Annotated in this window: 48 protein-coding genes and 1 pseudogene (2 of these 49 cut by a window edge); 32 read left to right on the plus strand and 17 right to left on the minus strand. The window is 44.7% G+C overall.

Translation table 11 applies throughout. The annotated features are described in order from the left end of the window. From tkt to NYE50_RS10870, 3 genes are all read left to right on the plus strand, one after another. A protein-coding gene (gene tkt / locus NYE50_RS10860; RefSeq protein WP_224988137.1) for a transketolase crosses the window boundary here: on the plus strand, positions 1-1,512 show its 3' portion. 492 nt of this gene lie to the left of the window's left edge; the window shows 1,512 of its 2,004 coding nt (coding positions 493-2,004); its start codon lies beyond the left edge, outside the window; the stop codon is at positions 1,510-1,512. Between the two features lie 151 nt (positions 1,513-1,663). Further along, positions 1,664-2,110, plus strand: coding sequence for a sporulation inhibitor of replication protein SirA (sirA, locus tag NYE50_RS10865; protein ID WP_159354205.1), 447 nt, complete (start codon positions 1,664-1,666; stop codon positions 2,108-2,110). Between the two features lie 85 nt (positions 2,111-2,195). Continuing rightward, on the plus strand, positions 2,196-2,414 hold the full coding sequence (locus tag NYE50_RS10870; protein ID WP_003153994.1) for a YneF family protein: 219 nt from the start codon (positions 2,196-2,198) through the stop codon (positions 2,412-2,414). 73 nt (positions 2,415-2,487) lie between these two features. On the opposite strand, the gene NYE50_RS10875 is transcribed toward NYE50_RS10870, so the two are convergent. Continuing rightward, the gene (locus NYE50_RS10875; protein ID WP_159354206.1) at positions 2,488-2,661 is read right to left on the minus strand and encodes an aspartyl-phosphate phosphatase Spo0E family protein; all 174 of its coding nucleotides are present in this window, start codon (positions 2,659-2,661) and stop codon (positions 2,488-2,490) included. A gap of 201 nt (positions 2,662-2,862) precedes the next feature. On the opposite strand from NYE50_RS10875, the gene NYE50_RS10880 reads away from it, so the two are divergent. The 3 genes from NYE50_RS10880 to NYE50_RS10890 all read left to right on the plus strand — a co-directional run bounded on the left by NYE50_RS10880 (position 2,863) and on the right by NYE50_RS10890 (position 4,588). After that, positions 2,863-3,570: a cytochrome c biogenesis protein CcdA gene (locus NYE50_RS10880; protein ID WP_087920767.1), complete on the plus strand. Its 708-nt coding sequence runs from the start codon at positions 2,863-2,865 to the stop codon at positions 3,568-3,570. A gap of 84 nt (positions 3,571-3,654) precedes the next feature. Further along, positions 3,655-4,017, plus strand: a complete 363-nt coding sequence (locus NYE50_RS10885; RefSeq protein WP_007410327.1) for a response regulator — start codon at positions 3,655-3,657, stop codon at positions 4,015-4,017. A gap of 79 nt (positions 4,018-4,096) precedes the next feature. Then, on the plus strand, positions 4,097-4,588 hold the full coding sequence (locus tag NYE50_RS10890) for a CcdC family protein (RefSeq protein WP_159354207.1): 492 nt from the start codon (positions 4,097-4,099) through the stop codon (positions 4,586-4,588). A gap of 27 nt (positions 4,589-4,615) precedes the next feature. Here NYE50_RS10890 and NYE50_RS10895 read toward each other — a convergent pair whose 3' ends face one another. The 4 genes from NYE50_RS10895 to sspO form a co-directional block, all read right to left on the minus strand. Beyond that, positions 4,616-5,044: a DUF2621 domain-containing protein gene (locus NYE50_RS10895; protein ID WP_007410325.1), complete on the minus strand. Its 429-nt coding sequence runs from the start codon at positions 5,042-5,044 to the stop codon at positions 4,616-4,618. Positions 5,045-5,277: 233 nt separating this feature from the next. Continuing rightward, a complete protein-coding gene (locus NYE50_RS10900; RefSeq protein WP_007410324.1) occupies positions 5,278-5,649 on the minus strand; it encodes an Hsp20/alpha crystallin family protein in 372 nt (123 codons plus the stop codon). 94 nt (positions 5,650-5,743) lie between these two features. Further along, entirely contained in the window at positions 5,744-5,890 is a 147-nt protein-coding gene (locus tag NYE50_RS10905) for a small acid-soluble spore protein P (protein WP_003153984.1), read from the minus strand. A gap of 29 nt (positions 5,891-5,919) precedes the next feature. After that, a complete protein-coding gene (gene sspO / locus NYE50_RS10910) occupies positions 5,920-6,066 on the minus strand; it encodes an acid-soluble spore protein SspO (RefSeq protein ID WP_003153982.1) in 147 nt (48 codons plus the stop codon). 231 nt (positions 6,067-6,297) lie between these two features. Between sspO and acnA the strand changes: the two genes are divergently transcribed. From acnA to NYE50_RS10945, 7 genes are all read left to right on the plus strand, one after another. After that, the gene (gene acnA / locus NYE50_RS10915; protein WP_017417878.1) at positions 6,298-9,024 is read left to right on the plus strand and encodes an aconitate hydratase AcnA; all 2,727 of its coding nucleotides are present in this window, start codon (positions 6,298-6,300) and stop codon (positions 9,022-9,024) included. A gap of 61 nt (positions 9,025-9,085) precedes the next feature. Further along, positions 9,086-9,595 (plus strand): TlpA family protein disulfide reductase, encoded by a 510-nt coding sequence (locus NYE50_RS10920; protein WP_014418022.1) that lies wholly within the window; start codon positions 9,086-9,088, stop codon positions 9,593-9,595. A gap of 78 nt (positions 9,596-9,673) precedes the next feature. Further along, complete coding sequence (locus tag NYE50_RS10925) at positions 9,674-9,799, plus strand: FbpB family small basic protein (protein WP_012117651.1); 126 nt, start codon at positions 9,674-9,676, stop codon at positions 9,797-9,799. A gap of 63 nt (positions 9,800-9,862) precedes the next feature. Then, the gene (locus NYE50_RS10930; protein WP_003153977.1) at positions 9,863-10,009 is read left to right on the plus strand and encodes an acid-soluble spore protein N; all 147 of its coding nucleotides are present in this window, start codon (positions 9,863-9,865) and stop codon (positions 10,007-10,009) included. Between the two features lie 24 nt (positions 10,010-10,033). Further along, entirely contained in the window at positions 10,034-10,276 is a 243-nt protein-coding gene (gene tlp, locus NYE50_RS10935) for a small acid-soluble spore protein Tlp (RefSeq protein WP_007410320.1), read from the plus strand. Between the two features lie 86 nt (positions 10,277-10,362). Then, entirely contained in the window at positions 10,363-10,779 is a 417-nt protein-coding gene (locus NYE50_RS10940; protein WP_060962681.1) for a YbgC/FadM family acyl-CoA thioesterase, read from the plus strand. 15 nt (positions 10,780-10,794) lie between these two features. Further along, positions 10,795-11,094 carry a hypothetical protein gene (locus NYE50_RS10945; RefSeq protein WP_007611759.1) on the plus strand — a complete coding sequence of 100 codons (300 nt, stop codon included), beginning with the start codon at positions 10,795-10,797 and terminating at the stop codon, positions 11,092-11,094. A gap of 32 nt (positions 11,095-11,126) precedes the next feature. Here the strand turns inward: NYE50_RS10945 and NYE50_RS10950 are convergent, their stop codons facing one another. Together NYE50_RS10950 and plsY are read right to left on the minus strand one after the other, a co-directional pair. After that, complete coding sequence (locus NYE50_RS10950; RefSeq protein WP_007410318.1) at positions 11,127-11,414, minus strand: HesB/YadR/YfhF family protein; 288 nt, start codon at positions 11,412-11,414, stop codon at positions 11,127-11,129. An 88-nt stretch (positions 11,415-11,502) separates the two neighbouring features. Beyond that, positions 11,503-12,084 (minus strand): glycerol-3-phosphate 1-O-acyltransferase PlsY, encoded by a 582-nt coding sequence (gene plsY / locus NYE50_RS10955; protein ID WP_014418024.1) that lies wholly within the window; start codon positions 12,082-12,084, stop codon positions 11,503-11,505. A 151-nt stretch (positions 12,085-12,235) separates the two neighbouring features. Here plsY and NYE50_RS10960 point away from each other — a divergent pair, with 151 nt between their 5' ends. The 3 genes from NYE50_RS10960 to parC all read left to right on the plus strand — a co-directional run bounded on the left by NYE50_RS10960 (position 12,236) and on the right by parC (position 17,460). Continuing rightward, positions 12,236-12,643: a CoA-binding protein gene (locus NYE50_RS10960; RefSeq protein ID WP_007410316.1), complete on the plus strand. Its 408-nt coding sequence runs from the start codon at positions 12,236-12,238 to the stop codon at positions 12,641-12,643. Between the two features lie 423 nt (positions 12,644-13,066). Continuing rightward, complete coding sequence (gene parE / locus NYE50_RS10965; RefSeq protein WP_014305073.1) at positions 13,067-15,034, plus strand: DNA topoisomerase IV subunit B; 1,968 nt, start codon at positions 13,067-13,069, stop codon at positions 15,032-15,034. A gap of 2 nt (positions 15,035-15,036) precedes the next feature. Continuing rightward, positions 15,037-17,460, plus strand: a complete 2,424-nt coding sequence (gene parC / locus NYE50_RS10970) for a DNA topoisomerase IV subunit A (RefSeq protein ID WP_128496657.1) — start codon at positions 15,037-15,039, stop codon at positions 17,458-17,460. A gap of 53 nt (positions 17,461-17,513) precedes the next feature. Here parC and NYE50_RS10975 read toward each other — a convergent pair whose 3' ends face one another. Together NYE50_RS10975 and NYE50_RS10980 are read right to left on the minus strand one after the other, a co-directional pair. Beyond that, the gene (locus tag NYE50_RS10975; protein ID WP_003153957.1) at positions 17,514-17,639 is read right to left on the minus strand and encodes a hypothetical protein; all 126 of its coding nucleotides are present in this window, start codon (positions 17,637-17,639) and stop codon (positions 17,514-17,516) included. A 24-nt stretch (positions 17,640-17,663) separates the two neighbouring features. After that, complete coding sequence (locus tag NYE50_RS10980) at positions 17,664-18,017, minus strand: hypothetical protein (protein WP_003153956.1); 354 nt, start codon at positions 18,015-18,017, stop codon at positions 17,664-17,666. A gap of 376 nt (positions 18,018-18,393) precedes the next feature. Here NYE50_RS10980 and NYE50_RS10985 point away from each other — a divergent pair, with 376 nt between their 5' ends. From NYE50_RS10985 to NYE50_RS11055, 15 genes are all read left to right on the plus strand, one after another. After that, positions 18,394-19,812, plus strand: coding sequence for an alanine/glycine:cation symporter family protein (locus tag NYE50_RS10985; protein ID WP_007410311.1), 1,419 nt, complete (start codon positions 18,394-18,396; stop codon positions 19,810-19,812). 203 nt (positions 19,813-20,015) lie between these two features. After that, positions 20,016-20,972 (plus strand): sugar kinase, encoded by a 957-nt coding sequence (locus NYE50_RS10990; RefSeq protein WP_029973851.1) that lies wholly within the window; start codon positions 20,016-20,018, stop codon positions 20,970-20,972. 29 nt (positions 20,973-21,001) lie between these two features. Continuing rightward, entirely contained in the window at positions 21,002-22,021 is a 1,020-nt protein-coding gene (locus tag NYE50_RS10995; protein WP_159354210.1) for a zinc-binding alcohol dehydrogenase family protein, read from the plus strand. 13 nt (positions 22,022-22,034) lie between these two features. Further along, on the plus strand, positions 22,035-22,670 hold the full coding sequence (locus NYE50_RS11000; RefSeq protein WP_159354211.1) for a bifunctional 2-keto-4-hydroxyglutarate aldolase/2-keto-3-deoxy-6-phosphogluconate aldolase: 636 nt from the start codon (positions 22,035-22,037) through the stop codon (positions 22,668-22,670). Position 22,671: 1 nt separating this feature from the next. After that, positions 22,672-23,748 (plus strand): mannonate dehydratase, encoded by a 1,077-nt coding sequence (uxuA, locus tag NYE50_RS11005; protein ID WP_159354212.1) that lies wholly within the window; start codon positions 22,672-22,674, stop codon positions 23,746-23,748. Next, positions 23,745-24,581, plus strand: a complete 837-nt coding sequence (locus NYE50_RS11010; RefSeq protein ID WP_103526849.1) for an SDR family oxidoreductase — start codon at positions 23,745-23,747, stop codon at positions 24,579-24,581. Before uxuA ends, NYE50_RS11010 begins: the two co-directional genes overlap by 4 nt. 83 nt (positions 24,582-24,664) lie before the next feature. Next, positions 24,665-25,666: a substrate-binding domain-containing protein gene (locus NYE50_RS11015; protein ID WP_017417886.1), complete on the plus strand. Its 1,002-nt coding sequence runs from the start codon at positions 24,665-24,667 to the stop codon at positions 25,664-25,666. Between the two features lie 76 nt (positions 25,667-25,742). Then, entirely contained in the window at positions 25,743-27,014 is a 1,272-nt protein-coding gene (locus NYE50_RS11020; RefSeq protein ID WP_159354213.1) for an MFS transporter, read from the plus strand. 118 nt (positions 27,015-27,132) lie between these two features. After that, on the plus strand, positions 27,133-27,948 hold the full coding sequence (locus NYE50_RS11025) for a hypothetical protein (protein ID WP_224988135.1): 816 nt from the start codon (positions 27,133-27,135) through the stop codon (positions 27,946-27,948). Then, entirely contained in the window at positions 27,945-28,553 is a 609-nt protein-coding gene (locus NYE50_RS11030) for a DUF4166 domain-containing protein (protein ID WP_340764620.1), read from the plus strand. The genes NYE50_RS11025 and NYE50_RS11030 overlap by 4 nt, the downstream gene beginning before the upstream one ends. Then, positions 28,547-30,184, plus strand: a complete 1,638-nt coding sequence (locus NYE50_RS11035; RefSeq protein ID WP_159354216.1) for a YndJ family protein — start codon at positions 28,547-28,549, stop codon at positions 30,182-30,184. The genes NYE50_RS11030 and NYE50_RS11035 overlap by 7 nt, the downstream gene beginning before the upstream one ends. A gap of 160 nt (positions 30,185-30,344) precedes the next feature. After that, positions 30,345-32,510 (plus strand): DUF1430 domain-containing protein, encoded by a 2,166-nt coding sequence (locus NYE50_RS11040; protein ID WP_029973841.1) that lies wholly within the window; start codon positions 30,345-30,347, stop codon positions 32,508-32,510. Continuing rightward, positions 32,507-33,127 (plus strand): ATP-binding cassette domain-containing protein, encoded by a 621-nt coding sequence (locus NYE50_RS11045; RefSeq protein WP_029973840.1) that lies wholly within the window; start codon positions 32,507-32,509, stop codon positions 33,125-33,127. Before NYE50_RS11040 ends, NYE50_RS11045 begins: the two co-directional genes overlap by 4 nt. A gap of 13 nt (positions 33,128-33,140) precedes the next feature. Further along, complete coding sequence (locus tag NYE50_RS11050) at positions 33,141-33,350, plus strand: bacteriocin-like WGxF protein (RefSeq protein ID WP_159354217.1); 210 nt, start codon at positions 33,141-33,143, stop codon at positions 33,348-33,350. A 304-nt stretch (positions 33,351-33,654) separates the two neighbouring features. Then, on the plus strand, positions 33,655-33,921 hold the full coding sequence (locus tag NYE50_RS11055) for a hypothetical protein (protein WP_029973838.1): 267 nt from the start codon (positions 33,655-33,657) through the stop codon (positions 33,919-33,921). Positions 33,922-34,182: 261 nt separating this feature from the next. Here the strand turns inward: NYE50_RS11055 and NYE50_RS11060 are convergent, their stop codons facing one another. Both NYE50_RS11060 and NYE50_RS11065 read right to left on the minus strand, forming a co-directional pair. After that, a complete protein-coding gene (locus tag NYE50_RS11060) occupies positions 34,183-35,319 on the minus strand; it encodes an alpha/beta hydrolase (protein WP_159354218.1) in 1,137 nt (378 codons plus the stop codon). 245 nt (positions 35,320-35,564) lie between these two features. After that, positions 35,565-37,064 (minus strand): cellulase family glycosylhydrolase, encoded by a 1,500-nt coding sequence (locus NYE50_RS11065; protein WP_159354219.1) that lies wholly within the window; start codon positions 37,062-37,064, stop codon positions 35,565-35,567. Positions 37,065-37,527: 463 nt separating this feature from the next. Between NYE50_RS11065 and NYE50_RS11070 the strand changes: the two genes are divergently transcribed. Continuing rightward, positions 37,528-37,839, plus strand: coding sequence for a DUF4870 domain-containing protein (locus tag NYE50_RS11070; RefSeq protein ID WP_017417895.1), 312 nt, complete (start codon positions 37,528-37,530; stop codon positions 37,837-37,839). Between the two features lie 51 nt (positions 37,840-37,890). Here the strand turns inward: NYE50_RS11070 and NYE50_RS11075 are convergent, their stop codons facing one another. The 6 genes and pseudogenes from NYE50_RS11075 to NYE50_RS11100 form a co-directional block, all read right to left on the minus strand. Further along, on the minus strand, positions 37,891-39,291 hold the full coding sequence (locus tag NYE50_RS11075) for a sensor histidine kinase (RefSeq protein WP_159354220.1): 1,401 nt from the start codon (positions 39,289-39,291) through the stop codon (positions 37,891-37,893). 2 nt (positions 39,292-39,293) lie between these two features. Beyond that, positions 39,294-40,001: a response regulator transcription factor gene (locus NYE50_RS11080; RefSeq protein WP_159354221.1), complete on the minus strand. Its 708-nt coding sequence runs from the start codon at positions 39,999-40,001 to the stop codon at positions 39,294-39,296. Between the two features lie 143 nt (positions 40,002-40,144). Beyond that, entirely contained in the window at positions 40,145-41,365 is a 1,221-nt protein-coding gene (locus NYE50_RS11085) for a glycoside hydrolase family 30 beta sandwich domain-containing protein (protein WP_159354222.1), read from the minus strand. Between the two features lie 111 nt (positions 41,366-41,476). Then, positions 41,477-43,015 (minus strand): annotated as a pseudogene (locus NYE50_RS11090) (glycoside hydrolase family 43 protein). 170 nt (positions 43,016-43,185) lie between these two features. Continuing rightward, a complete protein-coding gene (gene bamC / locus NYE50_RS11095) occupies positions 43,186-51,045 on the minus strand; it encodes a bacillomycin D non-ribosomal peptide synthetase BamC (protein ID WP_224988133.1) in 7,860 nt (2,619 codons plus the stop codon). A gap of 83 nt (positions 51,046-51,128) precedes the next feature. Beyond that, positions 51,129-57,671: the 3' portion of a non-ribosomal peptide synthase/polyketide synthase gene (locus NYE50_RS11100; RefSeq protein ID WP_224988131.1), read on the minus strand. The gene runs 9,582 nt beyond the window's last position; the window shows 6,543 of its 16,125 coding nt (coding positions 9,583-16,125); the start codon falls outside the window, past its right edge — the gene reads right to left on this strand; it ends in the stop codon at positions 51,129-51,131.

Consider the following 57,671-nt stretch of genomic DNA (forward strand, 5'->3'; position numbering starts at 1 on the left):
TCTGAAGCCGCTTCTCTAGCAGGCCATCTGGAATTAGGCCGCCTGATCGTATTATACGATTCTAATGATATTTCTTTAGACGGCGATTTAAATCGCTCTTTCTCTGAAAATGTAAAACAGCGTTTTGAAGCCATGAACTGGGAAGTTCTTTATGTTGAGGACGGAAACAATATCGCTGAATTGACGGCTGCAATTGAAAAAGCGCGCCAGAATGATAAAAAACCGACATTGATCGAAGTGAAAACGACAATCGGTTTCGGTTCTCCAAACCGCGCGGGCACATCCGGCGTTCACGGCGCTCCGTTAGGACAAGAAGAGAGCAAGCTGACAAAAGAAGCGTATGCTTGGACGTTTGAAGAAGATTTTTATGTTCCGGAAGAAGTATACGGGCATTTCAATAAAGCTGTAAAAGAAGCCGGCTCGAAAAAAGAACAGGAATGGAATGAACTGTTCGCGGCTTATAAAGAAAAATATCCTGAGCTTGCTGAACAGCTGTCACTCGGCATGAAAGGCGAGCTTCCTAAAGACTGGGATCAGGAAGTTCCCGTTTATGAAAAAGGCAGCAGCCTTGCTTCCCGCGCATCTTCAGGTGAGGTGCTGAACGGGATCGCCAAGAAAATTCCTTTCTTTGTCGGGGGATCTGCTGACCTTGCGGGTTCAAATAAAACGACAATCAAAAATGGAGGAGACTTCACGGCAAAAGACTACGCCGGGAAAAACTTCTGGTTCGGTGTCCGTGAATTTGCGATGGGCGCTGCATTAAACGGAATGGCGCTTCACGGCGGCCTCCGCGTATTCGGCGGCACATTCTTTGTGTTCTCTGATTATTTAAGACCTGCCATTCGTCTGGCGTCATTGATGGGTCTTCCCGTCACTTATGTATTCACGCATGACAGTATTGCCGTAGGAGAGGACGGGCCGACTCATGAACCGATTGAGCAGCTTGCTTCTTTACGCGCACTTCCTAACCTTTCTGTGATCAGACCTGCTGACGGAAATGAAACCGCAGCTGCATGGAAGGTTGCCGTTCAAAGCCAAGATCATCCGACAGCTCTTGTATTGACACGCCAAAACCTGCCGACGATTGATCAGCAGGCTGAAGAAGCGTATGCGGGCGTGGAAAAAGGGGCTTATATCGTTTCCAAAGCCCAAACGGAATCACCGGCCGCTCTTCTTTTAGCGACAGGTTCTGAAGTCGGACTTGCGATCGAAGCTCAAGCGAAACTGGCTGAAGAAAACATTCACGTATCTGTAGTCAGCATGCCGAGCTGGGACCGCTTTGAAAAACAATCGGCCGAGTACAAAAACAGCGTGCTTCCTCCGAATGTGACGAAACGTCTTGCGATCGAAATGGGTTCAAGCTTCGGATGGGGTAAATTTACCGGTCTTGAAGGAGACGTTCTCGCAATTGACCGTTTCGGTGCTTCAGCTCCGGGAGAAACAATTATGAAAGAATACGGGTTTACTGCAGAAAACGTGGTTGACCGCGTGAAAAAACTTTTAAACAAATAACGAGACAAAAGAGGATGAGTCAAATCATCCTCTTTTTCCTGTTTATGCGACAAAAATAGAAGGGGCGGCGTAACAGTAATAGACAATTCTTTCTTTTCTCCTTTTGTATAATAGAAAGCAATAACGAAGCGCTGTAAAAGGGGATGAGGAAATGGAACGTCATTACTATATGCACCTGATAAAGGATGAGTTTGCGAACCACTACTTCGGGCGGGAAACGGCTATGTTTGAGTTGTTTCGAGACTATCATTGGACAGACCTGACACCCCAGGAATATCAAATGACAGAAAAGCAAGTTCAATATATAACGCAACCGATTCCGGTGATACATATGCATCAGTGTCTCCAGCTGCATTTAAACCGAATGAGTTACAGCCGTTTGGATTCCATTTACCGGCTTACACTGCCCGGAGAAAAGGGCCGCGCCACCTTCATGATGAAAGACAGTTTAATTGAGATTGCAGCTTCGGGAGATTATGAGGCGGAAACGATTTTCTTTGAGATTCTGCGTAAAATCAGCCCCTGTTTTCTTGCAATGGATTTCAAGACACGGCGCTACGGGTGGTTAAATCCGGTCAGAGAAAGAAATTTTGTCTAAAAACGAGGAAAAAGAGATGTAAATGTTGTATAATAGCCTTTGGTTTAGTACACTTTAAACTAGACAACATGAAGGAGGAAATAAAATGACTTTATGGGTTGGCATCCTAGTGGGCGTTGTCGCATTGCTCATAGGTGTTGCACTCGGGTTTTTTATTGCTCGTAAATATATGATGAGCTATTTGAAAAAGAATCCGCCTATTAATGAACAAATGTTACGCATGATGATGATGCAAATGGGAATGAAACCTTCTCAAAAGAAAATTAATCAAATGATGAAAGCCATGAATAATCAAGCGAAATAATACGTACAGATTATGATATAGAGATACATGGTTATAAAAATAAAAAACCCTCTCCGGGTTTTTTATTTTGGCGTCATGTTTCACCCCAACTGCCGGTGTGCAGTTCTTTTTGATATTGTATGAGAAGGTGGTCAAGCTCCTGGCTGAGTTCTATCGTAATGTTTGATGTCATTCCGTTTGTCATGACGATTTTAAACAGCTCTGCCCGTTTTTTTTCAATTTCATTTAATAGATGCTCTCTAATCACAGGGATATATCCTTTCATACATAAATCTTTCACCTGAGTCGCTATTATTATATCCACATTTATACTGTTTTTCAAATAAGAAGGAGTATAATATCTCGATGTCAAATTAAATTATATAAGCTTTTTCTATAAAAAGTAATCCTTCTCGGGAAAGTGTTAAAAAAATGAAATGATTTTGTCATAACTCGAAGGGAGTGTGTCATCGTGAGTTTTAATTACTTTCTGACGTTTGGGGCCGGATTTCTGTCTTTCATTTCTCCATGCTGTCTGCCGTTGTACCCCGCCTTTTTATCTTACATAACTGGTGTCAGTATGGACGAGGTGAAAACAGAAAAGGTGATGCTGCAAAAGCGCGGCCTCGTGCATACACTTTGTTTTTTGCTTGGTTTCTCCGTGATTTTTATCGCATTGGGATATGGAACTTCGTTTATCGGCAGTTTTTTTACCCAATATCATGAAGCGATCCGCCAGTTTGGCGCTATCATGCTGATCCTTTTCGGGCTGGTTACTGCCGGTGTGTTTCAGCCGAAATTCATGATGAAAGAGCGGCGCATTCACTTTAAGCGCCGTCCGGAGGGGTTTATCGGTTCGGTTCTGATCGGTCTTGCGTTTGCAGCCGGCTGGTCGCCGTGCAGCGGGCCCATTTTAGGAGCCGTGTTTTCGCTGGCCAATACAAATCCTTCTTCAGCAGTGCCGTATATGTTTTTATATGTTCTCGGATTTGCGATTCCTTTTCTTGTTCTTTCATTTTTTATTACCAGAATGAATTGGATTCGCAAGCATCAGCTGCTTATCATGAAAATCGGCGGCATTCTTATGATTCTGATCGGAGTTATGCTGTTTTTTAACTGGATGAGCTACATTCTGATCGTACTGTCAAATCTTTTCGGAGGATTTACGGGTCTGTAACGGATTAATAACTTTTGAACTATTATATACCCTTTTGTTTTTGGTACAATAAGACTAGTTAATGTTAAATATGTGGAGGGGAATATGACACGAGTTTTAGTTGTAGATGACGCCAAGTTCATGAGGGTGAAAATCAGAGAGATTCTGGAATCGGCGAATTACACAGTGGCCGGGGAAGCGGCTGACGGTGAGGAAGCTCTGGCAGTATATCAAAAAATCCGTCCCGACCTGGTGACTATGGATATTACCATGCCGGTCAAAAACGGTATACAGGCGCTGCAGGATATTTTAGCTTTTGACCCGAAAGCCCGGATCATCATGTGCACCGCCATGCGGCAGCAGCGGATCGTTCTGGAAGCGATTGAATTAGGCGCTAAAGACTTTATCGTTAAACCGTTTGAAGCATCTAAAGTGCTGGAGGCCGTAGGCCGGGTAACGGGAACGTAAACGTGTTCTCTTTTCAAATTGGTTTTTTTTATGTTTTTGGAGTATAGTATATAGTATCAAACTCCGTGCAAGCAAAGGAATGATAAAGATGATGATTATAATTTCATCCGTTATTGCAGCGGCCATGGCAATTTCCGTGATGATCGTCAGGATTAAATCCTCCGACAAGCCCGCTTCACCTAAAAAAATAATTCTCCCGCCGATTTTCATGAGTACGGGAGCGCTTATGTTCCTTTTTCCGATTTTCAGAGTGACGGGCGAAGAATTTTTGGAGGCCATTACGCTGGGCTTGATCTTCTCTATTTTTCTGATTAAAACATCTAAATTTGAGATTAAAAATAATGAAATCTATTTAAAACGGTCAAAAGCGTTTGTGTTTATCCTGATTGGTTTGCTGGTTATCAGAATCGCTATGAAATCCATTTTGAGCACGACGATTGATTACGGAGCTTTAAGCGGAATGTTTTGGATTCTTGCTTTCGGAATGATTGTTCCGTGGCGCATCGCGATGTTTTTGTCTTACCGCAAACTTTCGAATGAACTGAAGACCGCTGATATTCAGATGAATTAAAACCTTTCCGTCCGCCGGAAAGGTTTTTTATTTGAGCAGGGCTTGATAAGGAGTAAGATCAATCTGTTTTTCACGGAGATGCTTTTTTAAAAATTGATGATCACGCTTAGGAGTGGCCAGTATGTAACCCCTGATGATTAAATCACGGTTTATTTGTTCAGCTTCCTCCGCTAAGGAAAGTTCACCGATTTTTCCGGCGATTTTCGCTTTGGCTACATCCCGAAAGAGCTCCGGCACGGGGGCGACCAGTTCATCCAAAAACGCCTTGTCACCCTCATTCCATAAGTGCCTGCTTTTTTCAATATAATAGTCCTGCCAATCCAGTTCTGACCGGCCGTCTTCTTTCGGTAAGCGTTTTAAAAATTTTCGAAACATAAAAAACCCGCCGATAGACAGCAATCCGATCATCACGATGACCCAAAATAAAATAAACCACATAAACCAGCCTTCCAGCATTGTTCTATCTCCTCCTTACTTTAACCATATTGTAAACGAAGACAGAATAGAAGAACACATGAAAAAAAGAATAGAAAAAATGATAGATGTCCAGTCATTCCGGTTGCTAGAACATATTCTATCGTATAGTGATTCTGCTATTTGGCCATGGGAGATTCACTTTGAGGGTATATGACTGATATGACCGGACAAAAAAGCCGCTTCCATTGAGGGATGAAAGCGGTTTTTTTATGTTATAGAGGAAATTGAAAGGAAAAAGAGGCAGGAGTCTCATTTGGCTCCTTGTTCATGGAGACGGTCAGAATATGGTTGGTGAAATCAGTGAAAATATGTTTGTCATTCAGATAAAAAGGAAGCATCATTTGTTTGTTTAACGTCCGTTCAAGCGTTTTAACAGAGAGCATAAACTCATTTCCCGAAAGAGTGACGGTTATCGCTTGCACCTGCTTCAGCGCCGTCAGGTCGGCTTCAATGATATATTGACGGCTTGTTTCATATAGATCGATCGGCAGCGTCTCGTCATACCAAGCATACGGGTCCTCGTAAAACTGCCGCAGCCATTCTTCCGTATCATCAAATTCTTCAGCGTTTTTTGAGTGATTCATGGAAGCATCCCTCCATATTAAAAAGCCTTGCTATAACGTATGCAGAAGCTTTGAATGGGTGAATGGCACAAAAAAACAGACACCGGGGTCTGTTTTACATATCGTGGCTTGTATTATGTTTTTGTCTTGTATGGTTGCGGTTTTTCACTTTTTTGCTTCCGCTCAGCGGTTCCGGCTGGCCGGGGTTATGGCCCTTCGGAGCATTTTTATGCATATCTTTACTCGTATTTTTATTTGTCATGTTAAAGCCTCCTTTTTAAGGTGTTCCGGCTATTGGTTTGTTTTTCTTTTTTTATTGTTCTGCCGTTCTTCTTCCGTCAGGACGAGCTGGTCATTTTCTATATAACCCGCGCCTTTTCCTTGGCTTTTCGCATCATTCATGCCGTTAATCACATGATTGGCTTTCCGTTTTACCATGATCATCACCTCAACATTAATATGGCTCTTTACAGCCCGTTGTATGAGGCGGAAAATCGGACAAAATTTACCGAAAATCACGCTGATAAGACGATCTTATTGTATTTAATAAAAACATTGATATTTACTTATGTATGATTTTATACTAAGATGAAATTGTGAGAAAATTGTGATGGAATGTGAACATTCATCTAAAGAACGATCTTGATCATTGAAGGGGGATTTTGGAGAATGACAAATCAGCAAAAAGTCGCAACACAAGACGTTTTCCAAGCAAGAAAAACATTTTCTTCAAATGGGAAAACATACAACTACTATTCATTAAAAGCATTGGAAGACGCAGGGGTCGGCAATGTTTCAAAACTTCCTTATTCTATTAAGGTTCTTTTGGAATCTGTTTTGCGTCAGGTAGACGGACGTGTCATTACAAAAGAACATGTTGAAAATTTAGCAAGATGGGGTACTGCTGAATTAAAAGATATCGATGTGCCGTTTAAACCGTCACGGGTTATTCTACAGGACTTTACCGGCGTTCCGGCCGTAGTTGACCTGGCATCTTTAAGAAAAGCCATGGCCTCTGTCGGCGGAGACCCTGATAAAATCAATCCTGAAATTCCGGTTGACCTGGTCATTGACCACTCCGTACAAGTCGACAAAGCCGGTACGGAAGACGCGTTAGCCATTAATATGGACTTAGAATTCGAAAGAAATGCAGAACGTTATAAATTTTTAAGCTGGGCAAAGAAAGCGTTTAACAATTATCAGGCTGTTCCGCCTGCAACAGGTATCGTTCATCAGGTAAACCTTGAGTTTTTGGCAAGTGTCGTTCATACGAAAGAGGAAGACGGAGAACTTGTGACATATCCTGATACATTGGTGGGAACAGATTCCCATACAACAATGATTAACGGAATCGGCGTCCTCGGCTGGGGTGTCGGCGGTATTGAGGCGGAAGCGGGAATGCTCGGCCAGCCTTCATATTTCCCTGTTCCTGAGGTCATCGGCGCGAAACTTGTCGGAAAATTGCCTAACGGAACGACGGCGACTGACTTGGCGCTGAAAGTCACTCAAGTGCTGCGCGAAAAAGGCGTAGTCAATAAATTTGTTGAATTCTTCGGTCCTGGTGTTGCTGAGCTTCCGCTTGCGGATCGGGCGACTATTGCCAATATGGCGCCGGAATACGGAGCGACTTGCGGATTCTTCCCTGTTGACGAGGAAGCACTTTCTTACCTGCGTCTGACCGGCCGTGAAGAAGAGCAGATCGATATTGTGGAAGCATACTGCCGCAACAACGGTTTATTCTATACGCCTGACGCGGAAGAGCCGATTTTTACAGACGTTGTGGAAATTGATCTGTCAAAAATTGAAGCGAACCTTTCAGGCCCGAAACGTCCGCAGGATTTAATCCCGCTTTCCGTTATGCAGGAAACGTTTAAAAAACATCTTGTCAGCCCGGCCGGCAACCAAGGATTCGGAGCGGATGCTGCTGAAGAGAACAAAGAAATTTCATTTAAACTTAACAGCGGTGAAGATGCGGTTATGAAAACAGGGGCGATTGCAATCGCCGCTATTACAAGCTGTACGAATACATCAAACCCTTATGTATTAATCGGTGCCGGATTGGTAGCCAAAAAAGCGGTAGAATTAGGCTTGAAAGTGCCGAATTATGTTAAAACGTCACTTGCACCGGGGTCTAAGGTTGTTACTGGATACTTAGTCAACTCAGGCCTGCTTCCTTACATGAAGGAGCTCGGCTTTAACCTCGTAGGGTATGGCTGTACGACATGTATCGGGAACTCCGGCCCGCTTTCTCCAGAGATTGAAGAAGCGGTTGCTAAAAATGATCTCTTGATCACTTCTGTCTTGTCGGGTAACAGAAACTTTGAAGGCCGGATCCATCCGCTTGTCAAAGGAAACTACCTTGCGTCACCTCCGCTTGTTGTCGCATACGCATTAGCAGGCACTGTGAATATCAACCTGAAAACGGATCCGATCGGTGTCGGAAATGACGGACAAAATGTTTATTTCGATGACATCTGGCCGTCCATGGATGAAATCAATTCTCTCGTCAAACAGACTGTTACGCCGGAATTATTCCGCAAAGAGTATGAAACGGTATTTGACGACAACCAGCGCTGGAACGAAATCGAAACGACGGATGAAGCGCTGTATAAGTGGGATCAGGATTCCACTTACATTCAAAACCCGCCGTTCTTTGAGGAAATGTCTGTAGAGCCGGGAAAAGTTGAGCCTTTAAGAGGACTTCGCGTTGTCGGCAAATTCGGCGATTCCGTGACGACTGACCACATTTCTCCGGCCGGAGCGATCGGAAAAGACACACCGGCGGGCAAATACCTGCAGGAAAAAGGCGTTTCTCCTCGTGACTTTAACTCTTACGGCTCACGCCGCGGAAACCATGAAGTCATGATGAGAGGAACATTCGCCAATATCCGCATTAAAAACCAAATCGCACCGGGTACAGAAGGCGGATACACAACACATTGGCCTACCGGGAAAGTGACATCTATTTATGATGCCTGCATGCGGTATAAAGAAGATAAAACGGGTCTTGTCGTCCTGGCCGGAAAAGATTACGGAATGGGCTCTTCACGTGACTGGGCTGCAAAAGGAACAAACCTGCTCGGCATCAGAACAGTCATTGCCGAAAGCTTTGAAAGAATTCACAGAAGCAACCTCGTCTTCATGGGTGTGCTGCCGCTTCAGTTCAAACAGGGTGAAAACGCGGATACACTCGGCTTAACCGGTAAGGAAGTCATCGAGGTGGATGTTGATGAATCTGTACGTCCGCGCGACTTGCTGACTGTCAGAGCAATCAGTGAAGACGGTACGGTAAAAACATTTGAAGTTGTTGTCCGTTTTGACAGTGAAGTGGAAATTGATTACTATCGCCACGGCGGCATTTTACAAATGGTGCTTCGCGATAAAATGAAACAGTAGCAGAATGAACAAAGGAGAGAAAGCAGTCTGCTTTCTCTCTTTTTATGCGGGAGGCCTTGAGATGCTTGCGAAATGGCTGGGCGGAATATTACTTATCGGGTTGTTAGTGTATGCGGGCTGGAACATTTATTCTGTACAAAAAAGTCCGAAAGAAGGGACAGAAGAAGGGATGAAAGCCCCTGACTTTACACTTGATACATTGTCAGGAAAAAGCATCTCCCTTTCTGATTATAAAGGAAAAAAAGTGCTCCTCAATTTCTGGGCGACGTGGTGCAAGCCGTGCCGAATGGAAATGCCCGATATGCAGGAGCTGCAGAAAGAATATCCTGATATTGCGGTAGCAGCCGTTAATTTTACGTCCTCTGAAAAAAATATACAGGCTGTGAAATCATTTGCTGATCATTATCAGCTGACATTTCCTATTCTGATTGACAAAAGCGGAATTAATGGAGATTTCAACGTGCTTTCTTATCCGACAACATACATATTAGACGAAAAAGGAACCATTCAGCACATTCGCGTAGGCACGATGACAAAAAAAGAAATGAAAGAAAAACTGGATCTCAAATAGAGGTTCAGTTTTTTTATTGTGAAGGGCTTAGGTTTTGAAAAATTGGAAAAAATGAATGAAAACACGGAGGTGAGAAGATTGAAAAAAATGCGAAAACGTTCTTTTCATGAATTGGTTATGGAAAATAAACGTGAGCTGATGACCAATACGGAATATTTGAATCAGCTTGAAGAAAAGCTGGAGCAGCGGTTCAAACAAAAATAACCTTTAATTTGCAGTCATGTTTGCACCTCCTTTTGCAAAATATACTCTTAAGGAGGGATGAACATGGGCATAAACAAGAAAGACGGCCAGCCGCAATACGCTCCGAGCCACTTAGGGACAAAACCCGTTAAATATAAACGCAACAAAGGGGAAAAGTTTCATGACAAGTCAAACGGACATCCGATTGTCATGCAGACGAAAGGCGAATAACATCATCAAAGGAGAGCAGACATTATGACAAACAATTATCAAAAACCGAATCCGGATGACCGTTCCGATAACGTTGAAAAGCTGCAGGATATGGTGCAGAATACAATTGAAAATATAGAAGAAGCCAAAGAATCAATGGAATTTGCGACAGATGAGGAAAAACAGCGCATTCAAGAGAAGAATGCCAGACGCAATGAAAGCATTGAATCGTTCCGCAGTGAAATCCAGGATGAATCGGCTGCAAGAGAAAACGGCTATCAATCATAATAAAAACCAGGGAAACCTGGTTTTTTTCTCTTTCCGGCTCGTTGTGATAAAATGGGGCTAATCTGATAATAAGGGAGCAGAGAACGTTGCATGTGTCAAAAAAAGAAATAGAAGTGCGTTATGCGGAAACAGATCAAATGGGCATCGTCTATCATGCCAATTACTTAGTCTGGATGGAGGTCGGCAGAACGGCGCTCATTAAGGACCTCGGATTTCTGTACAAGGACATGGAAGAAAGAGGGGTGCTGTCACCTGTAGTGGATATCAGCATTTCTTATAAAAAGCCGCTCCGCTACGGAGAAACAGCCGAAGTACATACGTGGATTGAAGAATATAACGGATTTAAAACCATTTACGGCTACCGCATCTATAATCCGGATCAAGAACTTGCGATCGAAGCGTCATCCACTCACATATGCGTCGATAAACAGAGCTTCAAACCGATTCAGTTCCGCAAGGCCTTTCCTGATTGGCATGCCGCTTACGAAAAGGCAAAAAAATAAGGAGCGGCTGCAGTTATGGCATTTGGAATTACGCGTAAGGAACTGGAAAGATGGAAGCGGGATGTATCGGAAGGGAAAATCGCTTTTTTAACGCATTACTGGCTGGACGACCGCTTTCCGGAGGCTAAGACCGTGACGAAGGCCGGTTCAAGCGATCTCAATAAACTGATCAGATGGGGAGCGGAGTACGGGCTGAAGCCGGAGTGGATTCACCATAAAAATGAATTTCCCCACTTTGACCTGCTCGGTGATACGCAAAGAAGCATATTAGAAAAAGAACGTCTGACTGATCATCTCAAAAGGTTCAGGCTGTAAAAAAAAAGAACGCATCCGCTGCGTTCTTTTTTTTACACATAATCAAATACCGGCTCTTCTGCCTGATCTGAATATGTGACTGACAAATCGTGATTATCAAAGTACCATAAGTCGCTTTCTTCAATAAAAAAGGTAATGCCTTCAACTTCCGTGCTGGTGCCGATGTTCATCGGCCGGTCTTTTAAAATGCCGAGAGAAAAGCCTTTCTGAACGTTGCTGCATCCCCCGTAACGGACAAAGAAACGGACATGGTCGCCTGTTTCCAGATCGAGCTCTTCTTTGTACCAATCCAGCGCGCCTTTCGTTACTTTCATGTTCATCCGGAACACTCCCTTTTTGTTTCTCATATAAAGAAATTATCTCTATTATAAACGCATATGGCATTTTGATGTCAAAATTGAAGTTTCATCAAAACCATTTGATCTTCGGTTCTGTTTTGTTTATAATCCGTTTGATGTTTGCCCTGTGTCTGTAGATAACAAACGCGGTCAAGAGCGTCACTACGATTAATAAATAAGGGTCTTTTACAAACAGACAGTAAATAATCGTATAAATCCCTGTTAACATTGAAGACAGAGAAACAAATTTCGTAAGGAATAAAAATACGAAAAATACTGCAACCATCGTAACGAATAACAGCGGAGCATAAAACAGCAGGACGCCCCCTGATGTGGCTACGGCTTTGCCTCCCTTAAACTTTGCGAACACGGGGAATACATGGCCGATTACTGCTGCCACCCCTGCGAGAAGAGGATGAATGGGGACGTGCAGCAAATATGGGAGCGCCGCGGCCAAGGTGCCTTTTAAAATATCGGCTGCGATGACAACAGATCCCGCTTTAACGCCAAGCGTGCGAAAAGCATTTGTGGCGCCCAAATTGCCGCTTCCGTGTTCTCTAATATCGATCCCTTTCGCAAGTTTGCCTACGATTAAACCTGACGGGATGCTGCCTATTACATAGGCCAAAATAATCAATAAAGCAATCAACATCTACATTTCTCCTTTTCAATGTCCCTTCACTCTATTTTAACACGAGTTGTTACCGTCTGATGACAAGTTTTTTGAGAATTAAGCTGACAAAGCGCTTTTTTTGATTCCGGCGAAGCGGTCATGTACAATATATCAAAAGGAGATGGTAAAGATGCAAAATCCTTCAAAATCAGAGATTAAAGAAATTCTGGACCGGAGCAAACGGATCGCAGTCGTCGGGCTGTCAGACCGTCCCGACCGGACTTCTTACATGGTTTCCAAAGCGATGCAGGATGAAGGGTATGAAATTATTCCCGTCAATCCAACGATTGATGAGGCGCTTGGCGTTAAAGCCGTCGCTTCATTAAAAGACGTGGAGGGACCGATTGATATCGTGAATGTGTTCAGACGCTCTGAGCAGCTTCCCGGCGTTGCTGAAGAATTTTTACAGACGGACGCTCCCGTTTTTTGGGCGCAGCAGGGTCTTGCAAATGAAGAAGCGTATCGCATGATTACAGACAAAGGACGGACGGCTGTTATGGATTTATGTATAAAAGTCGCCCGCGCTGTTATAAAATAGGAACAAAAAAGGCAAAAATCCTTGGCAAATCAGGGGTTTTTGCTTTTTTATTGAAAGAATACTCTTTGCGTATGATGATGAAACAGATACAATAAAGCATGAACAGCTTTTTTAGAAACCCCTTTATACGGGGGTTTACAGTCTGTTTGCGATGGCCGGCATAAAGCTATATAATAGAAAGCGAACTCATGTTCTTATCCGCCGAAAAGGGCACCAAAAAGATGAAAAGCCGTTCGAATGTATGTCTTGCGGCCTAAAAAACGAGCCATTCGCTTAAATATGTTGCGAAATCAAGCACATTGGTTATAATTGTGAGTCCGAGGAGAATTGGACCGAAGCTTGCGCATACTGAAAAACAAAGACATGAAAACATTTAAAAAAGAGAATGATTAAGAGCAGGTTTTTTGAAAGGGGTTTGTACGTTTGGCTAGAAAACAGCAATTTGATTACAACGAAGATGCCATACAGGTGCTTGAAGGCCTGGAAGCCGTCAGAAAACGACCGGGAATGTACATCGGTTCGACGGACGCACGCGGCCTGCACCATCTGGTATATGAGATCGTCGACAATTCCGTCGATGAAGTTCTTGCCGGCTACGGAGATCATATTATCGTAACGATACATAAGGACAACAGCATCTCCGTACAGGACAGAGGACGCGGAATGCCGACCGGGATGCATAAGCTCGGAAAGCCGACGCCGGAAGTTATTTTCACCGTGCTGCATGCCGGGGGGAAATTCGGACAGGGCGGCTATAAAACAAGCGGCGGTCTGCATGGTGTCGGCGCTTCTGTCGTAAACGCATTATCGGAGTGGCTGACAGTTACTATTGAGCGTGACGGATATGTTTATAAACAGCGGTTTGAAAACGGCGGCAAGCCCGTGACTTCACTTGAAAAAATCGGAACGACCAAAAAAACGGGAACGCTTACCCATTTTAAACCTGATCCGTCAATGTTCAGCGCAACGGTTTATAATTTTGACACGCTGTCAGAACGTCTGCGCGAATCGGCTTTCTTGTTAAAAGGTTTGAAAATAGAATTAATTGATGAACGGAACGGCGTAAAAGAAGTATTTTATTATGAGAACGGAATTGAAGCATTTGTCGCTTATTTAAACGAGGAAAAAGACGCTTTATGCGAAGTGGTTTCCTTTGAAGGCGAGCATCATGACATTGAAGTCGATTTCGCGTTTCAGTTTAATGACGGGTATTCAGAAAATATGCTGTCATTCGTTAATAACGTCAGAACAAAGGACGGCGGCACCCACGAATCAGGAGCCAAAACGGCAATGACAAGAGCGTTTAACGAGTATGCGCGAAAGGTCGCCCTTTTAAAAGAGAAAGACAAGAACCTTGAAGGCGCCGATATCAGGGAAGGTTTGTCCGCAATCATTTCCGTGCGTATCCCGGAGGAACTGCTGCAATTTGAAGGCCAGACGAAAGGGAAGCTTGGCACAAGTGAGGCGAGATCCGCCGCGGATGCCGTCATTTCCGAGAATCTTGCTTATTTCCTGGAAGAAAACCGCGATACGGCGACCCTGCTTGTCAAAAAAGCGATTAAAGCAAGCCAGGCCCGTGAAGCGGCCCGTAAAGCGAGAGAAGAAGCGAGAAGCGGCAAAAAGCGAAAAAAATCAGAAGCGACGCTGAGCGGAAAACTCACACCGGCCGGTTCCAGAAATCCGGCGAAGAATGAATTGTATCTGGTGGAGGGAGACTCTGCGGGAGGTTCTGCAAAACAGGGAAGAGACCGGAAATTCCAAGCCGTGCTGCCCCTTCGCGGAAAGGTCATCAACACAGAGAAAGCAAAGCTTGCAGACATCTTCAAAAATGAAGAAATCAATACGATTATTCATGCGATCGGAGGCGGTGTCGGCGCAGATTTTGATATAGACGACATCAACTATGACAAGATCATCATCATGACGGACGCGGATACCGACGGCGCGCACATTCAAGTCTTGCTGTTAACGTTTTTCTACCGCTATATGAAACCTTTAATCGAGCACGGAAAAGTCTTCATCGCCCTTCCGCCTCTTTACAAAGTGAGCAAAGGGAGCGGTAAGAAAGAGATTATTGAATATGCCTGGTCCGACGAAGAAATGGACGGCGTTTTAAAGAAAGTCGGCAAAGGATATACCATCCAGCGCTATAAAGGTCTGGGAGAAATGAACGCAGACCAGCTCTGGGAAACGACGATGAATCCCGAATCGCGAACGCTCGTCAGAGTCAAGATCGACGATGCGGCACGGGTAGAGCGCCGTGTAACGACATTAATGGGAGACAAAGTAGAACCGAGAAGAAAATGGATTGAAAAGAATGTTGCCTTCGGATTAGATGAGGAAAGCAATATTTTAGAAAATGAAAACTTGTCGGTCGCTGAGGAGGTTTAATAGTGGCACAGCCAGAATTATTTCATGATTTACCGTTAGAAGAAGTAATCGGCGACCGTTTCGGACGCTACAGTAAATACATTATTCAAGACAGGGCGCTGCCCGACGCTCGTGACGGTTTAAAGCCGGTGCAGCGGAGAATTTTATACGCCATGCACGCAGACGGAAATACATTCGATAAAAATTTCCGTAAAGCGGCGAAAACGGTCGGAAACGTTATCGGTAATTATCATCCGCACGGTGACAGCTCCGTTTATGAAGCGATGGTGCGGATGAGCCAGGATTGGAAAGTGCGGAATGTGCTGATTGAGATGCACGGCAACAATGGAAGCATTGACGGTGATCCGCCGGCTGCCATGCGTTATACGGAAGCGAGATTATCTTCTATCGCGTCAGAGCTTTTGCGTGATATTGATAAAAATACGGTTGAATTCGTTCCGAACTTTGATGACACTAGTAAAGAACCAGTTGTTTTGCCCGCCATGTTCCCTAACTTGCTTGTCAACGGATCAACCGGGATTTCAGCGGGCTATGCGACTGATATTCCCCCTCATCATCTGGGTGAGGTCATTGATGCCGTCATTAAACGGATTGAATCTCCGGATTGCACCGTCGATGACTTGATGCAGGTGATTAAAGGGCCTGACTTTCCGACAGGAGGCATTATTCAAGGAGTCGACGGCATTCGGAAGGCTTATGAAACCGGGAAAGGCAAAATTATTATCCGCGGCAAGGCTGAAGTGGAATCCGTAAGAGGCGGACGGGAGCAGATCGTCATTACAGAAATTCCGTTTGAAGTAAACAAAGCCAATCTCGTAAAGAAAATGGACGAATACCGCATAGACAAAAAAGTCGAAGGCATTTCTGAAGTCCGGGATGAAACTGACCGCACGGGGCTTCGGGTGGTCGTTGAGTTAAAGAAAGAAGCCGATGCAAAAGGCATCCTGAATTTCTTATATAAAAACACTGATCTGCAGACAACATATAACTTTAATATGGTCGCCATACATAACCGCCGGCCGATGCTGATGAGTCTTACAGCCATCCTGGATGCGTATATTTCCCACCAGAAGGAAGTAGTGACAAACCGCTCCGTCTTTGAATTGCAAAAAGCAAAAGAGCGGCATCACATCGTTGAAGGACTGATGAAGGCACTGTCTGTGTTAGATGAGGTCATAGCGGTCATCCGGGCAAGCAGCGACAAGAAAGATGCGAAACAAAACTTAATGTCTAAATTCGCATTTACGGAGCCGCAGGCTGAAGCGATCGTATCCTTGCAGCTGTATCGTCTGACAAACACGGATATTACGGCGCTAAAAGAGGAAGCGGAAGAGCTCAGCAAGAAAATTCAGGAGCTCGAAGCCATTTTAAGTCATGATAAAAAGCTGTTAAAAGTCATTACAAGCAGCCTGAAAAAAATGAAAAAGACCTATGCTGACAGCAGACGGTCTGTCATTGAAGAAAAGATTGAGGAAATTAAAATCAATCTTGAAGTCATGGTAGCCTCTGAGGACGTATATGTGACAGTCACAAAAGACGGCTATGTAAAACGAACAAGCCAGCGGTCATTTGCCGCTTCTAACGGTCAGGATTTCGGTATGAAGGATACTGACAGGCTGATTCACCAATTTGAAATGAATACAACGGATGTTCTCCTGCTCTTTACCAATAAGGGAAGCTATGTTTATTGTCCGGTTCACCAGCTTCCTGATATCAGGTGGAAAGACATGGGGCAGCACGTAACGAACATCATCACGATTGACCGTGATGAAACCATCGTGAAAGCTATACCGGTAAAAGAGTTTGATCCATCTTCATATTTATTGTTTATGACGAAAAACGGCATGGTGAAAAGAACTGAAATGACGCATTACAAAGCGCAGCGTTACTCGAAAGCGCTTGTTGCCCTTAATCTGAAAGGGGACGACGAGCTGATTGATGTTCATGTCACAGACGGCGGCAGCCAGCTGTTTATCGCCACCCGCCTCGGGTACGGTTTATGGTTCGGTGAAGATGAAGTAAATGTAGTCGGTGCCCGTGCGGCCGGCGTAAAGGGCATAAATCTAAAAGATGGTGATACCGTCGTATCAGGGCAAATCCTGCATGAGACAGATTCGCTTGTCCTCGTCACACAGCGGGGAGCAATCAAGCGGATGAACCTATCTGAATTCGAAAAAACATCCAGGGCGAAGCGCGGTGTCATCATGCTGCGTGAGCTTAAAAAGAACCCGCATCGCGCAGTCGGCGTATTCGCGTGTGCTTTAGCCGACATGATCGCAGCGGAAACAGAAAAAGGCGAGAGAATCGAAATCGCCGTGAAGTCCTTGCGGGCGAATGACCGATACAGCAACGGTTCCTTCTTTACCGATGAAGATGAGACAGGGCCGGTAACAGATGTATGGCGTATCCCCGCGTCTGATGTTTAAGAGTAAAAATAAAATAAAAAAAACCTCCGCTCATTGAGCGGAGGTTTTACTATTTAGCTTTCATGGCTGCCGAATAAGTCAGTGATAGCGTGAATGACTTCGATTCCCTGCCATACAAATAAATTCAATGCAGTGAATGAAAACAACCCTAAAATCACCATTCGTAAGATAAACAACATGTTTAACAACCTCCTCATTTTATGTTACATAGATAGGCGATGTTGAACATGAAGCTCATCGAAATACGAGGACTGATAAAATTTAGCGATTAAAAAGCTTTTCTTTCGCTGTCTTCTCCGGGAAGCGGGGCGTCTCCTGTCTGATATCACGATCAGTGAGACAGAAGCGGCAAAAAGCGCCGTCAAGATATATGAGCCCGTCAGCGATTTTTTCTCATCATCAGCATTTTGGCCGGCCTTCATTTCGTGCATTTCCTGCTGGTCGGCTACCGCTTTAAAATGATGAGCAGTATCAAACGCATGGGGAATGGAGAGCAAATGAAAGCTTGCAATCGCTAAAAATAAAATAGAAGCTTTTAAAAACAAGATTTTTTTCAAATGTTCTCCCCCCTTCATAAGTCTGAATATTTTTATTATAATACCCTAATTTAAATGTAAAGTAAACATATTTATTAAATTTAAAAAATTATTATCCTGGTTAAGTATATACCATTTCATCCATCTTTTCATCTCTTTTTTCTTAAAGACCTATTTGTTATGATATGCACGCATTCCTTATGACGTGACAACATTTTTCGGGCTGTAAGATAAAAAACGGGGCATGACAGCAAAAGACGTGATGAAGAAACCGAAACATTTTCTTAAAAAAACTTCTCAACCACGGTCGTTGTGATATAATAATACTCGTTGTGTTAAAAGATCTAACATATGCAACAAAAATGACAGTAAAAGATACGTAAAAGGGAGGTTAAACATGGAGGCTTTCATCAGTGAAATCATAAATGTTCCAAATGATTTTATTTGGAAGTATCTTGTTTATATTTTAGTCGGGATCGGATTGTACTTTACGTTCCGTTTTCGCTTTATTCAATTCCAATACTTTATTGAAATGTTCAGAATCGTCGGGGAGAAGCCGCAAGGAAATAAAGGAGTGTCTTCAATGCAGGCATTCTTTATCTCAGCCGCTTCTCGTGTCGGAACCGGAAACTTGACCGGCGTCGCGCTGGCGATTGCAACAGGCGGTCCCGGCGCAGTATTTTGGATGTGGATCGTAGCGATTGTCGGTATGGCTTCCAGCTTTGTGGAAAGCACCTTGGCGCAGCTGTATAAAGTGCGTTCCGGTGACGAATTCCGCGGCGGTCCGGCATATTACATGGCAAAGGGACTGGGCGCCCGCTGGCTCGGTATTTTATTCGCCGTATTGATTACCGTTTCTTTCGGACTTATCTTTAACGCCGTGCAGTCAAATACGATTTCTGTCGCGTTTGACGAAGCATTCCATGTGAATAAAACAGTTATCGCAATCATTTTAGCTGTATTAACGGCTTTCATTATATTCGGCGGTCTGAAACGTGTTGTTTCCGTCTCGCAATTAATCGTTCCGGTCATGGCGGGTATGTATATTCTGATCGCGCTGTATGTCGTGATTGTAAATATTACAGCGGTACCTGAGCTGTTTGTTACGATTGTGAAAAATGCGTTCGGTCTTGAACAGATCGTCGGCGGAAGCTTAGGAAGCATCATTATTATCGGTGCGCAGCGCGGCCTGTTTTCAAACGAAGCGGGTATGGGAAGCGCGCCGAATGCCGCAGCGGCTGCACATGTGTCGCATCCGGCTAAGCAGGGATTAATTCAGACCCTCGGTGTGTTTTTTGATACATTTATCGTTTGTACATCGACTGCCTTTATCATTTTATTGTACAGCTTTACGCCTAAAGGCGACGGCATCCAAGTGACACAAGCCGCACTGCAGCACCACCTCGGCGGATGGGCGCCGACATTTATTGCGATTGCGATGTTTTTATTCGCATTCAGCTCAGTCGTCGGCAACTATTACTATGGTGAAACGAATATTGAATTTATTAAAACAAGCAAAACATGGCTTAATATTTACCGCGTATTCGTCGTAGTGATGGTGGTATACGGATGTTTGGCTGACTTCCAGATCGTCTGGGACATGGCAAACTTGTTTATGGGACTCTTGGCTCTCATTAACTTAGTGGCAATCTTATTGCTGAGTAATGTAGCCTACAAGATCTATAAGGATTATGCCGCTCAGCGCAAAAAAGGTCTTGATCCTGTATTCAAGGCCGAGAATACGCCGGAGCTCAAGCATATTGAAACATGGGCGGAAGAAGAAGGTACAAGCCCCGAACGTAAGACTGCTAACTAAGGAAACATGCATACAATTTTCAAAAAACCCCTTACATTTTGTTGTGAGGGGTTTTTTTATGTGAAAAACCGGGTTATTTTTGCCGAAAACAGATTTTTTTGAATTTGTTGTATTTTTCTCTTGTGTGTGTAAGGGCTTTCATATAAAGTTTAACTAAACCGGTTTACCAAACCGATTTAGTCTTAAAGGAAAGGAGTATTAATGTGGCTTCTGATTATGGCATTTTTACGATCGGTGATGCGATGATCACCTTAAATCCCGCAAGCACAGGGCCTTTGCGTTTTGTTACCCATTTTGAACGAAAAGCAGGAGGAGCTGAACTGAATTTTGCGATTGCATGCGCAAGATTGAATCTGCACTCAAAGTGGGTCAGCAGGCTGGGGAAGGATGAGTTCGGCAGAGTGATTTATCAGTTTGCCAAAGGAGAAGGAATTGATGTGACTGACGTCTCCTATGTTGAAGGCTTTCCTACATCTTTAAATGTCAAAGAGATCAGAAATGACGGTTCAGGCAAGACGTTTTATTACCGTTTCAATTCACCAATTCTAACTCTTGCACCGGAAGATATAACAGAGAATATGTTTGCCGGCATTCACATCGTTCATCTTACCGGTGTGTTCCTCGCGCTTGATAAGAAAAACCTTGAAATTGCTGAAAGGGTGCTTTCCATCGCCAAAGCAAGGGGGATTCCCGTATCTTTTGATCCGAATATCAGGCTGAAGCTGTGGACGATTGAGGAGGCGCGTGCGGCATTTCATCAAATCTTTCCGCATACTGATATTCTTCTGGCGGGCCGGGACGAAATGAAACAGCTGACAGGTCTAGGGGAAAATGAGGCATTAGCCCGGTTTGCAGAGACCTATTCAATCAGTCAGCTTGTCATAAAAGACGGTGAAGCAGGTTCTGCGCTGTATCATGATCATAAGTGGGTTCACAAAGAGGCTTTCCCGGTTGCGCCTGTTGACACGGTAGGAGCGGGTGACGGCTTTAATGCCGGTTACCTGTACAGTTATCTGCATGGTTTTGAACCGGAAAAACGTCTGGAGTTTGCCAATGCGGTCGGTGCGCTCGTCACCACAGTTTCCGGTGACAATGAAGGGCTTCCCTATCTAGAAGAGGTTCTGTCATTTGTAAACAAAGAGACTGTGATTGAACGTTAGCAAGCACAACTTAAAAAGCGGGTGAGAAAATGAAAGCGGTTCTAGTACGGAAAGCATTTGATCTGGTGGTGACGGAATGTGAGAAACCGTCTGTTGCCCATGCGGATGATGTTCTTGTCAAGGTGAAGCGGGTCGGAATTTGCGGATCAGATTTGCATATTTATCATGGGACAAATCCGTTAGCGTCCCTGCCGAGAGTAATCGGTCATGAAGTCACAGGGGAAGTCGCAAAGACCGGTTCTCTTGTCCGGCGTTTCAAGCCGGGTGACCGGGTAGTGATTGAACCGATATCTTATTGCGGAACATGCTATGCCTGCCGGAAAGGACGTCCGAACGTCTGCAAATCGCTTTCGGTGTTCGGCGTTCATGAAGATGGCGGGATGCGGGAATATATCGTGCTTCCGGAAAAGCAGCTGCATGCCGTTTCGCCCGATCTGCCCTGGGAGGAAGCGGTCATGGCAGAACCATATACGATCGGCGCCCAGGCCGTTTGGAGAGGCAGAGTCGAGAAGGAAGATACCGTTTTGATTCAGGGGGCGGGGCCGATCGGAATCTGCATATTAAAAATGGCAAAGCTCAAAGGCGCTTCCGTCATGATAACCGACCTGAATGATGAACGCTTGGCATTCGCTGAAAAAAACGGTGCGGACGTTACCGTCAACGCGCAAAAAGAAGATCCCGTTTTGCGGGTGAACGAATGGACAAAAAATGAAGGCGCCAATGTCGTCATTGATGCCGTCTGTCTCCCCTCAACGTTTGAAACGTCCATTGACGCGGTGTCTCCGGCCGGTTATGTGGTTGTGCTTGGTTTTGATGAGAGGACTGCCGGCATTTCTCAGCTTCCGATCACAAAAAAGGAAGTCACGATAACCGGTTCAAGATTGCAGACGAATCAGTTTCCGTGCATTACAGACTTACTGAATAAAGGCCTGTTAACGCACGGCAGTCTTATTACACATACATTTTCAGCAAATGACGTCCATCAAGCATTTCAGTTGATCGAACAGCACCCGGGCAAGGTGGGAAAAGCAATCATTACGTTTGATTAAAGGAGGAGCGAGAATGCTGCCTAAGTACGCTATTTACGAAAAACTTCTGCATGCACAAGTGGTGGCTGTCATAAGGGGACAAAACAGCCAAGAGGCGCTTGAAGTTTCAAGAGCGGCCATTTCAGGAGGTATCAGCGCCATTGAGCTTACATACACAACTCCTGAAGTGGAAGATGTCTTTAAGGAACTCCGGCATCAAGATATTCTTCTTGGAGCCGGCTCTGTAATGGATACAGAAACGGCGAGACACGCCATTTTATCAGGCGCCTCATTTATCGTCAGCTCTCATTTTGTAAAAGAGATAGCATCTCTATGCAACCAGTACAGCGTACCGTATCTTCCGGGATGCATGAGCGTGTCTGATATGGCTTTGGCGCTCGAAGCCGGATGTGATGTGGTAAAGCTGTTCCCCGCTAATTCGTTTGACCCTTCATTTATCAAGTTGGTCAACGGTCCTCTGCCGAATGTCCGCATTATGCCGACCGGGGGTATCTCATTAAACAGCATGAATGACTGGCTCTCTGCCGGAGCGGTCGCGGTCGGTGTGGGAAGCGACTTGACAAAAGCATATCAAAAGGGCGGCTATGAAGCTGCCGTATCCCTCAGCAAAGAATACGTCTGCCGAAAACACGAATATACGGGGGTGTAACATGAATATCACGTTTCGCTGGTATGGCCAAGGTAATGATACGGTGACTCTTGAACATGTCAGACAAATTCCCGGGGTCAAAGGCATCGTCTGGGCTCTTCACCAGAAGCCCGCGGGCGAAGTATGGGAAAAGGAGGACATTGAAGCGGAAGTCAGATTCATTCAATCCTATGGGTTTCATGCAGAGGTCGTGGAAAGCGTGAATGTTCATGAAGCCATTAAACTCGGTCATGAAGAACGCGGACAATATATTGAACATTATAAACAGACCATTCGCAATCTGTCCGAATTCGGCGTGAAAGTCATCTGTTACAATTTCATGCCGATATTTGACTGGACGCGTACCGATATGTTCCGCGCGCTGGAGGATGGGTCAACCGCTTTGTTTTTTGAAAAAGCGAAAGTGGAAAGTCTCCCTCCGGAGGAACTGATCCGCACGGTTGAAGAATCTTCTGAATTGACGCTTCCCGGGTGGGAGCCGGAGAAAATGGCCCGGATCAAGGAACTGTTTGAGGCCTATCAAACGGTTGATGAAAAACAGCTTTGGGCCAATCTTGAGTTCTTTTTACATGAAATCCTTCCTGTAGCGGAGGAACGCGGCATTCAAATGGCCATTCATCCGGATGATCCGCCCTGGTCAATTTTTGGCCTGCCCCGTATTATCACCGGTGAGAAAAGTTATGAAAAGCTGCGAGAGATTTCACATTCACCCGCCAACTGTATTACGTTATGCACGGGTTCGATGGGAGCGGATCCCGCCAATGATATGGTGAAGATCGCCAAACACTATGCGGGAGCTGCGCCGTTTGCCCATATACGAAATGTGAAAATCTGCGATAACGGTGATTTTACGGAAACTTCGCATCTTACCAGTGATGGGTCCATTGATATTACCGGTGTGGTAAAAGAATTGCACGGCCAAGACTATAAAGGATATGTACGGCCTGATCACGGCCGTCATATCTGGGGCGAACAATGCCGGCCGGGTTATGGTTTATATGATCGCGCCTTAGGAATTATGTACTTGAACGGACTGTGGGATGCGTTCTCGTCTCATGAGAAAGGGGTGAAGAGATGAGACCGATTCATGAATGTTTATCAGGAAGAACCGCTGTCATAACAGGCGGGAGCGGTGTTCTCTGTTCAGCAATGGCAAAGGAGCTTTCACGGCAGGGGATGAAAATTGCGATCGTCAGCCGGAATGCTGATAAAGCAGAGCGTGCGGCGGGCGAGATTGCTGACGCTGGAGGAACCGCGGTTTCTGTACCGGCTGATGTTTCAGCCCGTGATTCGCTCGAAAAGGCAAAAGACGAGATTATCAGCCGGTTCGGTTCTGTCAATCTTTTAATTAACGGAGCCGGGGGAAATCATCCTGATGCGATCACTGCAAGTGAGACGTATGAAGAGGATGAACAGGGCACATCATTTTTTGATATGGACGAAACGGGGTTTTCCAGCGTTTTTTCAACCAACTTTACCGGTGCATTTCTGGCATCGCAAGTGTTTGGAAAAGACCTTTTGAAGGCGGAATGTCCCGCGATTATTAATATTTCTTCTATGAGTGCGTATACACCGATGACAAAGGTGCCTGCCTACAGCGCGGCCAAGGCGGCGATTCAGAATTTTACGATGTGGATGGCTGTTCATTTCGCAAAAAAAGGGCTGCGGGTGAATGCCATCGCTCCGGGTTTCTTTTTGACAGCGCAAAACCGTGAGTTGTTATTACAGGAAGATGGAAGTCTGACAGACCGATCCAATAAGATTATGGCACATACACCGATGAAACGTTTCGGGAAACCGGAAGACCTTCTGGGAACGCTCCTGTGGCTTTCGGATGATTCATGCTCAGGCTTTGTCACAGGGGTCACCGTTCCCGTCGACGGAGGTTTTATGGCTTATTCCGGAGTGTGACAGAACCCATGTCCCTGTCAGATTGTAAACTATTTACTTCTGACTTATACTAGTGAAAAATGAAGACAGACGGGGATGAGTCTATGAAAACCATTACAATTTCTGATGTGGCGAAATATGCAAACGTATCTAAAAGCACCGTATCTCAATTTTTAAATCAGCGCTATGACTATATGAGCGAGAAAACGAAACAAAAAATAGAAGCGGCCATTCAAGAGCTGAACTATCAGCCGAATTTCGTCGCCCGCAGCTTAAAACAGAAATCAACATTTACAGTAGGTGTGGTGGTGGCTAATATTCTTCACACCTTTTCCACTCAGGTCATCAGGGCGGTGGAAGACTATTTTCATGAACAAGGATTTCATATTATTGTCTGCAATGCGGATGATGAACCGGAAAAAGAAAAGAAATATATTGAAATGCTGCGGGCCAAGCAGGTGGACGGAATTATTATTTTTCCGACGGGCGAAAATCTCTCTTTATATGAAAAGATGAAACGCGATACGTTTCCGGTCGTGTTTATGGACAGAACCATTGAAGAACTCGGGATTCCGACAGTGATGCTTGATAATCATCATGCAGCCGGTCTTGCCGTTGACCGGTTTATCGAAAGCGGCATAAAGAGAATCGCGATTATTACGACGTCCATTATTCGGGAAATCAGTCCGAGGGTAGAAAGGATTGAAGGGTATAAGAAGGCGCTTGACCGCCACGGAATGTTGGTGCGGAACGAATATATCAAAACAGCCGATGCGGCTGATATTTCCAATGTTTTGTCAGAGCTGTTCTCACTTCAGGAGCCTCCGAAAGCGATATTGGCGGCAAACGATATCGTTCTTGTTGAGGTGCTGAAGTATATGAAGGAGCATGATATGACAATTCCGGATAAGGCAGCCGTCATCGGAATTGATGAAGTTCCTTTTGCGGGTTTTTTTACTCCTCCGATTACGACGATCGTTCAGCCTGCGGCAGAAATGGCGCGAAAAGCGGGAAGCCTTCTTCTTCGCCAGATACAAGAAAAAGATGGCGGTGAAAAACGGATTCACCGCTATAAACCGGCGCTGCTCGCAAGGCAATCCGGATAACCGGTTTCATTGCATAAACCGGTTTACTCCGGCAATTTTAATATCTGAATATTATGAAATAAGAGGGAGGGATTTTATGTTCTCAAAGGATAGATTCCCTATTATTCTTCTTTTATTTTCAGCCGGGGTGATTAACTATTTAGACCGCTCAGCGCTGTCTATTGCAGCGCCGTTCATACAGCAGGATCTCACATTGTCGGCAACCCAAATGGGGCTGATTTTCAGCAGTTTCTCTGTCGGATACGCTGTGTTTAACTTTCTCGGCGGTGTTGCATCTGACCGGTACGGGGCTAAATTGACATTGTGTACGGCGATGATCGTTTGGTCTCTTTTCAGCGGAGCGGTTGCGCTTGCTTTCGGATTTGTAAGTCTTTTGATTATCCGTGTTTTATTCGGTATGGGGGAGGGGCCGCTGTCTGCTGCCATAAGCAAAATGGTCAACAATTGGTTTCCTCCGTCTCAGCGCGCCACGGTCATCGGCCTGACAAACAGCGGAACGCCGCTCGGCGGAGCGATCTCCGGCCCGATTGTCGGGATGATTGCTGTGGCGTTCAGCTGGAAAGTTTCCTTTGTCCTGATCATGATCATCGGTTTAGTCTGGGCGGTCATCTGGTTTAAATTTGTCAAAGAACGGCCGGCGCCGACGGAAGACGTTCCGGCAATGAAAGCAGCGATTCAATCGCATGAGCAGCATATCCCGATGACCTTTTATTTGAAACAAAAAACGGTTCTCTTCACGGCTTTTGCCTTTTTCGCCTACAACTACATTTTATTTTTCTTCTTAACATGGTTTCCGAGCTATCTGGTGAAAGAACGCGGTTTAAGTGTTGAATTTATGAGCGTGGTGACTGTTATCCCTTGGATTCTTGGATTTATCGGTTTGGCGGCAGGCGGAATGATTTCTGATTATGTATTCAAAAAAACCGCCGGAAAAGGGGTTTTGTTCTCACGGAAAGTCATTCTTGTCACTTGTCTGTTCGCTTCCGCTGTACTGATCGGATTTGCCGGGCTTGTTACCACTACCGTAAGTGCCGTTATTCTCGTTGCTTTATCAGTCTTCTTTTTATATATAACGGGCTCTATCTATTGGGCGGTCATTCATGATGTGGTTGATCAAAGGAATGTCGGGTCAGTCGGCGGCTTTATGCATTTTCTTGCAAACACGGCCGGTATTATCGGGCCTGCTTTAACCGGCTTTATCGCGGACAAAAGCGGATCATTCTCGGGGGCGTTTTTGCTTGCAGGCGGATTAGCCGTTTTGGCCTCGGCTGCGGTAATCCGTTTCGTGCGCCCGATTATCATTCAAACCGCTTCTGAAGATAAAAAAGACACGATACCTTATTCGTAAGTCATCAAAGCCACTGAGGCTGTCCTGCCGATAACGGGATGGCCTTTTCGTTCTGCCGCTTGATCTGTTCCTATGATAATATAGGAATTGTTTACAAAAGAAGGGAAGAGGAGGGAGCATGAAACAGAAGCCGATATATGTCGAAATCAATATTGCATCAGATATAGAAACAATTTGGGAATATACGCAAACCCCGCATCTTCATAAGGAATGGGATCTGCGTTTTTCTGACATTACATATCTTCATAGGCTGCCAGATGAACCGCAGAGATTTCTATATGAAACACGAATCGGTTTTGGGCTGAAGGTATCCGGCACGGGCGAATCAATAGGTGACATAAGGCCTCGCTCGTCAGAAAGAGTGTCTTCGCTCGCTTTTGCCTCTGATCATCCGCTGTCACTTATAAAAGAAGGCAGGGGCTACTGGAAGTATATAGAGCGGGATAACGGACAAACCGCATTTTTGACTCAATATCAATATGAAACGGCCCGCGGTCTGCCGGGAAGTTGGATAGACCGTTTTTTATTTCGTCCTCTGCTAAGCTGGGCTACCGCATGGAGCTTTGATGCGTTGCGGCTTTGGATAGAACAAAACAGACATCCGAAGATATCAGTCCGTTTCGGATTTGTCTATGTCTGTATGTGTCTCATATTCAGTCTGTATTGGTTTTTTCAAGGCTTTCATGATGGCTGTGCCGATGCAGAGATCGTGAGGGGAGCCCTGGAGACAGGGTTAGGGGTATTATGGCTGCTTCCCATGCGGAGAAAGTGGCTGATTCACGCCGGGCAGTCAGCCTTCTTTTGTGTAACGGCACTGTTATATTCCGGTGACGGATTCTTGATCTCATTAGGAGTCCTTACGATAGCCGGCATGATTCTTAAGCTCAAGCTGCCGAGCGCCTGGCATACAAAACGAAAGAGAGAAGTGAAATGACGGATTCAATGTATGAAAAAGCGATTACTCATTATCAATCACTGCACCCGATGCTGCAGAAACGGTACAGATTTGACGGATCACGCACGTTTTGCGGAGAAGGCGTTATGACAGAAATAAAGGGAGGTTCTTTTCTTGTCAGAATGCTTTTAAAGACAGGTGTTTTTTTCAGATGTTTTTTCTCAGAGAGGGGAAACGATATCCCTTTCAGTATCGAAAACAAAAAAAGGCAAAATGGCGTGGAATGGAATCGTACCTTTTTCTTTAAAGGCAAAACGCGTTTTTTTGATGCGGTCATGGAATATGATGAGCGGGAAAACAGAATTCTTGATTACTTCGGCAAACCTCACATCCTACTGTCTGAACTGCATTTAGAAGCGTCTTCAGACGGAGGGCTTGTTATTACATCCGGAAGGCAGTGGCTCCTGATAGGCGGAAAGAAAATCCCGATTCCGGCATGGATGTGCGGCAGTTCAACCGTTTATGAGGCTTATGATGAGGAAATGAATTGCTTCAGCATAAAGGTTCATGTGAACAATCGGATACTCGGCACGCTTTTCTCTTACCGGGGGACTTTCCGGGAAACAGAGGGAGAAACATGCTGAAGCGTCATCTTATGATAAGCGTGATTTGCTTTTTGGGATTTGCGGCGGCTGAAGCTCCGCATATATCAGCTGCTGAGACGTTTGTTTTATTTTCCGTACTTTTTTTCGTTCCTGCTGTATTCGATTTTGCTTTTCGGCCGTCAAAGACCTTAGAGAATGTGTTGTTACGGAGTTATCCTGTTGCCGCTATATGTGCGGTGCTTGCGCTTGTCACAGACTTCAGTTTTTTTGCCTTTGTGTGGCTCATTTATACGCTTGGGCTGGCACTGTATGCTGTCCGGCGGCTGATGAAAACAAATATTCACAGAACAGAAGAGATATCTGTTATGGCGGGTTTCATTTATTTGGCCGGGGGCGGATTCTGGTTCTTCGCATATGTCCTTGAGATTCCCGTCATGAATTTCGGCCCGCTTATCGTTCTGCTGACGGCGGTGCACTTTCACTATTCCGCTTTCCTCATTCCGATCTTTAACGGATTGCTCGGCAGGATCATACGGGAGAAACGCGAACTTTACCAGTGGAGTACGGTCATTATTTTGATTTCGCCGATCCTTATTGCCTTGGGGATTACATTTTCAAAGACACTTGATGTGATTGCTGTCGCTCTGTATCTGGCGGGTCTGTATGTAAATGCATATCTCGTCTTTAAGGCGCCGTTTGTTACGAAAACAGGCAGGGTCTTGATCAGGAGTTCATCGGCTGTGTTAATGATCACAATTGCTTTTTCTTTGATATATTCGTACGGTGTCTACCGCGAGGAGGCAACGCTCACGATCAGCCAGATGATTTGGATTCACGGGGCCGTCAATGCATTCGGCGTTATCCTGCCGGCTTTGGCGGGGTGGAGGTTGGAAAATCCGAGACCGTTTGATGAGGGCAGTGATAGAACGTTCAGCCGTATTTACGGGAAGAGAACGATAGGCAAAGAATTTTTGACTGATATTCATGCAGCAAATGACATCCATTATACCGGCCTTCTGAATCAGATGAGAGAACTGCATTCTGAAGACTTTTCAACTCAAAAACTGGCGCCGGCCGTTATTTCCTTTTATGAAGAGACAATTGATTATGACATCATGGCAAAAGTGACGTGGAGCAGATGGTTTCGTCCGTTCGCGCGCGTGTACGAGCCGTTCAGCAGAAGAGCGGGGCAGATTCACCTGTCCATGAATCCGGATTGGTATATTATGCACAGTGATATCATAGGCGTTGACTCTGACAAAGACGGCAGAAAAAATGTCCGTGCGTGGATCAGAACAAATGAAAAGCAGAAAACCGTTTTTACTGCGCTGTATTCAGAGTACAGGGCAAAAGGGGAAGGATACATGAATATATCTCTCCCGCTGCCGTACGGCCAAATGACGGGCATTTTAAAACCTTATGCGCGTAAGCAGAATCTTGTTTTGACAAGCAGACGGCGAAAAAGCGGAGCGGGTGATGAAGGGATTTATCTGCAGACGAAATGGGGGGCGTGTCATCTTCCGCTGGCAGAGACATTTCTTATTTCAGCCCAGAGCGAAACAAGCCTGAAGGCCGTTCATCATATGTGGCTGTTCGGACTGAAATTTTTAACTGTGCATTATCGGATCACTCATGCTTCCTCAGGTAACCGAATGGAAGAAAAAAGATGAAGGGTATACCTACGCTTCCGTGTATCAAACTTGGTTCGGAAATCGGAAACAAGGCTTTTTGGAATACAAAATAAAGCAAAGTGATTTTTAAATTTTTCCTCCGGTGTGGTCAAACTTGAATGCAAGTCAGCACCGGATTTCTTTTTATGGAGGCTGTCCAATGAAGAAAACAATCTACATATTGTTCATTTTGGTTTTGCTCTCGATGAATATGTCAAGCTATCATTACACTCTTAACAAACAAATCTATTACACTTTATTCTCCAATAAAGAAGCATTGATAATCGTTTATACCTCAGAAGTTAAAAGTGAGGACTTTGTAAAGAGATTGGTCGCCTTCTCCAAAGAAAACAAAGTGAACATTTCTCAATACAATTTCTTGGATGAAAAGAACTTAAACATCTATTCTACAAGCCCTGAAAATGAACCATCAATACATAACGGCAATAAGCTTGTGTCAAATTTTCTAAGAGATCATTCAGAGCAGAAGATGATCGGGAGCATTACCTTTCCACTTTCGACATGGAAAATCAAATATTTTGATTTCAATCAAATAAAGAATATAGGCATAGGAAGCAAATTTTATATTTCGTCTAACGATGAAAAGGTATTGGAAAAAGCACAAAATCTTTTTGCTGACTATGGTGAAGTAAGTTATGAGGACATCACTGAGAATACTGCTTTTATGTTTAACAAAACTTTGCTTATGCTAGTGTTGCTTTCTATGCTGATTTTGTTTATTGGCATCCTTTATTTTGTAATTAAAAATCGCAAGCGGCTTCTGCTGCAAAAGTTATGGGGGTATTCCAAAGTTAAAACACTGCTTTCTTACCCAGCAATGTTTTTGAAGCCTCTAATTATAATCATATTTTGCGGCGCAATTATTGTGGCTTTGCTAGCCTTTTCTTTCAGTTTAAATGACTGGTTGGCTGTATATCTTAGAATTTACATTAGAAACGCGGTGATTGGCGCGCTTATCATGATGGTATACACCATCATGGTTACCCTCGTCTTGTATAACAACAGCGACATTAGTGGCTCGATCAAAGGCAGCACACCGATTAAAAAATTCCAATGGTTATCTGTAGGCTTTAAAATTGTTATCACGATATTGCTTTTCAATATTGTTGCGTTTTCACTTTCTAACGTATTCGATCTCAAACAGCAGCTTGATAATCAATCATACTGGAAAAAGACACAAAACACTTATAAAACAAGCTTTGCATATACCGGGATAGACTATAGTGATTTAAAATTAGACAGGGAGAAAAATGTTAAAGTACGAGCGTTGTATCATCAATTAGAGAAGCATAAAAATGCGTTCGTCATTGATGCACATAACTATGCTTTACTAAGGAAAGATGGAAAAAAACCTGTTTATTTTTACACCTTAAATACGACAAAGAAAAATGAAATTTATTCTCCTTCTGGACGAAGCATTACAATCAGCCCTAATTATTTAAAGGTGAATCCCATTATCGGTGCTAATGGAAAAGCCATAAACAAAAAAGAATTATGGTTTGACTCAAATTCATTGAATCTGCTTGTGCCACAAAAGTATGCAAAATATAAAGAAGACATCATAGAAGCATATAGAGATCACTTTTTCTTTGATAAAGTTGAATTAGATAATATGTATAACAAGGAGATGAAGCAACCTTTAAACACCATTAAAAAAGATGAATTGAAAATCAACATTATTTATACTAAAAATAGGCAGGAGTATTTCACCTTTAATAGTGAGCTTGGTGATGCTGGCAATAAAAATAACATTGTTGATCCAATAGCTGCAATTTTCACGGACAACGTTGATCCATCTGTTATAGGTGCTTACTCAACCTCATGTTTATTCTTTTCAGATTCTTCAAAAGGCATGGCGTATGACCGCATAGTTCCTTATTTGGAGAAGACCAATACGAGAGATCTAATTGATTCATCAATTTCGGTCTATCAAGAGCTAAGCGACGGTATAGCAAGAATTCAGAATCAATTCTTGCAGAATTTAATTGGACTAACAATAACAGTTATCCTCTCCATAGCCTTTCTTGTTGCTTATATTTGGTCGTATTACAGCGCAAATGCATATCGGCTGTACCTTAAAGAGCTTTTTGGATATTCATATTGGACCAGAAATAAAAATTTAATCATCTTTTCCCTTTTAACCAATTGCCTTATAGGTTTAGGATGCAGTATTTATTACAAAATCTTTGAATTAACAATTTTCATCGCGCTGTTTATTGTAATCGAGCTGCTTATTCTTTATTTTCTGAGTGTCTATTTGAACAGGAGAAACATGAATAGGATCTTAAAAGGAGATAGAATATGATTACACTCAACAACATATCAAAGACGTTTGATGAAAAACCTGTTCTTTCGAATTTCTCTCTTCAGATAAAAGAAAATGAATTTGTTTCAATTGTTGGTAAGAGCGGTTCAGGGAAGACTACCCTGCTAAATATCATAGGTCTTCTTGATACTCCGCACTCAGGAGATGTTGAAATTTTAGGCTTTCGAAATCCTAAACCTACGGAGGTTATGAAACTAAGGAGAGAAAACTTAGGGTATATCTTTCAAAATTACGTGCTTATGGACAATGAAACAGTATTAATAAATTTACAGCTTTCGACGGCTTATGCAAAAGACTTTAAGAAAGAAAAGTTGACAAAAGCTTTAGAAATGGTTGGTCTGGATAAAAGCTTTTTAAAGAAAAAGGTTTATCAACTGAGTGGCGGAGAGCAACAACGTGTGGCCATCGCAAGAATTATTTTGAAGCCTTGTGATATTATTCTGGCTGATGAACCGACAGGAAACTTAGACAAATATAACAAAAGCATTATTTTGTCTTTGTTCCATCAGTTAAAAGGTATGGGGAAAACGATTATTTGTGTTACTCATGATCAAGAAATCGCCAATGGTTCGGATAGAGTGATCAATCTTTCATAAGGAGAGGTTCTAAATGAAACATATTACTTTTGCAATGTCTACAAGTGTCCTGATTATTATTACAGGAATCGTTCACAGAGTAATCTTTAGAATGTTTGGCTTACCTTTTGATCAAGCAATAATCTTCTGGGGTGGATTCGTTGTTGTTTATTTTGTGTTAGCTCTGCTTTCTTCTTTACTCTTTAGGAATTTAGGATCAAACAGCAGAAATTACGAGGCTTAATAAAGGCTTTAATGCTTCCTCACGAAGTAATCAAGAAGGGTACATGTTGTCTAGAAGAAAGGACCGGCCAACACGCCGGTTTTTTTATGTAAGCACATTTGCAAAGAGGATCGCTATCAGAAGCCCTCCGAAAAGTTTCAGAATTCAAGAATGGGAAAATAATTAACATAATTTTGTATTTTTTCCGAACATAACAGTTCTATATACAAAATATGACAAATTTCCCCTTTGCAAGGTGATAAAATCATATTACCTGCTAAGTGAGTTAGCAGCAGGCAACAAATCAAAAGGGGGGCAATTAAAAATGTTAAAAAGTAAACTCAAAAAGATAGTAGGAGCTACAGCACTTGTCGGCGCCATACTAGTATCTGGATCACCAGCAATGGCGGAGACTCTGCCAGGATTAATTTGGGTAAGAGATAAATATCCGAATGCTTACGATTTTGATTACTTCAAAAGAGACGGTGAAAATTGGGTTTATGTGTACACAAGATTATCCAATGGCAAAACTGATGTAGACGAAGTAAAGTGCGAGGCGATTATTAAAGATCGGTGTTATGTTCAAGATTAATTGTAAATCGTAATACATCCTATTTTTTAATTCTGTCTCATTAACTAAGTATACTTAAGATAACGAGACAGAATTTTCATTAAAGATTTAACTTCCTAGAATATATATTATGTAAACTAGGAATTATGTAGAGAATATAAAAGTGGATCCATATTCTAAGAACATCCCCTTTTTGTAAGGTAATATTAAAAAACCTCTACGTCCTTAATAAATTAAATTGGTCATAAAGGTTTTTCAGTTTGAGTATTTTAATCGGTTATGTCACTTGTTGCTGGTCTTCCTGATCAAGTCCACGCCATCGTATGCCAGACTTTCCACACTTGCAGCCTTCTGCAGTATGTAATGATCAAAAAAGTTCTTCGTATAGTCTGTAACAAGATTTCGCATCTCCATGGCATCCCGTTCGCCTCTAAGTTCCTCATTCACACTGGTAAACACGATGTCGCAGTAATCTAAATGCGCAGCACGATCAACAGAGAAATAATAGGTATCCATGCTATTGTTAGCGCCAATGATCGCATTCATGTTATAGTTCGGTTCAGAAAACAGCAGCAAAAAGGGTTTCTTAATGTCGCTGCCCTGAAGGCCGAACGCACCGCTATCCAAGCCAATCCCGCAGGCGAACCGTTCGTCGTCCCGGCAAACAATCGCCGTCGTAGGCCCTCCATAAGAATGTCCGACTATGCCCATGCCGGTGTCAAGCAACAATCTGCCCTTAAAGATGGAATTCAGCTCTCCAGAGTCCAGTTTGACAAGATAATCGGCTACATACCTTACATCTTCTGCCTGTAATTCACTATACTCTGTTAACTTGTCAAGTATCGGCAGTGTAAGCACGTTTTGGCACATCTCAATGGCAGTTCCGTCGTCAGGACGCATCTCCATCTTACCAGCCAACGCCATCATCTCCGGATCTTCAGAAAACGCCATAATAACATCCGAAAAATCCTTTGATATATTAAACAGGCGCCTATCTTTACGCTTATACATCGTGCTATTCTGATGGCCGATGCTTACCACAACATATCCTATGCTTGCCAAGTCTGTACAGATCACTGTACCCCATTCTGGAGAACCGCCCCCGCCGCAAACATAGAATAACACCGGATAGCGTTTTTCCTTCCCGGAGAGAGCAAGGTCGTCGTAACATTGGGTCTTGATATCTATAGTGTAAGCATCCTTCAACGCAGTGAGAAGCGGCTGCTCATCAAGCATTTCGCAGACTTCAGGAAACATGTACGTTGATGTAGTCTTCCCTTCGCTGCTGTCGGACGGATAGTACACAAACGCCGTCAGTTCTCTTTTTGTATGATCTGATGCCGTGTACTCAAAATCCATCTGGGTTCGGCCGACAGTATAGCCGCCAATTGGCTCCGGAAATGCGTCATACTTTTTCATTCTCTTGTTCCCCCTTACGTAATAAAAGTGGCGGATGTGAAATACATACATTGTGCTATAAACGCTTTTCATTACATCATATGTTCAGTGAATCATATCTACTCCTTGGCTTTCTTGAGATTGCTAACAACATTTGTACAGGCCCAAATACTGTTTCAGAGTTTCATCCGCTACGTAAACCTCCTTGTATTGCTGTTTAAGATGATAAAAGCGGACATCGTTGCTGATGTCCGCCTAAAGTTTAACTAATTGGGTTCTGTACCCCAAATCAGTTTTCCTTGATGATATAATGTGATTTTTTTCGTTGTTTTAAATGTATTTGATTGGAAAAAGGAATAATCGCCGCTTTGTGCATAATTGCTCCAGTCATCATTGTGAAGACGAAGCTGAATATTCCCTGTGCTTGCTCCCGGTGACAGCGTTCCTGTTTTAAACCCCAGTTCCAGATAGGTATCTGCATCTTGCTTAGGTTTATGCAGCGTCACAAATTTGTGGGTCAGATTACCGCATCCAATCTGCGCGTAGTCACAGTCAAAGTTTTGGCCTTTGTTTTTCACGTTATACCAGTAACGGGCAGTGACATCTTTTAAATCCACCGTCGCATTGCCGTTATTTTTTATGTGAAGCTGCGGGCGGATTTGATTGCTGTTCACACGCCCATCCCCTGCTTTGTATTGTACAGAAATACCTTTTTCCTGTGTGGGGTTATCTTGTGCTGGCGTTTCAGGGCTGTCCTTCGTCGAACCTTTGGTACCGCGAATGTTTTCTCTTGCGAATGTTCCTGAAGCAGTTAAATCTGTAAGCGGCCAGCCGCCTGTTTTAGATGCTCCCGGCTTTAAAGCCGAGGATGATTCCTGCTTATCAGAAAGATTCCAGTTCACCCAGCTGATGTTCTTGCTGTCGAGATAATTCAGCCATTCCCGCGATTGGTCAAGGAATACACCGCCATTTCCAGACGCATCGCTTGTTCCCCATTCCGTCACGAAAATAGGCGCTCCTTTACTGAGTGCATAGTTTGCTTTATCCCGTAAAGATTGGCCGTGTGTGCCGGCATAAAAATGAAGCGCGTACATGACGTTTGCATCTTTTAGCTGATCATCTGCAGCATCATTCACATCCTGGCTCCATGTACCGGTTCCGACAATGATGATGTTGTCTGGATCATTTTTGCGGATAACGGAAATCACTTCTTCCGCATACGGTTTAATATCACGCTTCCAGTTCACGTCACCGTTTGGTTCGTTTGCAATTTCATAAATGACGTTTGGCGTGTTTCCGTAAAGACTTGACATCTCCTTGAAAAATTCTTTTGCCTTCTCTTTATTTTGGTTTGGGTTGCCGTCATTTAAGATATGCCAGTCAATGATGACATATATCCCAAGTTCTTTTGCCGCTTCAACCGCTTCTTTTACTTTATTTTTCACGGACGGGTTGTCAATATAACCGCCATCTGCCGTATACATTGCCGCGCGGAAAACGGTGATGCCCCAATCGTCTCTCAGCCATTTTAAGCTGTCTTTATTGACGAAATCGCCATACCATTGCAATCCATGTGAACTGATCCCTTTCAACTGTACCGCTTTACCGTCTCGGTTTACGAGTTGTGTACCTTTTATGCTAAGCTGACCATTCTTGGCTACTGGCGTTTTTGTCCCTGCTGCAGATGCCGGCGAAGGCAGCAAGCCGCCCATTGTCAATACCGCAATCAATAAACACGTAATAAAAATAGAAATTGACCGTTTCATATCTTATCTTTTCCTCCTTCGCATCATTTTGGCTCTTCACTTCTTATGAGCTCGAACTCATTGTAAAAATCTTTCTCATGATTGTCTATCAACCTAATTTCTTGTTTTTGAGAGGTGTAAAAGCCTGTCAATTTGCTCTATCTCTATTGAATAAGACATACCTGACACATATAGAACAAAGAAAACCGGACTGAACCGGGACTTTACACGTCATTTTTCAATCGAATCGAAAAATTAAATGTATTTCCAACGCAGACATGCTGAATGTGATGAGTCTCAATATGGCATTGAATCTTATGATTGCTGTAAGAAGACGAGCCCTTGCCCGTCCTTGTTAATGTAAGGTTGATGTAAGGTTTGGATTAATACGGGTTAAGGTTGGAGTTGTACAATAAGATTGTACTTCAGTGAGGGATTCAGCCAGAAGAATTCCCCCTTCAATAAATCATAGAGGTGAAAAGGTTTGAGAGAAAATAAAATTTTGTCTTCATTATGTTACTTCAGTATATTTTTTGCGCCGTTTCTGTTTCCGATTATCGTCTATTTCTTAGGTCAGGACGATGTGAAATATCATGCGAAAAAATCTTTGTGGACGCATCTGATTCCTTATTTGATTTTTGGAATTGGCATCATCGCTTCAGGTTTACTTGGTATGAATGACATCAGGCACGCCGGGCCTTTCCTGCTTGCGACGTATGCTGTTACATTCCTTGTGGCGATCTATTTTTTCATTTGGAACATTGTCAAAGGAATCAAAGTGTTTTCGGAACAATAGGAAAAAACGGTTCTGTTATTAATCAGCAGAACCGTTTTTTTTGTATTGTCATTATGATAATTGTATATCTATCGTTGTCCCTTCTCCCGCGGTGCTGTGAATGGTGATGTCCCCTCCGTGCTTTTGGATAATATCCTTTGCTATGGCCATTCCAAGACCAGAGCCTGCATGCGTCGTTCCTGTATTTGTCCCCCTGTAATAGCGATCAAACACTTTTTCCAGCTCCTCTTCTTCTATCCCTTTGCCATTGTCCTTAATTATCACATGAGTCCGTTCTTTTTGTTGAAGCCGTACAACGATCTTCACATCAGGATCATTGTGAACGAGGGCATTTAAAATGAGATTCGTGACCGCTCTCCGAATCAATATCGCATCAAGATTCAGCATCAGCTTTTCCAGGTTCGTTTGAAGCTCAATGGACTTATCCGCATATCTAGAATCGTTTAACATATCAATTAACGTTTCCCGCAGCAGCGATACAAGGTTTACCCGCTCTGTATGTATCATCACATCGTTGTTTTTCAGCCTTGTCGTTAAATTTAAATCTTCCATCACATCTTTCATATAGAGGGATTTACTCTCAATGATCTGGGCGTACTCTCTGATCTGTTCGACTGTTAGATGATAATTTGGATCTTGGATGATTTCTGCATAGCCTTGAATAGATGCTAATGGTGTTTTAATGTCATGAGAAATATGACTGATCCACTCTTCACGCATTTGCTCTAATTTATCTTTTTCTTTTTTGCTTGAAGATAGTTGTTCCGATAAATGATTGACATTATAGAAGACATCTTTATAAATGCCTTTGGATTTCATTTTGATCGTATAATCTCCATTAGCTAACCGCTGGATTCCTTGAATGACACGGCCGAGCGGTTTTGTGAGCTGCCGGCTGAATAGATAGCCGATGAGTAACGCGATCAATGCATCTATTGATAATAATATGATGGTCCCTGCATTGAACTTCGTCACAAATTCCTTGGTATCATATGAGAGGACATACTTTCCGAGAGAGGGATTTTTAAACCCTATAAAGTAACTGTACTCCTTGCCGTTTACTTTTTTTCCGCCGGCGTAAATGGTTGATAATAATTGTTCATCCTTATATTTATGTAAATTTACAATTTCAATAGGCGTATATTTTTTCTTCAGTCCTTTAGGTTCTCTATCATGATAAACATCCTGTCCGTTTTCATCTAATATTTGAATCCATGCATTCTGCTCTTTTAAAGCTTTTTGGCCCTCTTTGTTTACTGTGATACCATTGTTCGATAACGTGACATATTGCCGGAATGATCTTGTGAAAGTTTCCGGTGTACTTTCTTCGTCATGTTGGGTGTTCGCCTGGAAAACGAGCCAAAACATAAAAATAAATAAATTAATGAAGACTGTAATGATGGTCACTATGATGACAGATACCATGTATCTGCCTGTTAATCGCCAATTCATCCTTACGCATCCTTTACAACAAATTTGTAGCCTAACCCTTTCACAGTGACGAGAAAGTCTGGTTTTGATGGGGTGTTTTCTATTTTCTCACGGAGCCTGCGTATATGAACCATCACCGTGTTGTCAGAACCGAAGAAATCTTCTCCCCATACAGCTTGATAGAGTGTTTCTTTACTGATCACCCGATTGGGATGCTGCAGAAAATAGGTCATAAGCATAAGTTCTTTAGGTGTTAACTCAATAGCCGCTCCATTTTTGGTGAGCTCGGCTTGTTGTTGGTTTAATTCAAATGGCCCTTTTTTTATCACGGTTCCGGTTTGAGAAAGCTGTAAGTAAGAGACCCGTCTCAGCTGCGCTTTGACTCGATATGCAACTTCCTTAGGGCTGAAGGGTTTTGTAATGTAGTCGTCCCCGCCGATGGCAAGTCCTACAATTTTATCCGTTTCCTCCCCCTTTGCAGACAAAAAGATAATAGGAACGTGTGAAATGTCTCTTATTTGCTTGCAGATATCATAGCCTTCACCGTCTGGCAGCATGATATCCAATATCACCAGATCGGGATTTTCTTGATGAAATTGAGCCAATCCGTCACGGGCAGTCGAAGCGGTCACTACGCGATCAATGCCTTCTCTTATTAATACGGTTTTGATCAGTTCCAAAATTTCTTTTTCATCGTCTATGATTAATACTTTGCTGTGAAGCCGTGACATATATTGATCACTCCTTGAAGTCATTGTCATTATTATACCCAATGTCCGTGTATCGTTAAAAAAATCAACACTTCTCTCCCACAGAAAATAAGCCAATTTTCTTTTTCGAGTAAGAAAATTGGCTTATTGCGATGCTGATGCCTTTAACGCTTTACAACAAATGTTGTCACGCTTTGAGCCGGAAGATGGGCCCAAAAATGATTGTCCGTTACTTTGAGATCCGTTCCAGGTTGAAGATTGCTGCTGCTGCTCGTGATCCATCTGGATACTTGCGAAGCAGTTCCATTCTGCAGTACAAAGTTTTGGTTGACCCCTGTGTTATTTTTATTAATGGCAACAATCACGACTTTATTGTCTCCTTTATAGGCTGACACGTAAACATTCGGTTCAGGATTTTTCGTTGCATCAATCCTTACATAGCCAGGGCGCACAAATTTTGAGAAATGAGCCATATTGTATCCGCGTTTGCTGATCATCCCATCTTCTTTCATAGGGCCGTATGATCTGCGGATGTACCACCACACATAAGCTTGAAAATCTCCCTCTACCATTGAATGATGAATATGCTCTGAAACACCTAAAGCTTCAGGCCAGCGATCCGCTGAATTGTTGTCACTATTCGGATAGTATACCTCCGTCATCCATAGCTCTTTCCCTCCTCCTTTTTGTTTGAAAAGAGGATAAGGAAACTGGCTGACCTGAGTGCCGTACAGGTGGGTTCCGAGGATATCCATATTCCTAAGCGCCTGCGGATCGTTCAAAATGGGGTCCGATATATTTTTCAGGTATTGAAATGATTCTGGCGCAATCACACGGGCATTAATGGAACCGGCATTCTCTCTCATGAAACGCAGGATTTCTTGGGGCGTCCACCATGTCCATTCGTGAGCGTAATCAGGTTCGTTTTGCATAGAAATCGCATACAGATTCACACCATTACTCTTCATGAAATTAACGAAATCGTTAAGATGCTGCGCGTATGCGGCGTACTTATCGTACCTCAGCCGCTTAGCTGATGTGTCACCATTATGATTGAAAGTCTCAACCATATCGTTTGGCGGATTCCAAGGGGAAGCAAAAACGATTGCTCCATGTTTGATCGCACTCTTTGCAGTCTCCACTTCCTTGTACCAATTATTTCTATTTTCATCTACATGAATTCTTAAGACCGAAAAACCTAACTGATTCTGTCCATTGCCAAAAGCGGTCTCCCGTTGAGGCGCAGTCAAATCTCCAATCCAAGCCGGGTGGTTCATTCCTCCAAAACCGCGAATCACTTGTCTATCTGCAGATATATTAACTGTTGCATCACTTGCTGCTGAAACTTCAGTAACTCCCGGTCCTAAGAGCATGACGGACAGCATTGTGAAACATACCAATAATGCACAAATTGTTTTTTTACGCTCGACATCATTTTTCCCTCTCCTTCATATGTCGTTTATGGACATAGAAAACGTACCTTTGTCTCCCTTTGCTTATCTTTGTGTAAACTGCCAGTAATCAACATTAAACAAGTTTCCTGTACCAGTTCCGGTAAATACAAAGAATACGTTGTGAACACCGGATGCGCCGCTTACCGCAGTTTCTATTTCTCTCCAGGATTGCGTTCCGCCTGTCGAAGGGACATTCAAGGTTCCGACAAGCTTACCGTTTGCACTGTCTAGCCGCACTTCTATTTTTCCGCCTCTAGCGGACGCTACATTTGCTTTAAACGTCCTGGCGCCGCCTGACCCGAAGTCTGCATTTCCAACAGCAATCCAGTCTCCGTTATGAATGTTTGTGACATGTTGATTATTGACCGGCCCGCCGGGTGCTGAGGATGCCTCTGTCAAAATCCGTCCGTTCCAGGCAAACGTTTCCGCTTCTACCCGGTGATATGGATTCAAGTTGGATAGCTGTTTGACACCTGCAAAATTTGCCGCTACCTCTTGCAGGGAGCCATCTGGATTATGCACAAGCTTATTAATATGGGGAGAACGGTATCCTTTGCCGGCCCCGTAAAGAGCGGAGCTGACAGTTTGAGTATGATACACCACATACCACTCGTTTTTAAAATTGAAAACAGCATGGTGATTGTTCCCGCCGCCTCCGAAAAATGCTCCCGGATTTTTCAGAAAGTGCCCTCTATACGAAAAAGAATCCATAGGACTTGAGCTGGTCATATAGACGATCTCACCTGGAGGTTTATCGGCCGGGTGCGCGCCCCCGAAATTGATACAATAGGAATAGTAATATTTTCCGTTATACTTATGCATTCCCGAATCTTCAAACATAAAAGGCGCATCAATCGTAGACGCACTTCCGGCAACACTCGTCATATCAGGCCCTAATTTCATGACTCTTGCCGTTTTAGGATTGGCCCATTGCCCCTGTGCGGGATTTGAACCGCCCGGAACGCCTCCGCCGGCATATAGGTAACCGGTACCGTCATCATCTACGAATACTGCCGGATCAAAAAGCCATACAACACCGGACATTCCTGGCGTATTTGGCGTTACCAGCGCTTTTCCGATCGGATCTGTCCATGGGCCGGTCGGGCTGTCTGCGGTGAGAACCCCGATACCTCCGCCGCCGTTTGCGAAATAAAGGAAAAATTTATCCTTACCATTGATCTTTTTCACCGCGGCTGACGGAGCCCATGATGCTCCTGCCCATTTGGCAATCCCCCGGCCGCCATTCGCCCCATTGGCACCCGCTGCGGGAATCGCTCCGTGATCTGTCCAGTTCACCATATCCGCTGAAGATATGACGGATATTTTATTCAAATTGGCAAATGAATTATCCTTAATCGTGCCGTCGCTATTATATTCATAGTCATCGCTTGACATATAGATGTAGACTCTTCCGTTATAGGTCAGCGCAAACGGATCTGCGCCCAGATGATGGTCGATAAGCGGATTTGAATTCCCGGCATGTTTTGCAATTGGAGTGCTTACCGCATTCGCTTATTCCCCAGGTAAACAGCTCAATAATAAAGCAAGAATCAATAAACATACGCTGCACTTTTTCATCAGCTTAACATCCTCCTGTTTCCGCATATTAGGTTTTTAAAAAATATGATAACAACAGGTCATGAAGAATGCGTAAAATGAATGATTTTTAGAGTGAAAACGCTGCAAATATCTGACCCTCTTTTATGAAAAATGCCGCCGATTGCAGTCAGCGGCATTTTGCTCTGGATCATTTACATTTTGTCAAACTTTGCGTCCCCCGCAAACGATCCTATTGACAGTTGTTCTTCAAGAACAAGTCCGTGATGATGCCGTTCTTCAATCCTTTTGATAATAGATCGAATTGCATCCGTATTTTCTTCGATATTGTGAGGGTCAAAGATCGTCACATGGTCTCCTTTTAATTTGTACTCAAGGTAATGCTGTGCGGTTGATTGCGTCCATCCTCTATCGGTCAACTCGCCGCATTGAAAATGATGAATGTTGGCGTTCACCGCGCCGGAATTGATCAGTTTATTGTGATATGTGAGATAGCTTCTGATTTTATCCTTAATGGAAGGAATGGTTAATAATTCTCTATAATAATCCGGAATGATATCCAGATTCCGATGAATGATCTCTTCGGTTTCCTCTTCTGAAAAATAATTCACCGAAACGGCTCTTTTAGAATCAAGCATCATAATGTCCGATACGATGCGTCCGCGCTTCTCCAAGGCTTTGGCAACCTCAAAAGCCAAATTTGACCCCGAGGAGTAACCGAGTAAAACAAAGGGCCCTTGTTCCTGAATGCCTATCATGCTTTCTGCATACCGGTCAACGATCTCTTGCTCGTAAGACGGCTCTTCTAGGAAATCAGCGGCATAGACGGTGCAGCGGCCGTCAAGTCTTTTCACCATTTCATTATAGACCAGCCCGTACCCGATTAAAGGCGGGAAACAGAACACAGGGATTGAACCGTTCTGATTCATCTTGACGAATACGTTATCCGTCTTGGACTCGAAAACTGCCGCTTGAATGGCGCGTGCCATTGTTTCGATGGTAGGAAAATCGTATACGGCTTGATAATGCATTTTGATTCCCATACGGTCGTTGATTTGATGAATAACTTGCAATACTTTGAGCGAATGGCCGCCAACGTCAAAGAAGTTATCTTTAATTCCCGGGTCGCTGAGTGCTAAAATGTTCTTCCATATCTCGGCCAGCTGCTTTTCAATTAACGTTCCGGGCGCTTCGTATTCGGTTCCGGTGAGCCTATTTCCCTCAGGAGCCGGCAAAGCTTTTCGATCGATTTTTCCATTTGCGGTTATCGGCATCTTCTCCATTTGTACAAAGTAAGCCGGTATCATATAAGCGGGCAGTTTGTTCAGTAAATGACGCTTCAGCTGCGCCGTATTTAATGAATCGTCTCCTGACAAGTAGGCGCACAGCTGCTTTGAGCCCTCTTCTTCAATCGCGATGACGACCGCTTCTTTGACAGATTCCAGTTGCAATAAAGCCGCTTCGACCTCGCCAATTTCAATCCGGTAGCCCCGGATTTTCACCTGATGATCAATTCTTCCCAAATACTCGATATTGCCGTCAGGCAGCCACCGGGCGACATCTCCCGTTTTGTACATTTTTTCGCCTGCGGCAAACGGGTGTTCAACAAATTTCTCAGCCGTTAATTCCGGGCGGTTCAAATATCCTCTGGCCAGTCCCTCTCCTGCCACATAGAGCTCGCCCGGTATGCCCATTACCTGAATGCGCTGATATTCGTCCAAAATATACGCTTGCAGAGTAGGAATAGGTTGTCCGATGTTGCTTCTGCCCTCGTCGATTTCCCGTTCCGTGATTTCTTTATATGTGACATGAACGGTGGTTTCGGTAATGCCGTACATATTGATTAATTGGGTTAAAGGATATTTAAGCTTCCAGTCTTTCAAGAAGGATGGATTTAACGCCTCTCCGCCAAATATGATTTTTCGGATGTTTAAATTGGATTCGGGATCTTCTCTCTCCTCCTGCATCAGTTGATAGAAATAACTCGGCGTTTGATTTAAAATGGTCACAGCTTCCGGTTTTAACAATTGCAAATACCTTTCCGGGTTTTTTGCTATTTGTTTCGGGACAATCACTAATTTGCCCCCATACAGCAGCGCTCCGTACATTTCCCATACTGAAAAATCAAAGCAGAAGGAATGAAACAAAGTCCAAGTGTCCGATGCGTTAAAATCAAAAACATTTTTGTTGTTAAATAACAGACGAACCACGTTTTTATGTTCAATGAGCGTGCCTTTCGGATTCCCCGTTGTTCCTGATGTATAAATAACGTAGGCTAATTGATTTGGCATCACGTTCAGATTGAGATTAGATGATTCGGCGCCGTATGATGACGGATCGTCAAGGAAGACAGTATGACTTTGATAATCGGTATCTTCCAGAAGATGATGCTGCAATAATAAGATAGAGACGTTAGAATCCTCAAGCATATAATGGATGCGTTCTTTCGGATAATCCGGATCGATCGGTACATAAACGCCCCCGGCTTTCAAAATAGCAAGGATGCCTATCACCATCTCCGGTGAACGTTCCGCCATAATGCCGACAAGATCCTCGGCCTGAAGTCCTTTGGCAACCAAGGTTCGGGCCAGCTGATTGGCGCGTTCATTTACTACCCGATACGTCAGCTTCTTATCTTCAAAAACAATCGCCACGTGCTCCGGCGTTCGCTCCGCTTGTTCTTCAAACAATTGATGAATCGTCTTTTCCTTTGGATACTCCGCCGCCGTATCGTTGAACTTATCTATCAGGAGCGAACGTTCATCCGCTGTTACGATATCAAGGTCTTGTACGCGAATTTCCTGATCGTCCGCCATTTGCTTCATGATTTGCATGAAATGCGTCTGCATCCGTTCGACACTTGCTTGATCAAAAACATCGCGATTGTATACAAAACGAATGTCAATTTCTCCATCCGGCATCACTATAAAAGTAAAATCGTAATGAGTATGTTCTTCCATATGAAAATCGAGAATGTCTAATGCGTTGTCATCCTGCTTCATATGTTCTATTTGTTTCTCAACCGGGTAATTCTCAAATACCATAATATGATTGATCAACTGCTGCTTTTGCTCAGTTTGAGCCTGAATGTCATACAGCGGAAATGTATCATATTTTTGAGAAGCCAGTGCCCGCTCCTGATTCATTTTCAATACTTGTGCAGCTGTCATTTCAGGCCGCGTATGAATACGTACGGGAATGGTATTGATAAATAAACCGACCATGGTTTCAATTCCCGGAATTTCTGCCGGTCTGCCGGATACGACCGTGCCGAAGACGACATCCTGACTCCCGTTGTATCTTTGCAGCAATAAGCCCCATGCGGTTTGTATCCATGTATTGACGGTGACTTGCTGACGGCTTGCGGCCCGTTTGATTTCGTCTGTGAGCCGCTTTCCTAAACGAAACTCATGCTCACCTTTTTCGTATCCTTTCGCCCGGCCGGAAGATTGTTCTTGTAACAAAACAGTTTGCCCTTCATAACCTTCTAAATAGTTACACCAATAGGCTGACGCCTGCTTGTGGTCTTGTTGATCCAGCCATTCGATATATCGGCTGTATGGAGTGACGGCTCCCCGCTTCGGCTGCCTTTGCTCGAGTATCGCATAATAGGTTTCAAACACTTCTTTCGTAACAAGAGGCAAACACCAGCCGTCCATTAAAATATGATGAAAGCTCCATATCAATCGCGCTTGGTCTTCCTCTGTCCGCAGGATCGATACGCGCATTAAAGCATCCCGGGTGAGATTGAATCCCCGCGCCTTATCTCTTCTTGCAAAATCGGCAATAAACTCGCTGCGCTGGTGACTGTTCATGCTGCGAATATCTTCAACGGCCGTTTCAATCGGCTTTTGCCGGAATACAATCTGCAAAGGCTGATCTTTCCATTCTGTATAAAAAAGAGTCCGAAGAATGTCATATTTTTCGGCCAGATGCGCCAAACTCATCCTGAATGCATCGATATCCAAGAATCCTTTCAGATCAAAAGCGGCTTGTTCAAAGTAAGCTTCGGAAGCCGAATCGATCAAGCTGTGGAACAACATTCCTTTCTGCATCGGGGTTAATGGGTATATATTTTCAATGTCACCGAGATGACTCGTTTGCTGCACAAATTGATCCAATTCACCGATCGTTATACCTTTTAACGAAATGTCGCTTGGCGTCAGGTGAATTTGATCTTGAGCATCACAATGTGCGATGACTTGCTGCAGGCTGTTTTTTAAGAGATCGGCACAGGCTTCCATTGTTTCTCTCTGATATTGTTTGCCGCAATAGCTGATGGCCAGCGACAATCGGCCGTCTGAAATCATGCCGTTGATATCAAGTGTATAGGTCAAGGGACGATTGTCACTGGCTGTTTTCCCGCTTGAGTAAGGGGATACCTCCATCTTGCCGTTCCGGACATCTTGATCAAATTGACCCAAATAATTGAAACGTATTTCCGGATGTCCGGTCCATTCATGTACCTTCGGGTGATCGGACAAATATTTGATCAGGCCGTAACCTATTCCTTTTTGGGGGATCTGACGCAAATTTTCTTTCACTGTTTTAATCCGCTGCGGGATATCCTGATCAGCTTTGATTTGAAGCGAAACCGGATATAGGCTTGTGAACCATCCCACCGTACGCGAAATATCGAGATCCGGAATGATAGACTCTCTGCCGTGTCCTTCAAGATCAATGAGAATGTCTTCATATCCGGTCCAACGATGAATAGCAATTCCCAGACCGGTCAGTAATAAATCATTCATATCGGTCGAATAAGCCCGGTGAGCGTTTTTTAATAAACGTTCGGTTTCCTCAACGGTCCATTGAACGATGACCGTTTCCCGGTCTTTGGCCAGACCGGTCTCCTGTTCATTGTCCTTTGGCAATGTATGCTGCGGATTATGTTTCTGTCTGAACCAGTATTGATTTTCCACTTCGAATTCCTGACTTTCTGCATAACGATTCAACTGTTCAGCCCATAACAGGTAAGAGTCCGTTTTCTTCGGAAGCCGGATCGCTTCGCCGTTTTGGAGCTGCTCATAAGATGCCGCTATATCCTCAAGTAAAATCCTCCACGATACGCCGTCGATGACCAGATGATGAACCGCAATCAGCAAATGATCTCCCTCTTGACACCGGAACAATCCCAGTTTCATGAGCGGTCCTTCGGCTAAATGAATGGATTGCTGAATCTCATTGGAAATGGTTTCTATCGTCTGGGACACATTTTTTTCTTCGCGTAATGAGATCACTTCAAGGCTGAACAGATCACCTTCTTCGATCCCCCGATTTCGGGCTTCAAATCCATCTTCTGTCGGAACATAGACCATGCGCAAAGCATCGTGATGCTCTGTGATCTTCTTCATGACGTCCCGAAGCTTTGATTCATCCAGTCCCTCTTTCCAATAAAGCATAACCGCTTGATTATAATGGTGTAATTCCGGGTATTTCTGGTCAAAAAACCAATGCTGAATCGGTGTCAGCAGCGCCCGGCCTTTAATTTCTCCTTGTTCTGCGATTCGGGTTACCGGCTCTACGTATGGAACAAGCTCGGAGATCGTTGGGTATTTAAACAAGTGTTTGATTTCAAACTTATACCCGGCTTGGTATAATCTTGAGGACACTTGAATCGACTTAATGGAATCGCCCCCCAATTCGAAGAAATGATCTGAGATTCCGACCCGTTCTAAGCCTAAGACCGATTCCCACACCGCGGCCAGTATTTTTTCCAGTTCTGTTCGAGGAGCTTCATAGTTCATGCCTGTAAGATTCTCTCTTGGAGAAGGAAGGGATTTACGGTCTATTTTTCCGTTGAAAGCAAGCGGCATCTCTTCCAGCTGAACGAAATACGCAGGTATCATATAGGATGGAAGCTGCCGGGACAGCTCTTCACGGAGTTCGCCTGCAGTTAAAGCATGTTGTGCGGTATAATAGGCGCACAAGGATGTTTCCCCATCGATTTCCCGGGCGATAACGATGGCTTCTTTGATCGCCGGCAGCTGAAAAAAAGCGCCTTCGACTTCGCCGATTTCAATGCGGTAACCGCGGATTTTCACCTGGTGATCAATCCGCCCCAAATACTCGATATTGCCGTCCGGCAGCCATCTTGCCAAGTCTCCCGTCCGGTATATCCGTTTTCCTGCTGCAATCGGATGGTTTACAAACTTCTCGGCCGTCAGTTCGGGACGATTCAAGTAGCCCCTTGCAAGCCCATCGCCCGCTATGCACAGTTCTCCCGCTACACCGGTCGGCTGCATATGTTCCAAATCAGCATGTAATATATACATTTGAATGTTGGAAATCGGTTTGCCTATCGGAATCGATGCATACGTTTCTTCCGTCTGGCAATCAAAGTATGATACATCAATTGTTGCCTCAGTCGGTCCGTACAAGTTGATGATTTGAGCCTGGCTCACCGACGTGATGATGCGTTTGAAGCCTGCGACATGTACAGGCTTCAAAGCCTCCCCGCTTGCAAACACATGTCTTAATGATTCTAATTTTTGTTTCAACATCCCGCTTGACTTCTGATCCATGGATTCCAGGAAGGCATGCAGCATCGCCGGTACAAAATGCATTGTGCTGACACCTTTTTGTGCAATTGTATCTAAAATCAGCTCGGGATTCTTTTCTCCTCCGCTTGGCAGCAGCACCAGTTTAGAACCTGCCATCGTCCACCAGAACAGTTCCCACACTGATACATCAAAGGTGATCGCAGTTTTTTGCAGAATCGCATCCCGCTCATCGAGAGGGTATTTTTCCTGCATCCACACCAGCCGATTGATGACCGACCGGTGCTCAACCATAACCCCTTTCGGCTTGCCCGTTGAACCCGATGTATAAATAACATAGGCCAGATGATCCGGACCAGCAGCCGGCTCTACATTCGACCCGTCTTCACAAAAGTTTTGCGGATCTTTCATATCCAGCACTTTTCCCGTAAAAGGTACTCTCTCTTGCGATTGATTCTGCACGAGTAACAACTTCGTATCCGAATCCTCCAATATGTATCGAACCCGTTCCTCGGGATAGCCCGGGTCAATCGGTACATACGCCCCGCCGGCTTTCAAGATCCCGAAGATCCCTACAATCATATCCAGGGAGCGTTCGGCCATAATCCCGACCGGCTGATCCGGCTGCACGCCTTCAGATTGCAGTATCCGAGCGAGTTGATTCGCCCTTTCATTCAATTCACGGTACGTCAGACGGCTATCCTCGTAGACAACAGCCGTTTGATCAGGGGTACGTCCCGCTTGTTCCTCCAAAAATTGATGAATCGTTTTTTCTCTTGGATACTCTGCAGCCGTTTGATTATAGGCGATGAGTTGATTTGTCTCTGAGTCTGACAGAATATTAAGCTGGCGGATCATAAGGTCGGGTTGGAATAACAAAATCGAAAAAATCCGGTTTACATGTTCGATCACTTGCATCATATACTGGCGATCATAAGCTTGTTCATTATAAGTTAACTTTAAATGAATCGAATCATTTTCTATGGAAAACTGAAATAACGTATCAGCAGCGGCCGTTTCTATAAAACGAATGGGGTGAAGCTGATCTAGTGATACGATCGTGTGGATCATTGGCAAATGATTTGAATCGTAGTTCAGATTTAATGGACCGGCCATTTTATCGAAAGGAACGTGCTGATGTAAGATGGCTCCGTTCAGCGTATGCTTGAATTCATTAAATATGGATTTAAATGTGCCGTCCGCATTTATGTTTTGTTTGATTAACATGACTTGATCTAAACGAAGGTCTTCATCGGTTTCGTCTTCAAAGGTCGGAACACCTACAATAACGCCCTCTTCCCCCGTATATTTGTATAAAAGACACTCGATTCCGACCAGGAGAACCATATAAACGGCCATTGGCGATTTATTCGTCATCTTCATGATGCGCAGGGATACATCGGAGCTCAATGAACTGTGAATACGGTTGGGTGCACTCGGCGCATCGTGCTCTATTGTTGAGTCCGACATTTGAAACGAAGGGATTGCACTGGGACGATCTTCCGCATTGAACATGCTGCTCCAGAACAACTCCTGTTGCTTAAATTCTGACATTAATATCCCTCCAGTAAGTTTTAGCCGGCTGATGGCTGTCCCCGTAAAAACACCATGCCGGGGACAGCCGGTACCGGCCGTTTTTAGAAATTCAATTCGATTTCGCTTGCAAAGTGTTCACTTTTGTTTACTTTCTCACTTAATTGAATTTCTTTTAAAGGAATCGATGGGTCTTTTATGATCGCCGACAGAATCATGGCGTAATCCTTGCTCAGCGTAGCGATGGTTTTCTGTTTGAACAGCTTCGTGCAGTACTCAAAGCTTCCTTGTATCTCGTGCGGATTCATCACGAAGGTCAGCTGTAAATCAAATTTGGCCGCCGTATTTGTTTGTTCATATGGTCTGACCGCGAGAGAGTCCAATTCGATATCCGTTTGTTCCGTATTTTGCAGAACAAACATCGTATCGAATAACGGACTACGGCTTAAGTCCCGTTTCACTCCCAGTTTCTCAACTAATTCTTCAAAAGGATATTCTTGATTTTCATAAGCTTTCAGCATCGTTTCTTTTGTTTCCGTTACATAGTCCATAAAGGTCTTTTCTCCAGCCGGGGCCGTACGGATGGCCAGCGTATTCACAAACATCCCGATAATATGCTGTAAATCTTCATGCATTCTTCCCGCAATAGGCGTACCGACGACGATATCTTCCTGACCGCTGTATTTGGCCAGCAGTATGTTATAGGCTGACAGCAAGATCATGTAAGCGGTCGATCCGGTCAATTCTTCCATCTGTTTTATCCCCTGGACCACGGTCTCATCGAGAGCGAAATTGTATCGCTTGCCTTCAAAGCTTCGAATTCTCGGTCTGGCAAAATCTTTCGGCAGCTCAAATGGCGGGAGTTCCTCATGAAATACGTTCAGCCAATAGTTCTCCTGCCTCTTGATGCGTTCCCTCTGCTCCGCCTGCTGCTGCCATACAGTGTAATCTTTGTATTGAATCCGGAGCGGGGTTAATTCTTTGCCGTCATACAATTGAATCAGTTCTTCAACAAAAATATTCATAGAAGCGCCGTCTGAAACGATATGATGCATGTCAAACATGAAAACATGTCTGTCCTGTTCTAATTCGATGAGTCCGGCCCGAAGCAACGGAGCCTGACTGAGATCGAAAGGCCGCACGAAATTGCGGAACAGCTCCTCGACCTGCTCATCAGCTGCTTTGTACCTTTCTATAGAGAAATCCGCCTGCGGCTTGATCACCTGCACCAGCTCTCCGCGGACCATTTCAAATCCGGTTTGTAGCGATTCATGGCGCTGGATCAGACTTTGGAACGCAGATTGTAAACGATTCATGTCGATCCTGCCTTCCAATGTCAAAATCCCCGGCATGTTGTAACTTAGTTCTCCGCCTTCAATTTGTGTAGACAGGTAAACCATCTTTTGTACAGAAGATACAGGATAAACATCTTTGGCTTCTGCAACAGGGATTTCATCCGGTCCGCTGGTTTCCGCGCCTGCAATGACCCTCGCCATTTCTTCAATCGTCGGGTATTGAAACACTTCTCTCAATGAAATACTTTTGTCGAATTGCTTATGGATCTTGGTAACGAGCGTCATCCCCCGTAACGAATGCCCGCCGAGATCGAAAAAGTTATCTTTTACGCCGACTTGTTCTACCTTCAATACTTCTTTCCAGATGTGAACCAGCTGCTCTTCCGGTTTTGTCCTTGGAGCAACATAGTCAATCCCGGTCTGCAAGCCTGCTTCAGGCAGCGGTAACGCGCTGCGATTCACTTTTCCATTGGAGGTTAACGGCATTTGCTCCAGCTGCATCAAGTATGAAGGAACCATGTAGCCTGGTATTTGATCGGAGAGTTTTTCTTTAAGCTGATTGATCGGCAGTGACTTCTCCCCTGTATAATAGGCATACAAATCGCTTTGCCCCTCTGCATTTTCTCTGGCCAGGATCACCGCTTCTTGTACATGCTCGATGTTGAGAAGAGCGGCTTCCACCTCGCCAAGTTCGATCCGGTAACCGCGAATTTTAACCTGATGATCCTTTCTTCCGGCATATTCAATGTTTCCATCCGGCAGGTAACGGGCAAGATCGCCTGTTTTATACATCCGCTCTCCGATTACAAACGGATCGGCCACAAACTTTTCACCCGTTAATTCAGGCAAGTTCAGATACCCTCGTCCTACTCCGTCTCCGGCGATGCACAGCTCACCCTTTACACCTATAGGCAGCATTTGATCATGGGAATCAACAATATACACACGGTTGTTGCCCAGCGGTTTGCCGATCGGCACGTAACCGCCGTCGTCAGCGGATGCCAATGTCCCCGGTACGATATGAAAGACCGATGCATCCACACAGGTTTCCGTCGGACCGTATACATTGGTTATGAGCGGCATTGATGACCCGTTCGAAGCGAACAATTCAAGCAATTGCGCCGCCGTCGCCTGCGGGAGCGCCTCTCCTCCAATAAGCATGTGCCGGATCGTTATCCCATGAAGGCTGTCTGCAGCGATAAGCAATTGCAAATGTGACGGTGTTCCGTCTGTTACGTCAATGCGGTGGGTGCGATAATAGTTTGACAAGGCATAACCGTCTGATACTGATGCTTTAGGGACGATATACAGTGCATGTCCCCCTAACAGTGCCGCGAAAATTTGCTTGACCGATGCGTCGAAATAGTACGGTGCCAACAGAGACACACGCAATCCCGAATCATAAGCACCGTACACTTGTCCGTGGAGCCCCTCCATCAAATGAAGAACCTGGCGATGCTCAATCAGCGTGCCTTTTGGCTTGCCGGTTGTGCCTGATGTGTAGATCACATACGCCAAGTGATCCGGTCCGGCTGCCGTCACCAAATTCGAGCCGTCCCCGCTGTTCATTCGTTCGTCATTCAGCAGTAAAATCTCTCCGGCAAAGGATACACGATCTTGTAAATGGGGCTGTGCCAGCAGAACCTTTGCTCCTGAATCCTCCAGAATATAGCGGATGCGTTCCTGCGGACTGTCCGGATCCATCGGCACATACGCGCCCCCGGCTTTCAGGATCGCCATAATCCCCACGATCATTTCCAGAGAACGTTCTGCCAGAATACCCACAGGCTGGTCAGGCTGCACGCCTTCGCTTTTTAAAATCCGCGCCAGGCGGTTGGCCCGCTCATTCAGCTCACGGTATGTGAATCGGCTTTTCTCGTAAACTGCGGCCGTATGTTCCGGCGTGCGCTCCGCCTGCTCCTCGAACAATTGGTGAATTGTTTTGTCCCTTGGGCAGTCTATCGCCGGTTGACCCCATCTCTCCACAATCTGCTCTTTCTCCTTCGCGGTGATCATCTCCAGCGATGAAAGCGGCGCCTGCGGATCATTCGCAATCGCCTCGATCAATTGGATAAAGTGCTTTGCCATGCGTTCCGCAGTTTCCTGCTTGTACAGCGCTGCCGCGTAACTGATCATACCTGTAATTCCGTCTTCATTTTCTGCCGCTTGGAACGTCAGGTCGAACTTCGCCATCGCATGGTTGTCCGGATAAGGGGTAAAACGCACATCATCGAGGCTCAATTCTCCCCGTTCTGTGTTTTGCCATATGAACATCGTGTCAAACAGCGGATGGCGGCTGAAATCCCGGGACACATTCAGCTTGTCCACCAGTTCGTCGAATGGATACTCCTGGTTTTCATACGCTTTTAATGTATGCTCTTTGACTTCCTGCACGTATTCCCGGAATGTTTTTTCCCCGACCGGATTCGTTCGTATCGCCAGTGTGCCCACGAACATGCCGATTAAGCTTTCCAAATCCGAATGGGTTCTTCCGGCAATCGGGCTGCCTACTACGATGTCTTCTTGCCCGCTGTATTTGGCCAGCATGGTCGTATAAGCAGCCAGCAGCACCATGTACAGCGTGCTTTCGCTCTTCACCGCCAAGCCTTTCAGCTGTTCCGTCAACTCCGGTCCGATGACAAACTCGATTTGTCCTCCTTCAAAGCTCCGCGCAGCCGGTCTTCCGTAGTCGGTTGGCATATCCAGCACCGGAACCTCTCCGCTGAACACATCCAGCCAGTACGCTTCCTGTTTCTTCATCCGTTCGCTTTGCATATCCGACAGCTGCCACGCCGCATAATCTTTATACTGAACCCTTAATGGCGGCAATTCTTTTCCTACATATAATGAAACGAACTCTTCAATCAAATTCTTGATAGATACGCCGTCGGAAATGATATGATGCATGTCAAACAGCAGCAAATGGCGGTCTTTTGCAAGCTCGATCAGTCCTACCCGCAGCAGCGGCGCTTTCTCCAAGTCAAATGCCCGCACAAACCCATGAACGAGGGCTTCCGCCTGTTCTTCTTTCGCCTGAGTGAATTCCACTGCAAATGGGACGTCGTCATAGATCCGCTGCACCGGTTCTCCATCTATCAGTTCAAAGCCGGTACGCAGCGTTTCATGGCGATGAATCAGCTTGCGGATCGCCTTCTCGACAAGTTTCCGATCCAGAGCTCCATCGGCTCTCATGACACTCGGCATGTTGTAGCTCAGCTCTCCGCCTTTCAGCTGATTCAAAATGTACAGCCGTTTTTGCGCCGAGGAGACGGCATAGTATTCTTTTGCTTCAACGGTCGGGATAGATGTATATGCTGTGTGTTTCATTCCGGTAATCGTTTCTGCCATTTCTTCAATTGTTGGCGACCGGAACACTTCCCGCAGCGGCAGGCTGACCCCCATCTCTTTGTGCAGCTTCGCCGTCAGAGTAGTTGCCCGCAGCGAGTGACCGCCGATGTCGAAGAAATTGTCTTTCACGCCGATACGCGGAAGTCCAAGCACCTCTTGCCAGATATGCGCCAGCTGCGCTTCCGCCGCTGTACGGGGAGCAACGTATTCGATCCCTGTTTGCACGCCTCCTTCTGGTGCTGGCAATGCTTTGCGGTCGATTTTTCCGTTTGCCGTTAACGGCAAACGCTTCAGTTGGATAAAGTACGACGGGATCATATACCCCGGCAGTTCCTGCGACAGCGCTATTCGCAGCTCGCTCACCATCAGCTCGGTGTTCGCTGAAAAGTATGCGCATAGCTGCTTTTCTCCGACTCCGTCTTCAAGAGCGGTGACTACTGCTTCCTGTACCGACTCTATCTTTAAGAGCTGAGCTTCCACCTCGCCGAGTTCGATCCTGTATCCTCGAATTTTTACCTGATGATCGATCCGGCCCAAATATTCGATGTTACCGTCCGGCAGCCATCTCGCCAGATCGCCCGTCCGGTACATCCGTTTGCCGGTTTCGAACGGATGATCCACGAACTTCTCAGCAGTCAGCTCCGGACGGTTCAGGTACCCCCTCGCCAGTCCGTCGCCTGCGATGCAAAGCTCTCCCGGTACTCCGACTGGCTGTAGACGCATTGATCCCGGTGCCATCATATACAGCTGTATATTCGAGATCGGCTTGCCGATCGGTACTGATGCATACGCTTGGTTTGCTTCGCAGTTGAAGTACGACACATCGACCGTTGCTTCCGTCGGGCCGTACAGGTTGATCAGTTGGGCGCCGTTCACAGGCGTAATAAGGCGATGAAATCTTGCCGTATGTGCCGGCATTAATGCCTCGCCGCTTGCAAACACTTGCCGCAACGTACGCAGCTTGCTTGTCTGTCCGCTCGCCGTCTGTGTTTCCGCAAACTTCAGGAAGGCGTGCAGCATCGCCGGGACGAAATGCATTGTCGTGATACTTTGCTCTTCTATTGTGTTCCAAATCACTTCAGGGTCTTTCTCTCCGCCGAGCGGAAGCAGGCACACCTTCGCACCGGTCAAAGCCCACCAGAACAGCTCCCATACAGAGACGTCGAAGGTGATCGCTGTCTTTTGTAAAATCGTATCGCCGCTGCCGATCGGATAAGCCTTTTGCATCCACATCAGCCGGTTTATAACCGGACGATGTTCAACCATAACCCCCTTGGGCTTGCCGGTCGATCCGGACGTGTAGATTACATATGCCCTATCGCCCGCACCGGACAGCGGATCCAAGTTAGAAACGTCATCATCGTAAACGGAAGTATCATCGAGATCGATGACCGTTCCTGCAAAAGCAACCCGTTCTTTCACGTGACGCTGTGACAGCAGCAGGGTCGCTCCTGAATCTTCAAGGATGTAGCGGATGCGTTCCTCCGGGTAATCCGGGTCGATTGGCACATAAGCGCCTCCCGCTTTCAGGATCGCATAAATCCCGACCATCATTTCTAGAGAACGCTCAGCCATGATCGCAACAAGCTGGTCGGCCTGTAGGCCTTCAGCTCGTAAAGTGCGTGCTAGTTGATTGGCCCGTTCGTTTAACTCAAGGTATGTCATACGCTGCTCCTCGAATATAACCGCCTCATGGTCCGGCGTCCGGAGTGCTTGTTCCTCGAACAGCTGATGAATCGTTTGTTCACGTGGGTAATGCATTTCGTTAGACTGAAAACGGCTGTGCAGCTGTTCTTTTTCTTGCTGCGTCAGAAGTTCCATTTCTTCTATTTTGACAGACGGCAGCTGCAATACTTGCTGCATGAGCTGTTCAAAATGTCCGCGAATCCGCTCTGCTTCTGATTGTCCATATTCATTTCGGTTAAAACTAAAATGAACGGTGAGTTGTTCGCCAGGGATGACAACTACATTAAAATCGTAATGAGTATGTTCTTCTATATGGAA

Source organism: Bacillus sp. EU55 (genome assembly GCF_038005925.1).
GTDB lineage: Bacteria > Bacillota > Bacilli > Bacillales > Bacillaceae > Bacillus > Bacillus velezensis.

What these genes read in the sequence shown, in the direction of transcription:
- plsY (WP_014418024.1), bottom strand. Translation starts at nt 12,084, where the DNA reads ATGTTGATTGCTTTATTGATTATTTTGGCCTATGTAATAGGCAGCATC.
- NYE50_RS10960 (WP_007410316.1), top strand. Translation starts at nt 12,236, where the DNA reads ATGCAAAATCCTTCAAAATCAGAGATTAAAGAAATTCTGGACCGGAGC.
- sspO (WP_003153982.1), bottom strand. Translation starts at nt 6,066, where the DNA reads ATGGTAAAACGGAAAGCCAATCATGTGATTAACGGCATGAATGATGCG.
- NYE50_RS11000 (WP_159354211.1), top strand. Translation starts at nt 22,035, where the DNA reads ATGCTGCCTAAGTACGCTATTTACGAAAAACTTCTGCATGCACAAGTG.
- acnA (WP_017417878.1), top strand. Translation starts at nt 6,298, where the DNA reads ATGACAAATCAGCAAAAAGTCGCAACACAAGACGTTTTCCAAGCAAGA.
- NYE50_RS10905 (WP_003153984.1), bottom strand. Translation starts at nt 5,890, where the DNA reads ATGACAAATAAAAATACGAGTAAAGATATGCATAAAAATGCTCCGAAG.
- NYE50_RS11055 (WP_029973838.1), top strand. Translation starts at nt 33,655, where the DNA reads ATGTTAAAAAGTAAACTCAAAAAGATAGTAGGAGCTACAGCACTTGTC.
- NYE50_RS10985 (WP_007410311.1), top strand. Translation starts at nt 18,394, where the DNA reads ATGGAGGCTTTCATCAGTGAAATCATAAATGTTCCAAATGATTTTATT.
- NYE50_RS10870 (WP_003153994.1), top strand. Translation starts at nt 2,196, where the DNA reads ATGACTTTATGGGTTGGCATCCTAGTGGGCGTTGTCGCATTGCTCATA.
- NYE50_RS11050 (WP_159354217.1), top strand. Translation starts at nt 33,141, where the DNA reads ATGAAACATATTACTTTTGCAATGTCTACAAGTGTCCTGATTATTATT.
- NYE50_RS11045 (WP_029973840.1), top strand. Translation starts at nt 32,507, where the DNA reads ATGATTACACTCAACAACATATCAAAGACGTTTGATGAAAAACCTGTT.
- NYE50_RS10945 (WP_007611759.1), top strand. Translation starts at nt 10,795, where the DNA reads ATGGCATTTGGAATTACGCGTAAGGAACTGGAAAGATGGAAGCGGGAT.
- NYE50_RS11075 (WP_159354220.1), bottom strand. Translation starts at nt 39,291, where the DNA reads ATGAATTGGCGATTAACAGGCAGATACATGGTATCTGTCATCATAGTG.
- NYE50_RS10895 (WP_007410325.1), bottom strand. Translation starts at nt 5,044, where the DNA reads ATGCTGGAAGGCTGGTTTATGTGGTTTATTTTATTTTGGGTCATCGTG.
- tlp (WP_007410320.1), top strand. Translation starts at nt 10,034, where the DNA reads ATGACAAACAATTATCAAAAACCGAATCCGGATGACCGTTCCGATAAC.
- NYE50_RS11025 (WP_224988135.1), top strand. Translation starts at nt 27,133, where the DNA reads ATGAAACAGAAGCCGATATATGTCGAAATCAATATTGCATCAGATATA.
- NYE50_RS11020 (WP_159354213.1), top strand. Translation starts at nt 25,743, where the DNA reads ATGTTCTCAAAGGATAGATTCCCTATTATTCTTCTTTTATTTTCAGCC.
- NYE50_RS11030 (WP_340764620.1), top strand. Translation starts at nt 27,945, where the DNA reads ATGACGGATTCAATGTATGAAAAAGCGATTACTCATTATCAATCACTG.
- NYE50_RS10900 (WP_007410324.1), bottom strand. Translation starts at nt 5,649, where the DNA reads ATGAATCACTCAAAAAACGCTGAAGAATTTGATGATACGGAAGAATGG.
- NYE50_RS11040 (WP_029973841.1), top strand. Translation starts at nt 30,345, where the DNA reads ATGAAGAAAACAATCTACATATTGTTCATTTTGGTTTTGCTCTCGATG.
- uxuA (WP_159354212.1), top strand. Translation starts at nt 22,672, where the DNA reads ATGAATATCACGTTTCGCTGGTATGGCCAAGGTAATGATACGGTGACT.
- NYE50_RS10975 (WP_003153957.1), bottom strand. Translation starts at nt 17,639, where the DNA reads ATGTTGTTTATCTTACGAATGGTGATTTTAGGGTTGTTTTCATTCACT.
- NYE50_RS11080 (WP_159354221.1), bottom strand. Translation starts at nt 40,001, where the DNA reads ATGTCACGGCTTCACAGCAAAGTATTAATCATAGACGATGAAAAAGAA.
- NYE50_RS11060 (WP_159354218.1), bottom strand. Translation starts at nt 35,319, where the DNA reads ATGAAAAAGTATGACGCATTTCCGGAGCCAATTGGCGGCTATACTGTC.
- NYE50_RS11085 (WP_159354222.1), bottom strand. Translation starts at nt 41,365, where the DNA reads ATGCTGTCCGTCATGCTCTTAGGACCGGGAGTTACTGAAGTTTCAGCA.
- NYE50_RS11065 (WP_159354219.1), bottom strand. Translation starts at nt 37,064, where the DNA reads ATGAAACGGTCAATTTCTATTTTTATTACGTGTTTATTGATTGCGGTA.
- NYE50_RS10890 (WP_159354207.1), top strand. Translation starts at nt 4,097, where the DNA reads ATGATAAAGATGATGATTATAATTTCATCCGTTATTGCAGCGGCCATG.
- NYE50_RS10950 (WP_007410318.1), bottom strand. Translation starts at nt 11,414, where the DNA reads ATGAACATGAAAGTAACGAAAGGCGCGCTGGATTGGTACAAAGAAGAG.
- sirA (WP_159354205.1), top strand. Translation starts at nt 1,664, where the DNA reads ATGGAACGTCATTACTATATGCACCTGATAAAGGATGAGTTTGCGAAC.
- bamC (WP_224988133.1), bottom strand. Translation starts at nt 51,045, where the DNA reads ATGTCAGAATTTAAGCAACAGGAGTTGTTCTGGAGCAGCATGTTCAAT.
- NYE50_RS11015 (WP_017417886.1), top strand. Translation starts at nt 24,665, where the DNA reads ATGAAAACCATTACAATTTCTGATGTGGCGAAATATGCAAACGTATCT.
- NYE50_RS10930 (WP_003153977.1), top strand. Translation starts at nt 9,863, where the DNA reads ATGGGCATAAACAAGAAAGACGGCCAGCCGCAATACGCTCCGAGCCAC.
- NYE50_RS11035 (WP_159354216.1), top strand. Translation starts at nt 28,547, where the DNA reads ATGCTGAAGCGTCATCTTATGATAAGCGTGATTTGCTTTTTGGGATTT.
- NYE50_RS10920 (WP_014418022.1), top strand. Translation starts at nt 9,086, where the DNA reads ATGCTTGCGAAATGGCTGGGCGGAATATTACTTATCGGGTTGTTAGTG.
- NYE50_RS10995 (WP_159354210.1), top strand. Translation starts at nt 21,002, where the DNA reads ATGAAAGCGGTTCTAGTACGGAAAGCATTTGATCTGGTGGTGACGGAA.
- NYE50_RS10885 (WP_007410327.1), top strand. Translation starts at nt 3,655, where the DNA reads ATGACACGAGTTTTAGTTGTAGATGACGCCAAGTTCATGAGGGTGAAA.
- NYE50_RS11010 (WP_103526849.1), top strand. Translation starts at nt 23,745, where the DNA reads ATGAGACCGATTCATGAATGTTTATCAGGAAGAACCGCTGTCATAACA.